48 protein-coding genes and 7 pseudogenes (1 of these 55 only partly in view) are annotated in these 55,986 nt (G+C 68.9%); 25 read left to right on the top strand and 30 right to left on the bottom strand.

The genetic code is table 11. The features are described 5' to 3' along the window. On the top strand, positions 1-164 hold the end of the coding sequence (locus ACZ4N4_RS24565; protein WP_467592106.1) for a dihydrofolate reductase family protein. It extends 397 nt beyond the left edge of the window; only the last 164 of its 561 coding nucleotides appear in the window; its start codon lies beyond the left edge, outside the window; the stop codon is at positions 162-164. Between the two features lie 5 nt (positions 165-169). Further along, on the top strand, positions 170-1,084 hold the full coding sequence (locus tag ACZ4N4_RS24560) for an RNA polymerase subunit sigma-70 (protein ID WP_467592104.1): 915 nt from the start codon (positions 170-172) through the stop codon (positions 1,082-1,084). A gap of 202 nt (positions 1,085-1,286) precedes the next feature. Here the strand turns inward: ACZ4N4_RS24560 and ACZ4N4_RS24555 are convergent, their stop codons facing one another. Then, positions 1,287-1,961: an alpha/beta fold hydrolase gene (locus ACZ4N4_RS24555; protein WP_467592102.1), complete on the bottom strand. Its 675-nt coding sequence runs from the start codon at positions 1,959-1,961 to the stop codon at positions 1,287-1,289. Positions 1,962-2,209: 248 nt separating this feature from the next. Here ACZ4N4_RS24555 and ACZ4N4_RS24550 point away from each other — a divergent pair, with 248 nt between their 5' ends. The 3 genes from ACZ4N4_RS24550 (at position 2,210) to ACZ4N4_RS24540 (ending at position 3,981) form a co-directional block, all read left to right on the top strand. Then, the gene (locus ACZ4N4_RS24550) at positions 2,210-2,644 is read left to right on the top strand and encodes a VOC family protein (protein ID WP_453574215.1); all 435 of its coding nucleotides are present in this window, start codon (positions 2,210-2,212) and stop codon (positions 2,642-2,644) included. 287 nt (positions 2,645-2,931) lie between these two features. Continuing rightward, on the top strand, positions 2,932-3,348 hold the full coding sequence (locus ACZ4N4_RS24545) for a DUF6234 family protein (protein ID WP_467592100.1): 417 nt from the start codon (positions 2,932-2,934) through the stop codon (positions 3,346-3,348). 90 nt (positions 3,349-3,438) lie between these two features. Next, on the top strand, positions 3,439-3,981 hold the full coding sequence (locus ACZ4N4_RS24540; RefSeq protein WP_467592098.1) for a helix-turn-helix domain-containing protein: 543 nt from the start codon (positions 3,439-3,441) through the stop codon (positions 3,979-3,981). Here ACZ4N4_RS24540 and ACZ4N4_RS24535 read toward each other — a convergent pair. The 3 genes from ACZ4N4_RS24535 to ACZ4N4_RS24525 are packed head-to-tail and all read right to left on the bottom strand — an operon-like array spanning position 3,917 to position 6,554. Beyond that, positions 3,917-4,930, bottom strand: coding sequence for an NAD(P)/FAD-dependent oxidoreductase (locus tag ACZ4N4_RS24535; RefSeq protein ID WP_453574211.1), 1,014 nt, complete (start codon positions 4,928-4,930; stop codon positions 3,917-3,919). The two genes, ACZ4N4_RS24540 and ACZ4N4_RS24535, sit on opposite strands and share 65 nt — an antisense overlap. Beyond that, a complete protein-coding gene (locus tag ACZ4N4_RS24530; protein ID WP_467592096.1) occupies positions 4,927-5,460 on the bottom strand; it encodes an isoprenylcysteine carboxyl methyltransferase family protein in 534 nt (177 codons plus the stop codon). The genes ACZ4N4_RS24535 and ACZ4N4_RS24530 overlap by 4 nt, the downstream gene beginning before the upstream one ends. After that, complete coding sequence (locus ACZ4N4_RS24525; RefSeq protein ID WP_467592094.1) at positions 5,457-6,554, bottom strand: type III polyketide synthase; 1,098 nt, start codon at positions 6,552-6,554, stop codon at positions 5,457-5,459. Before ACZ4N4_RS24525 ends, ACZ4N4_RS24530 begins: the two co-directional genes overlap by 4 nt. Positions 6,555-6,702: 148 nt before the next feature. Here ACZ4N4_RS24525 and ACZ4N4_RS24520 point away from each other — a divergent pair, with 148 nt between their 5' ends. Continuing rightward, positions 6,703-7,572, top strand: coding sequence for a UbiA family prenyltransferase (locus tag ACZ4N4_RS24520; protein ID WP_467592092.1), 870 nt, complete (start codon positions 6,703-6,705; stop codon positions 7,570-7,572). A 1,289-nt stretch (positions 7,573-8,861) separates the two neighbouring features. Here the strand turns inward: ACZ4N4_RS24520 and ACZ4N4_RS24515 are convergent. Next, the gene (locus ACZ4N4_RS24515; protein WP_453574202.1) at positions 8,862-9,035 is read right to left on the bottom strand and encodes a CsbD family protein; all 174 of its coding nucleotides are present in this window, start codon (positions 9,033-9,035) and stop codon (positions 8,862-8,864) included. A 138-nt stretch (positions 9,036-9,173) separates the two neighbouring features. Here ACZ4N4_RS24515 and ACZ4N4_RS24510 point away from each other — a divergent pair, with 138 nt between their 5' ends. Then, a complete protein-coding gene (locus ACZ4N4_RS24510) occupies positions 9,174-9,344 on the top strand; it encodes a hydrophobic protein (protein WP_453574200.1) in 171 nt (56 codons plus the stop codon). Positions 9,345-9,621: 277 nt separating this feature from the next. Here ACZ4N4_RS24510 and ACZ4N4_RS24505 read toward each other — a convergent pair whose 3' ends face one another. Together ACZ4N4_RS24505 and ACZ4N4_RS24500 are read right to left on the bottom strand one after the other, a co-directional pair. Next, entirely contained in the window at positions 9,622-11,382 is a 1,761-nt protein-coding gene (locus ACZ4N4_RS24505; protein ID WP_467592089.1) for a thiamine pyrophosphate-dependent enzyme, read from the bottom strand. Between the two features lie 36 nt (positions 11,383-11,418). Further along, positions 11,419-12,987 carry an FMN-binding glutamate synthase family protein gene (locus ACZ4N4_RS24500; protein ID WP_467592812.1) on the bottom strand — a complete coding sequence of 523 codons (1,569 nt, stop codon included), beginning with the start codon at positions 12,985-12,987 and terminating at the stop codon, positions 11,419-11,421. 377 nt (positions 12,988-13,364) lie between these two features. Here ACZ4N4_RS24500 and ACZ4N4_RS24495 point away from each other — a divergent pair, with 377 nt between their 5' ends. The 7 genes from ACZ4N4_RS24495 (at position 13,365) to ACZ4N4_RS24465 (ending at position 17,505) form a co-directional block, all read left to right on the top strand. Further along, a complete protein-coding gene (locus ACZ4N4_RS24495) occupies positions 13,365-13,928 on the top strand; it encodes a quercetin 2,3-dioxygenase (RefSeq protein WP_467592087.1) in 564 nt (187 codons plus the stop codon). Beyond that, entirely contained in the window at positions 13,910-14,080 is a 171-nt protein-coding gene (locus tag ACZ4N4_RS24490; RefSeq protein ID WP_467592085.1) for a DUF1427 family protein, read from the top strand. Before ACZ4N4_RS24495 ends, ACZ4N4_RS24490 begins: the two co-directional genes overlap by 19 nt. Beyond that, positions 14,077-14,349, top strand: coding sequence for a DUF1427 family protein (locus ACZ4N4_RS24485; RefSeq protein ID WP_467592083.1), 273 nt, complete (start codon positions 14,077-14,079; stop codon positions 14,347-14,349). The genes ACZ4N4_RS24490 and ACZ4N4_RS24485 overlap by 4 nt, the downstream gene beginning before the upstream one ends. Next, positions 14,333-15,313: an amidohydrolase family protein gene (locus ACZ4N4_RS24480; protein WP_467592081.1), complete on the top strand. Its 981-nt coding sequence runs from the start codon at positions 14,333-14,335 to the stop codon at positions 15,311-15,313. The genes ACZ4N4_RS24485 and ACZ4N4_RS24480 overlap by 17 nt, the downstream gene beginning before the upstream one ends. A gap of 10 nt (positions 15,314-15,323) precedes the next feature. Next, positions 15,324-16,238, top strand: a complete 915-nt coding sequence (locus tag ACZ4N4_RS24475; protein ID WP_467592079.1) for an alpha/beta hydrolase fold domain-containing protein — start codon at positions 15,324-15,326, stop codon at positions 16,236-16,238. A 94-nt stretch (positions 16,239-16,332) separates the two neighbouring features. Continuing rightward, entirely contained in the window at positions 16,333-16,776 is a 444-nt protein-coding gene (locus tag ACZ4N4_RS24470) for a MarR family winged helix-turn-helix transcriptional regulator (protein WP_467592077.1), read from the top strand. An 87-nt stretch (positions 16,777-16,863) separates the two neighbouring features. After that, positions 16,864-17,505 carry a carbonic anhydrase gene (locus ACZ4N4_RS24465; protein ID WP_467592075.1) on the top strand — a complete coding sequence of 214 codons (642 nt, stop codon included), beginning with the start codon at positions 16,864-16,866 and terminating at the stop codon, positions 17,503-17,505. Between the two features lie 172 nt (positions 17,506-17,677). Here the strand turns inward: ACZ4N4_RS24465 and ACZ4N4_RS24460 are convergent, their stop codons facing one another. From ACZ4N4_RS24460 to ACZ4N4_RS24450, 3 genes are read right to left on the bottom strand one after another with little or no spacing between them, the layout of a single operon-like run. Then, positions 17,678-17,944, bottom strand: coding sequence for a DUF4235 domain-containing protein (locus ACZ4N4_RS24460; RefSeq protein ID WP_453574183.1), 267 nt, complete (start codon positions 17,942-17,944; stop codon positions 17,678-17,680). Then, positions 17,941-18,411, bottom strand: a complete 471-nt coding sequence (locus ACZ4N4_RS24455) for a DUF3618 domain-containing protein (protein WP_467592073.1) — start codon at positions 18,409-18,411, stop codon at positions 17,941-17,943. Before ACZ4N4_RS24455 ends, ACZ4N4_RS24460 begins: the two co-directional genes overlap by 4 nt. Then, on the bottom strand, positions 18,408-18,827 hold the full coding sequence (locus tag ACZ4N4_RS24450) for a phage holin family protein (protein ID WP_467592071.1): 420 nt from the start codon (positions 18,825-18,827) through the stop codon (positions 18,408-18,410). The genes ACZ4N4_RS24455 and ACZ4N4_RS24450 overlap by 4 nt, the downstream gene beginning before the upstream one ends. 498 nt (positions 18,828-19,325) lie before the next feature. On the opposite strand from ACZ4N4_RS24450, the gene ACZ4N4_RS24445 reads away from it, so the two are divergent. From ACZ4N4_RS24445 to ACZ4N4_RS24430, 4 genes are all read left to right on the top strand, one after another. After that, a complete protein-coding gene (locus ACZ4N4_RS24445; RefSeq protein WP_467592069.1) occupies positions 19,326-20,063 on the top strand; it encodes a DUF4097 family beta strand repeat-containing protein in 738 nt (245 codons plus the stop codon). A 711-nt stretch (positions 20,064-20,774) separates the two neighbouring features. Further along, on the top strand, positions 20,775-21,704 hold the full coding sequence (locus ACZ4N4_RS24440; RefSeq protein ID WP_467592067.1) for an oxidoreductase: 930 nt from the start codon (positions 20,775-20,777) through the stop codon (positions 21,702-21,704). Between the two features lie 117 nt (positions 21,705-21,821). Then, complete coding sequence (locus tag ACZ4N4_RS24435) at positions 21,822-22,535, top strand: hypothetical protein (protein WP_467592887.1); 714 nt, start codon at positions 21,822-21,824, stop codon at positions 22,533-22,535. Continuing rightward, a complete protein-coding gene (locus tag ACZ4N4_RS24430) occupies positions 22,504-22,980 on the top strand; it encodes a DUF6924 domain-containing protein (RefSeq protein ID WP_467592065.1) in 477 nt (158 codons plus the stop codon). Before ACZ4N4_RS24435 ends, ACZ4N4_RS24430 begins: the two co-directional genes overlap by 32 nt. A 145-nt stretch (positions 22,981-23,125) precedes the next feature. On the opposite strand, the gene ACZ4N4_RS24425 is transcribed toward ACZ4N4_RS24430, so the two are convergent. Next, entirely contained in the window at positions 23,126-23,290 is a 165-nt protein-coding gene (locus ACZ4N4_RS24425; protein ID WP_467592063.1) for a hypothetical protein, read from the bottom strand. A 425-nt stretch (positions 23,291-23,715) separates the two neighbouring features. Then, positions 23,716-24,138 (bottom strand): pentapeptide repeat-containing protein, encoded by a 423-nt coding sequence (locus tag ACZ4N4_RS24420; RefSeq protein WP_467592061.1) that lies wholly within the window; start codon positions 24,136-24,138, stop codon positions 23,716-23,718. Between the two features lie 349 nt (positions 24,139-24,487). Between ACZ4N4_RS24420 and ACZ4N4_RS24415 the strand changes: the two are divergent. Beyond that, a pseudogene (locus tag ACZ4N4_RS24415) lies at positions 24,488-24,879 on the top strand (hypothetical protein). A 13-nt stretch (positions 24,880-24,892) separates the two neighbouring features. On the opposite strand, the gene ACZ4N4_RS24410 reads toward ACZ4N4_RS24415, so the two are convergent. From ACZ4N4_RS24410 to ACZ4N4_RS24370, 9 genes and pseudogenes are all read right to left on the bottom strand, one after another. Beyond that, positions 24,893-26,224, bottom strand: coding sequence for a lanthionine synthetase LanC family protein (locus tag ACZ4N4_RS24410; RefSeq protein ID WP_365114160.1), 1,332 nt, complete (start codon positions 26,222-26,224; stop codon positions 24,893-24,895). A gap of 145 nt (positions 26,225-26,369) precedes the next feature. Continuing rightward, positions 26,370-27,244 (bottom strand): IS5 family transposase gene (locus ACZ4N4_RS24405; protein ID WP_467592059.1). Its coding sequence is split into 2 segments (ribosomal slippage): positions 26,370-27,007 and positions 27,007-27,244, totalling 876 coding nucleotides; the frame shifts between segments, so codons are not numbered across the junction. Positions 27,245-27,303: 59 nt separating this feature from the next. After that, positions 27,304-27,828 carry a carbohydrate binding domain-containing protein gene (locus ACZ4N4_RS24400; RefSeq protein WP_467592808.1) on the bottom strand — a complete coding sequence of 175 codons (525 nt, stop codon included), beginning with the start codon at positions 27,826-27,828 and terminating at the stop codon, positions 27,304-27,306. 893 nt (positions 27,829-28,721) lie between these two features. Continuing rightward, positions 28,722-29,144: a hypothetical protein gene (locus tag ACZ4N4_RS24395; protein WP_467592057.1), complete on the bottom strand. Its 423-nt coding sequence runs from the start codon at positions 29,142-29,144 to the stop codon at positions 28,722-28,724. Continuing rightward, positions 29,141-29,971, bottom strand: a pseudogene (locus tag ACZ4N4_RS24390) (IS5 family transposase). Before ACZ4N4_RS24390 ends, ACZ4N4_RS24395 begins: the two are co-directional and overlap by 4 nt. Positions 29,972-30,022: 51 nt before the next feature. After that, positions 30,023-31,124: pseudogene (locus ACZ4N4_RS24385) on the bottom strand (IS110 family RNA-guided transposase). 471 nt (positions 31,125-31,595) lie between these two features. Next, on the bottom strand, positions 31,596-32,876 hold the full coding sequence (locus ACZ4N4_RS24380; RefSeq protein WP_467592055.1) for an MFS transporter: 1,281 nt from the start codon (positions 32,874-32,876) through the stop codon (positions 31,596-31,598). A 120-nt stretch (positions 32,877-32,996) separates the two neighbouring features. After that, complete coding sequence (locus tag ACZ4N4_RS24375) at positions 32,997-33,575, bottom strand: TetR/AcrR family transcriptional regulator (RefSeq protein WP_467592053.1); 579 nt, start codon at positions 33,573-33,575, stop codon at positions 32,997-32,999. Positions 33,576-33,784: 209 nt separating this feature from the next. Then, positions 33,785-34,504, bottom strand: coding sequence for an SDR family oxidoreductase (locus ACZ4N4_RS24370; RefSeq protein ID WP_467592051.1), 720 nt, complete (start codon positions 34,502-34,504; stop codon positions 33,785-33,787). 155 nt (positions 34,505-34,659) lie between these two features. Between ACZ4N4_RS24370 and ACZ4N4_RS24365 the strand changes: the two genes are divergently transcribed. Next, positions 34,660-35,241, top strand: coding sequence for a TetR/AcrR family transcriptional regulator (locus ACZ4N4_RS24365; protein ID WP_467592049.1), 582 nt, complete (start codon positions 34,660-34,662; stop codon positions 35,239-35,241). Positions 35,242-35,527: 286 nt separating this feature from the next. On the opposite strand, the gene ACZ4N4_RS24360 is transcribed toward ACZ4N4_RS24365, so the two are convergent. Next, positions 35,528-37,567 (bottom strand): ATP-binding SpoIIE family protein phosphatase, encoded by a 2,040-nt coding sequence (locus tag ACZ4N4_RS24360; RefSeq protein ID WP_467592805.1) that lies wholly within the window; start codon positions 37,565-37,567, stop codon positions 35,528-35,530. A 66-nt stretch (positions 37,568-37,633) separates the two neighbouring features. Here ACZ4N4_RS24360 and ACZ4N4_RS24355 point away from each other — a divergent pair, with 66 nt between their 5' ends. Together ACZ4N4_RS24355 and ACZ4N4_RS24350 are read left to right on the top strand one after the other, a co-directional pair. Next, positions 37,634-38,986, top strand: coding sequence for a transposase (locus tag ACZ4N4_RS24355; protein ID WP_467592046.1), 1,353 nt, complete (start codon positions 37,634-37,636; stop codon positions 38,984-38,986). Positions 38,987-39,024: 38 nt separating this feature from the next. After that, positions 39,025-41,019, top strand: a complete 1,995-nt coding sequence (locus ACZ4N4_RS24350; RefSeq protein ID WP_467592044.1) for a SpoIIE family protein phosphatase — start codon at positions 39,025-39,027, stop codon at positions 41,017-41,019. Here ACZ4N4_RS24350 and ACZ4N4_RS24345 read toward each other — a convergent pair. The 6 genes and pseudogenes from ACZ4N4_RS24345 to ACZ4N4_RS24320 form a co-directional block, all read right to left on the bottom strand. Continuing rightward, positions 41,011-41,731, bottom strand: a pseudogene (locus ACZ4N4_RS24345) (transposase); the annotation flags it as partial. The gene ACZ4N4_RS24350 and the pseudogene ACZ4N4_RS24345 overlap by 9 nt on opposite strands. A gap of 211 nt (positions 41,732-41,942) precedes the next feature. Further along, positions 41,943-42,119 carry a hypothetical protein gene (locus tag ACZ4N4_RS24340; RefSeq protein WP_467592042.1) on the bottom strand — a complete coding sequence of 59 codons (177 nt, stop codon included), beginning with the start codon at positions 42,117-42,119 and terminating at the stop codon, positions 41,943-41,945. A 242-nt stretch (positions 42,120-42,361) separates the two neighbouring features. Further along, a pseudogene (locus tag ACZ4N4_RS24335) lies at positions 42,362-43,163 on the bottom strand (IS5 family transposase). Between the two features lie 57 nt (positions 43,164-43,220). Continuing rightward, a pseudogene (locus ACZ4N4_RS24330) lies at positions 43,221-43,604 on the bottom strand (transposase); the annotation flags it as partial. 5 nt (positions 43,605-43,609) lie between these two features. Then, positions 43,610-43,957, bottom strand: a pseudogene (locus ACZ4N4_RS24325) (integrase core domain-containing protein); the annotation flags it as partial. A gap of 419 nt (positions 43,958-44,376) precedes the next feature. Continuing rightward, positions 44,377-45,438 carry a glycoside hydrolase family 19 protein gene (locus tag ACZ4N4_RS24320; RefSeq protein ID WP_467592040.1) on the bottom strand — a complete coding sequence of 354 codons (1,062 nt, stop codon included), beginning with the start codon at positions 45,436-45,438 and terminating at the stop codon, positions 44,377-44,379. A 523-nt stretch (positions 45,439-45,961) separates the two neighbouring features. Between ACZ4N4_RS24320 and ACZ4N4_RS24315 the strand changes: the two genes are divergently transcribed. Then, complete coding sequence (locus tag ACZ4N4_RS24315) at positions 45,962-46,435, top strand: hemerythrin domain-containing protein (protein ID WP_450768081.1); 474 nt, start codon at positions 45,962-45,964, stop codon at positions 46,433-46,435. Positions 46,436-46,521: 86 nt separating this feature from the next. Next, the gene (gene tkt / locus ACZ4N4_RS24310; RefSeq protein ID WP_467592038.1) at positions 46,522-48,738 is read left to right on the top strand and encodes a transketolase; all 2,217 of its coding nucleotides are present in this window, start codon (positions 46,522-46,524) and stop codon (positions 48,736-48,738) included. A gap of 617 nt (positions 48,739-49,355) precedes the next feature. On the opposite strand, the gene ACZ4N4_RS24305 is transcribed toward tkt, so the two are convergent. Then, on the bottom strand, positions 49,356-51,377 hold the full coding sequence (locus ACZ4N4_RS24305; protein ID WP_467592036.1) for a CocE/NonD family hydrolase: 2,022 nt from the start codon (positions 51,375-51,377) through the stop codon (positions 49,356-49,358). A gap of 7 nt (positions 51,378-51,384) precedes the next feature. Then, on the bottom strand, positions 51,385-52,695 hold the full coding sequence (locus ACZ4N4_RS24300) for an ATP-grasp domain-containing protein (RefSeq protein ID WP_467592034.1): 1,311 nt from the start codon (positions 52,693-52,695) through the stop codon (positions 51,385-51,387). 419 nt (positions 52,696-53,114) lie between these two features. On the opposite strand from ACZ4N4_RS24300, the gene ACZ4N4_RS24295 reads away from it, so the two are divergent. Then, positions 53,115-54,650, top strand: a complete 1,536-nt coding sequence (locus ACZ4N4_RS24295) for a CYTH and CHAD domain-containing protein (RefSeq protein WP_467592032.1) — start codon at positions 53,115-53,117, stop codon at positions 54,648-54,650. Positions 54,651-55,986 lie beyond the last annotated feature (1,336 nt).

Genomic DNA, 55,986 nt, shown 5'->3' with positions numbered 1-55,986 from the left:
TGCAGCACAACCTGATCGACGAGCTGAACCTCGGCGTCCATCCACTGGTCGTCGGTGAGGGAACCCGGCTCTTCGACAGTGCGCTGCCGCGCTCGATGCAGTTCGTGGCCGCCACACCGAGTGCGACGGGCGTGGTCACGCTCACCTACGCTCCGCAGATCTGACCGGGATGGGAGATTTCGCAGCGGACACGGAAGCCTACCGGCGCGAGCTGCTGGCGCACTGCTACCGCATGCTCGGATCGGTGGACGACGCCGAGGACATGGTCCAGGAGACCTACCTGCGTGCCTGGCGCTCGTATGAGTCATTCCAGGGCAGGTCGTCGGTGCGCAGCTGGCTCTACCAGATCGCCACGAACACATGCCTCTCCGCGTTGTCCCACCGCAGCAGGCGGTTTTTGCCCTCCGGCCTGGGCGCACCCGCCAAGGACCCCGTGATTCCGCCGAAGGCTGCGGAAGCGAATTGGGTCCAGCCCATTCCCGATTCCATGCTTGATCCCGCGGTGATCACGGCGGCGCGCGACAGCCTGAGGATCGCGCTGATCGCCACGCTCCAGAAGCTGCCGGGCCGTCAGCGGGCGGTGTTCGTCCTGCGGGACGTACTGGCGTGGCCGGCGTCGGACGTCGCACAGGTGATGGGCACCAGCACGGCAGCGGTCAAGAGCACGCTGCAGCGTGCGCGTGCGCGCCTGGCACAGGAGCCGCCTGACGTCGAGCAGACAGCCGAGCCGGGCAAGCTGAGTACCGTACTCGCTCACTACATCGAGGCCATCGAGGAGGCCGATGGCGCAGCCCTTGAAAAACTGCTGCGTACTGATGCCAGGGTCGAGGCGACGCCATGGCGCACCTGGTTCTCCGGCTGCGCCACGTGTGTGCCCTACCTCGTCAAGCAGGTCATGGGTTCGCCGGGCACCTGGCGGATGCTGCCGACCAGCGCGAACGGCCAGCCCGCGGCGATCGGCTACCTCAATGGCCAGGCCTACGGCATCCTCGTGCTCACCGTGACGTCGACGGGCATCGCGAGAATCAACGCGTTCGGGGATCCGGGGCTCGTCAAGCGGTTCGGCTTTCCCGCGTCCGTGTAAGCCCGAAGACCCTCAGGCCGTGTGCGCGGGGACCTTTACACCGCAGAACCCGTTCTGTGGCTGGAGTAGTCAGTACTCCAGCCACAGAGTGTGATCCTGCTGCCGGGGCGTGGCGGCCGATGCACCCGTCTGCTGCGGAGGCAACACCAGCTTCGATCAGTGTCCACACCTCACGTGCCAGGCGGGGATGGTCCCGCCGCCCTCAGCGCAGATACGCGACCAGTCGGTCGGCCAGGTCGACCGGGCGTGACAGCGCAACCAGGTGGCCGCCTGGGACCTCGTCGGCCTTGATCCCGAGACGATCGCGGGCCACTCGGCGCTGGAACTCCAGCGGGAAGAACCGGTCCTCGGTTGCGGCAATCACGCGAGTGGCCACGTCCGGCCATCGTTCGATGCCGCAAGGCTGATCGAACGCGACGTCGGCCTCGGGCCGGTTGTGTGCCGCGCCGGCGGCGGCGACCTCGGTCGGCACGTCGTGCAGGAAGTAGGTGGACAGGTCGAACTCCGGGCTGTATCCGCCTGCCTCGGCTGCTGTGACGCGGGCCGCCGGCGATCCGGTGTTGTCCCACCACTGTGCCGGCGTCTCGCCCGGGAGTGGGATCATCGCGTTGACCAGAACCAACAGATTCACCGGCACGCGAGCGCAGACCATCGGGGCGGTGAACCCGCCCATCGACTGGGCCACCAACACAACGTCGTCGTGGCCGCCGATCGCAGCAACCACCGCGTCGGCGTACTCGGGCAGCCCTGCGGACTCGTCGGCGCCGGGCAGTTCGACAGCAACCGCGACATGCCCCCTGGCGTGCAACTCGGGCACCACCCGATGCCAGTACCAGGCCGCACCCCCGGCCCCGGGGAGCAAGACAAAAACACTCATCACTCGCACTCTCTGTTTCGTTCTTGGGACATAGAGACCGCCGGGAACGAAGAGATTCATCGGTCAATGGTGTCGTCAACGGATCGGCAACCGAAGCACGGACAGCGCCACCTTTCGACCCACCGGGCGATGACCTGCCTCATTGACGAGGAACTTCCCGACGCTGCCTCGGCAAGATCCGGGGCCCGACAACATGCCGATCCGGTCCGGGAGATGAGCAACAGATTCCCCGCTGTTATGGTGCGCCGATGTCATCGATCAAACAGTTCCAAGTCACCTTCGACTGCGCGGAACCTGCGCGCCTTGCCGGCTTTTGGTGTGAGGTGTTGGGGTACGTCGTACCGCCGATCCCGAAGGGCTTCGCCACTTGGGAGGACTACCATCGCTCGCTGCCGCCTGAGGAACAGGTCACCTACTTCGCATGTAGTGATCCCTCGGGCACGGGCCCGCGCCTGCTCTTCCAGCGCGTTCCCGAAGGGAAGACCGTCAAGAATCGGGTGCATCTCGACGTGCGGGCCGGCACCGGACTCGTGGGTGAAGAGCGCCTCGCCACCCTGGAGGCAGAATGCGCACGGCTGGTTGCGCTGGGTGCGGTACACGTACGAACGCTGCTTGCCGATGACGACAACGAGTCGTGCATCCTGATGCAGGACATCGAGGGCAACGAGTTCTGTCTCGACTGAGCCTCCTCCGCGACGCGAGATGGGGGGAGCCGTCCTCCCTCGGTCCTCTCTTCAAGGTCTGATCAATTCCCTGGCCGCCACCGGCCTGACCAACGCCGCCGTACGAGCCGAGTCACGCTCGGCATGCCTGCGGTCCGCCCCACGACCCACGAGGAAGTTTCGGCGGTGCCACCAAGCCTCCCTCGGTGACCGTGACCCGCGTGCGGGACTGCCCCGGTCCGCAGGCCCTCGGCACTGAGTAGCCGTACTCAGGCGGGCGACGGTCCGCCTGCCCGAACATGGCGAACATGGAGTTGCTTGCGGACCTTGGCCTGGCCGTGTTGCTGTCAGCGCTCGAAGCAGTGGTGTTGGTGGGCTTCTGGTTCGCTGAAGGCCTCAAGCAATGGGCCGCCAAGGGGCAGTCGGTTCCTGATCCGACGAGCCGGTTCGTGCTGGTGCTGAGCGTGGGCTCGACGTGTTCGGCAGTGATCGCCTACGGCTTGTCCTGGGCTGGTCTGCCCATGGCATGCACGGCGCAGGCGGTCATGGCCGCACTTCTCGCGTCGCTGCTGATCCTGGTCGCAGGCACCGCATGCGGCAAGCGGATCAGGAGAAACCTGTTACGACGCCGTCTTCGCCGGGAACGGCTGCGCTGGCACAAGTCCCAGCGCGAAGGCGGCGGACATGCGCCGACCACGGTCCGCCGACGCAGGTGGCCGCCGTGATCCGGTCCTGCGAATCCGGCCCGGGGGAGCGCAGGTAAAGCGCACTACCTCGCCGCCCTGGCGATCGCCGGCCTGTCCGGCATCGAGGCGTTGGTCCTGCACGACGCCACCGGAACGGCACCGACATCGGCGCTGTTCATGCGGACCCGCGGGTGGTCCGCGCGGCAATGGGAAGTCGCCCGGCAGCGGTTGCGCGAGCGCGGTCTGCTGGCCGAGGCGGGGAATCTCACGCAGGCGGGGGCGACCCTGCGCGGCGAGGCCGAGGTACTCACCGACCGCCTCGACGCCGCCCCGTACGACCACCTCGGACCGGCCGCCACCACCCGGCTCACCCGAACTGGCCGGCGGCTTCTCCGCGACCCTCAGAGCGGCGGCCGCCTTCCCCACGGCACACTTCGGGAAGGGCTGATGGCTGGGACCGCCTTCGCCCCCGGGCTCCGCTGGCGCCAAGTCGATGAGCACCCTGCGCACCTGCTGAGGTGCAGCTCCCACATGCCGGTCCCGACCTCCGCCGGCGCGGGGACGCGTACGGTTGGCTTCGTTCACCTTCGGGGTGGGGGTCGGGCCACTACTGCAGTGCGTGGACCGCGGCTGAGAACACCGGCGGCATCCGGGACGCTGCGGGGACGATGAGGCGGGCGGTGCTGGGACGGCGGCTCGCGGCCAGCAGGGCCCCGGTCAGTAGCCGGTGGCGCCGGGTCAGCTGTACCCAGGCGCGCTCGTACGGGCCCGGTCGCCCGGCGGCCAGGCAGCGGACGGCGGCCCCTGCCGTCGCCAGTGCGAGGGCGATGCCCTCGCCGGTGAGGGCATCCAGGTAGCCCGCGGCATCGCCGACGAGCAGGACACGTCCGGCCACTCTGCGCCGAACCCGCTGGAGCAGTGGTCCGGCGCCGCGTACCTCCGTCGCGGCCGGCCCGCGCAGCGACGCGGTGAGGGCCGGGAAACCGGCCAGGTGATCGTCGTAGCCGCGACGGCTGCGGCTGAGGACGGCGACGCCCACCAGGTCGTCGCCGACCGGTGTCACGTAGGCCTCGCCGTGCCGGGCCCAGTGGACCTCCACGAAATCCGACCACGGCTCAACGCGGTAGTGCCGGCGCAGTCCGTAGCGGCCGTGGGGGCGGCCCGGCAGTTCCAGCCCCAGGCTGCGGCGCACCGGCGAGTGCAGGCCGTCGGCGGCGATCAGCCAACGGGCCGTGATTCCGGCGGCGGTGACGGTGTCTGCGCTCTGGTGCACCTCGCCGACCTTGCCCGGCAGCATCCGCACGCCGAGGCCGAGAGCGCGCTGGTGCAGTGCGGAGTGCAGCGTGGTACGGCGGATCCCCAGCCCACTGCGGCCACGGAAGGACGCTTCGGCGCGGGAGGCGCCGTCCACGTAACGGATGCCGCGCAGTTCGCGGCCGGTGACCTCGACGCCCAGGGCCCGCAGCGCGGCGACACCGCCCGGCATGACGCCCTCTCCGCAGGCCTTGTCGACGGGCGAGGTCCGGGGTTCGACGACGACGGCCTCCAGGCCGACGAGCGCGGCGTGGATGGCGGCGGCCAGACCGGCGGGCCCGCCGCCGGCCACCAGTACGTCGATCACGCCGGAGCGGTCGTGGTCGTGGCGGCGGCGAGCGCCCGGTCCTCGCATCGGATGCGCACAGTGAGCAGGGCAGCGTTGAGGGCCGAGAACACGGCTGCGGTGACCCAGGCGGTATGGACGAGCGGCAGGGCCACGCCCTCAACGACGACGGCCGCGTAGTTCGGATGCCGCAGCCACCGCCACCGGTAGGGGCCACTCGTCACCAGTGGCAGGCCGGGTACCACGATCACCCGGGTGTTCCAACGGGGTCCCAGGGTTGCGATGCACCACCAGCGCAGTGCCTGGGCGGCCGCCAGCGCGGCCAGCATCGGCCAGGCCAGGGCGGGTACGAAGGGGCGGCCGGCCAGCCACACCTCGGCCGGACAGGCGACCAGCAGAGCGGTGTGGAGGGCGACCATGGCCGGGTAGTGGCCCTGGCCGGACACGGTCCCGCCGCGGGCGGTGCTCCATCGCTCGTTACGGCGGGCGACGACGAGTTCGGCGACGCGCTCGGCGGCAACGGCGGCCACCAGCAGTCCGTACCAGATCATGTGTCCCGGGTCCTTCGAGGGTTCGACGACCAGCGCAGCAGGACGAGTTCGCAGGCGAAGCCGGGCCCCATCGCCAGCAGCACACCCGGAGTGCCCGGCGGCGGGCGGCGTTCGGCCAGGGTGTCGCGCAGTACGTGGAGCACCGATGACGAGGACAGGTTGCCCACGTCGGCCAGGTGACGCCAGGTCACGTCGAGGGCCTCCTCGGGCAGGTCGAGGGCCTCGGTGACGGCCTGCAGGACCTTGGGGCCGCCGGGGTGGCACACCCAGGCGGTCACGTCCTTCGGCTTCAGGCCGTGGTCGCCGAGGAACCCCTCGACGTCATCGGCGAGGTAGCGGCGTACGACGTCGGGGACCCGCGGGTCGAGGACGACCTGGAAGCCGGAGTCCTTGATGTCCCAGCCCATGACGCGCCCGGTGTCCGGATACAGGTGGCTGCGGGTGTCCACGATCGTCGGGCCGGCGGTCTCGTCCGGGCGGCCCGGACGGTTCGCGCCGCACGCGACGACGGCGGCGGCGCCGTCGCCGAACAGTCCGGTGGCGACCAGGTTGGCCATGGAGGCGTCGTCGCGCTGGAAGGTGAGCGAGCACAGTTCGACGGACAGCAGTACCGCCACGTGGTCGGGCCGGCCCAGCAGGTAGTCGTGCATACGGGCCAGCCCTGCAGCGCCGCCGGCGCAGCCCAGACCGAACAGGGGCAGCCGTTTGACGTCCGGCCGCAGTCCGAGGCGGCCGACCAGGCGTGCGTCGATCGAGGGGACGGCGATACCGGTGACGGAGGTGAAGATCAGCAGGTCCACGTCGGCGGCGGACAGACCGGCTGTGTGCAGCGCGTCCCGGACGGCCTTGGCGCCCAGGTCGGTGGCGGCGGCGATGAAGACGTTGTTGGCGGCCCCGAATCCGTCCAGTTCCCCATACCGTTCCAGCGGCAGCGTCATATGGCGCGAGCGGACCTTCGTGCTGCGGTGCAGCCGGTCCAGGACCCGGCGGTCGGTGCCCTCGGGGAGACAGATGCGGGCCACCATGTCGGTGATCTCGGACTGGGTGCGACGGTGCGGTGCGAGGGCCCCGTGAACGGCGGCGATCCGCGTCATATGGTTCCCGTCCGGCTATCGACTGGGGTGAGTTGCTCTGCACGTCTTCCCCGGACCGCGGCTTCGACACCACGGATCGCCCGTCCGGCCGTTCGTCCCGGGGCGCGTGCTCCAGCCGGGTGGGGCCGGGGCGCCTACGATCGGCCGGGTGGGTACTCCTGAACAGTCGACGGCCGGCGGCGCGGCCGGGGGTTGGGCCGGCCGGGTGGGTGGCCTGGCCGGGGCGTGCCATCCCGGGCCTGTCGTGGCGGTCACGGGCTTGATGGCGGTGCTGGCCGTGACCGCCGGCCAGGGCGCCGCGCGTTGTGTCCTGACCGCAGCCGCAGTTCTGAGCGGGCAGTTGTCCGTCGGCTGGTGCAACGACGCGTTCGACGCGCGCCGGGACATCGCCTCCGGCCGCCGTGGCAAACCCGTCGTCGACGGCGCGGTCGGTGTGGCGGAGGTGTGGGTGGCCGCGTATGCCGCGCTGGCGCTGTGCGTGCCGCTTTCGTTCGCCTGCGGCTTGTGGGCGGGCGCCGTCCACCTGGCCGGGGTGGCGGCGGCGTGGGCGTACGACCTGCGACTCAAGGCGACCGCGTGGTCCTGGGCGCCGTACGCGCTGGGTTTCGCCGCGCTCCCGGCGTTCGTGGCGCTGGGGCTCCCAGGACAGCCTTGGCCGGCCTGGTGGGTCGTCACCGCCGGGGCGCTTCTGGGGGTCGGAGCCCATCTGGGCGATGTGCTGCCGGATATCCGCGGGGATCTGGCGACGGGCGTACGGGGATGGCCGCACCGGCTGGGCCCGGACGGCGCGCGGCTGCTCCTGCCGGTTCCGCTGGTGACCGCGACCGCTGTTCTGGCGCTGGGGCCCGCCGGAGGCCCCGGCAGATGGGGAGTGGCCGCGCTCGCGGCGGCCGGACTGGTCACGGGGGCGGGGACGGTGCTGGGACGCCGCCGGCAGCGGGCGGCCTTCGCGGCAGCCGTTGCCGTGGCGGGGGTGGACGTGGCGTTGCTGCTGCTGCGCGGCACCGGGATCGCCTGACCGTTCCGCCTTGCCGACCCGCTCACACCTGACGAAACCCGCGAGCGGAAGCGGGAGTTCCCCGATCCCTGCTGCGGTTGCCGGCTCGCGAGTGCTGTCCCCAGCCGTGACCACGTCGCGGTCCGCCCGACCCGCCGGTGCCCGTACTGAGCAGGACCGGTGCGGCGATGTCGGCGAAGCCCGGTGCGTCGGCCAGTTCCTCCGGGTGCACCGCTCCTCAGGTCGGGCGTCAGCACCGTGCCCCCGCGGATGAATGCGTCCACGCACGGCCCCTTGGCGAGCGTGAGCCGCAGTTCCTCCAGCCGTTCGCTTATGTCGGCGGTGTGCCGCACAGCAGTTGAGGGGCCGGGGCCAGAACCCTCGGATCCCGCCGAGATCCGCCCGGACGACGTCGTCGTCGAGGTCGGCCCGGGACTCGGCTGCCCGATCGAGCCTGCCCCGTAGGTCAGCGCTGTCGACAGCCCGGGCCACCCGCACGTATTCGCGATCCTTGCAGCGATACGCCCGGTGGACGACAAGCTCGACCAGGTCGGTGAGCTTCGCCTTGATCGCCTCCTCCTGGGGAGCACGGGCCACCATACGGATCAGGGTCTCCTTCGTACCCCACGCCTTCGCATGCTGCGTCCACTCCAGCGGGTACCTCGCCTCCCACTCCAGGAAGAGCAACGCATAGGGCAGCCCCGGCCACCTCGCCAGATCCCCGCCCACAGGGCCATTCCACACCCCGTCAGGCAGCGAACGCCTCTGGGCTTGCCAATGCCTCTGGAGTGCCTGTCGAAAGGCCGGCTCCCGGTACTGCTCGTCCGCTCCCAAAGGCCGCGTCAGCAGCCACATCTCGTTGGACCGGTCGAGCGCGTCCGTGACCTTTCTCCGGGCCTCGGCCAGATGGACGAGCGCTGCACCTCTCGCAACCGGATCCTCCGAGATGAGCCCGAACGCCCAACCCAGTCGCTCAGCCCATGCACAAGCGTCGTCCGCATCTGTTCCTGCCTCTTCAGTCACGCACGGGACCATCTCCTAGCGCAGTCGGCTCGCTCCACCCGACGGTGCGGGAGGGGGGAGAGACGCAAGGGCTCCCGGGCGCGACAGACGGGAGCAGAGACCGCCCGCTCTCCCGCTCGTCATCCCAAGTGATTACAGAACGGACGCCCGCCGACTACGCCGAAGCCCTGCGCCCCCGGCAGCGGCACAGCCGCCCAGATCTGACCGCAGGAGTTCTGGTAATGCGGCAAAGGGCCGTCCCGCTCATACGCGGGACGGCCCTTTGCGTAAAAGGAAAGGTAGCGGCGTCAGTGCTTGAACGCGTCCTTGGCCTTTTCCTTGGCTTCGCGGGCGTCGCCCGTGCTCTTCTCCACCTGTCCTTCGGCAGCCATGCGCTCGTTGCCAACGGCGCTACCCGCAGCCTTCTTGACCTTGCCCTCGGCCTGTTCGGTCTTCGCCTTGGCCTTCTCGCCGGCAGTCATGGAATGCGCCTCCTCGTAGCGTGGGTGCCATTTTCGCGGTAGATCACTGGTGCCCCGGCTTTCCCTGCATAAACAAGGCGCGGCCAGAGAGTGAAGGAGGGGATACGGGGCATCCGGCGGCTCAGGAGGTTGATAACCATGGTTCCCTTGCTGCTTGTTCTTCTTCTGGCGCTGATTCTTTTCGGCGCGGGTTTCGCCGTCAAGGTCCTGTGGTGGGTGGCGGTCGCCGTTCTGGTGCTGTGGCTGCTCGGCTTCGTCATGCGCTCCACCGACGCCGGCGGCGGTCGCGGCCGCTGGTACCGATGGTGACCTGACCCCGCTTCCGAGTACTCCCTTGTAGGGCCCGGCCGTCCATACGGCCGGGCCCTACCAGCATGGCCTGACGAGCAGGCGTACCGACCGCTGCCGGAGCGGAGTGGGAACGCGGCCTGGGCGGCGCTGAGCGGGCGCGGCGTAGGGACTTCACGACGTCGTGGTCGGAGTGGGCCCGGCCATCGATCTCACCGTTCCCGCGTATGGCCGTACAACTTCATCTGCCAACGCGGGTGTCGTCCCAAAGGCAAGCCACGTGCAACGGTACGAGTGGTCAGTGGTGGGTTTCGTCGCCGCTGCTGCGCAGCAGTTCCTTCACCTTGGCCACGGCGAAGCCCCAGCCCTGTTCGACGGTGGGTTTGGCGGGGACGGCGATCTCGTCCGGGTTGGTGAGTACGTCGAGCAGGACGGGGCCGGGGGTGGCGAAGGCGCGTTGCACGGCGTCCTCGAGGTCGGCGGGGTCGGTGACGCGGATGCCGGTGATACCGATGGCGGTGGCGACGGCGGCGAAGTCGGGGTTGTCCAGGACGGTCCCGAACTCGGAGAGCCCGGCTTGTTCCTGTTCCAGCTTGACCATGCCGAGGCGGCGGTTGTCGAAGACGACGAGTTTGACCGGCAGCCGGCAGGACTTGAGGGTGATGAGGTCGCCGAGGAGCATGCTGAGGCCGCCGTCGCCGCAGAAGGCGACGACCTGGCGGTCGCGGTCCAGGTACTGAGCGCCGAGTGCCTGCGGCATGGCGTTGGCCATGGAGCCCAGGTTGTACGAGCCCAGAAGCCGACGTGTCCCGCGCATCTCGACGAATCGTGAGAGCCAGACGGTGGCCATTCCGGTGTCGGAGGTGAAGATCGCGTCGTCGTCGGCGCTGCGGTCCACGGCGGCGGCCAGGGCCTCTGGGCGGATGTCGTGCTCGCGGTTGTCCAGCGCGGAGCGGACTTTGCCGACCAGACCCTTGTCGTGCGCGGGGTCGGCGAGACGTGCCTGGCCCTCGCGCCAGCTCAGGAAGCGTTTCCGTGCCTCCTCCAGGTGCCCGCGGTCGCGTGCGCCGCCCGCCCGGGCCGGTCCGGCGGTCAGGTGGTCGAGCAGGTCTCGCACAGTGGCACCCGCATCGCCGACGAGGCCGAGGTCCACCGGGACGCGGCGTCCGATGTGCTCCGGTTCGGTGTCGACCTGGATGACCGTGCGCCCCTGGGGATACCAGTCCCGGTAGGGGAAGTCGGTGCCCAGCAGGAGCAGGGTGTCCGCGGACTGCATGGCCCCGGCCGCCGCGGGGTTGCCGATCAGACCGGTCTGGCCGACCTGGAAGGGATTGTCGCCCTCGAAGCCCTCCTTGGCCTTCAACGTCAGCACCATCGGTGCCGCGAGGCGGTCCGCCAGCGCGAGGACGTCCTCGCGGGCGGCGCGGGCGCCCTGCCCGACCAGCAGGGTTATCCGCTCCGCGTGGTCGAGGAGATCGGCGGCCCGGCGTACGGCGGACGCCTCGGGGCGGGTGGTGGGTGTGGTGAGGGAGAAGCGGGCCGGACGGTCGGCGTGCAGTTCCCGGTCGCCGATGTCGCCCGGCACGGTGAGGACCGCGACGCCCTTGTGGCCCAGGGCGTTGCGCACCGCCGTCTCAAGGAGTTGCGGCAGTTGGTCGGGGTCGGTGACGGTGGCGCGGAAGACCGCCACGTCACGGAAGAGCAGGTCGTTGTCGACCTCCTGGAAGGCGTCGCTGCCCAGCTCGGACAGGGGGACCTGACCGGCGATGGCCAGTACGGGCGTACGGCTCTTGGCCGCGTCGTAGAGGCCGTTGAGGAGGTGCACGGAACCGGGGCCGACCGTGCCCATGCACACGCCCAGACGGTCGGTCAGCTGGGACTGGGCGCTCGCGGCGAAGGCGGCCGCCTCCTCGTGACGGCAGCCCACCCACTCCACGTCGTCCGTGGCGCGGATGGCGTCGGTGAGGGGGTTGAGCGCGTCTCCCACGACGCCGAACACCTGACGGACGCCGAGTTCGCTCAAGGCGTCCACGATGACGCGGGCGACGGTTCGTGCCACGGATTCCTCCAGGTCGGACAGTGAAGTGGTGACTGGTCAGATGGTGAAGTGATCGGGATCGGCGGCCTTCCAGTCGGCCGCCCAGTCGGCGGGCGGCTCGACCAGCAGTTGTCCGGGGGACAGCCACTCGTACAGCACGTCGTAGGAGCGCACGGTCTGCGCGTCGATGCGGTGCCGCAGCATGTGCGGGTGGAGCTGTGCTGGGTCGGTGACACCCATGGAGGCCATGATCTGCAGTGCGCTGCCGACGGTGGCCTCCTGAAGGCGGCGCACCCGCGCGGCCTTGTCGCCGACGTCGAGCGCGCGGGCGCGCCGCGGATCCTGGGTGGTGACGCCCACGGGACAGGTGTTGGTGTGGCAGCGCTGGGCCTGGATGCAGCCGACCGCGAACATCATGGCGCGCGCCGCGTTGCCGTAGTCGGCGCCCTGGATCAGGCGTTTGACGAGGTCCGTCCCGGTGGCGATCTTGCCGCTGGCGCCGATCCGGATCTGCTCCCGCAGGCCCGCTCCGACCAGGGCGTTGTGCACGGTCATCAGGCCCTCGGTCAGTGGTGTGCCGATGTGGTCGGCGAATTCGAGCGGCGCGGCACCTGTGCCGCCCTCCCCGCCGTCGACGATGATGAAGTCGGGTGCGGTGCCTTCCTCGATCATCGCCTTGCACACGGCGAGGAACTGGCGTCGTGAACCGGGGCACAGCTTGAAACCGGCCGGCTTGCCGCCGGACAGTTCCCGCATCCGCGCGATGAAGCGGACGAGTTCACGAGGCGTGGAGAACACCCGGTGGTAAGGCGGGGAGATGACCGTCTGTCCTGCGGGGACGTCCCGCACCCGGGCGATCTCCGCGTTCACCTTGGCCCCGGGCAGTACACCGCCGATGCCGGGTTTGGCACCCTGGGACAGCTTCAGCGACACACACCTGACGCTCTCGGCCGACGCCTTCTCGGCGAACTCCCCGGCATCGAAGTCCCCGTCCCGGGTCCGGCAGCCGAAGTAGCCGGTGCCGATCTCCCAGACCAGGTCACCACCCGGACGCAGGTGGTACTCCGACAGCCCGCCCTCACCGGTGTCGTGCGCGAAACCGCCCGCCGCGGCCCCCTGGTTGAGCGCCAGGACGGCATTGGCGGAGAGCGAGCCGAAGCTCATCGCGGAGACGTTCAGCAGGGCCATGTCGTACGGCCGGGTGCAGTCCGGGCCCCCGATCCGCACGCGCGGCGGGTGCTCGGGCACCGGGCACGGAGCCATCGAGGGAACCAGGTACTCGTAACCCGCCTGGTACACGTCGCGTTCGGTGCCGAATGGCTCTTCCGCGGCGGTGCCCTTGGCCCGTTCGTAGACGATGCTGCGGACGTCCCGGTCGAAGGGCCGCCCGTCGAAGTTCCGCTCGACGAAGTACTGCTGCAACTCGGGACGAATGCGCTCCAGCAGGAAGCGGGCGTGCCCGATCACCGGATAGTTGCGCAGCACCGAGTGCCGCCGCTGTGTCAGATCCCACACACCGATCGCACCGAGTACGGCCAGCGGCACCGCCGCGATCCACCACCAGGGCGACACCAGCACGGCCACGGCGGCCACTGCGATGGCGGCGCCCACGACCATCGCGATCATTCCGGTTCTCAGCACGACCCACGTGTAACCCGCCTGTCCCGTCTCATGCGGACCGATCATGCGGACCGGCCGCGTCGACCGGGCGTTCCTGCGCGAAGTGGGAAGCGGGGCACTACCCCGCAGGCCCACGACCCGTTGCGCGACACGACAGGCTGACCTGCGCCGGGGACCGGAGGGCGCGCCCAAGCCGCACCTTGGCCTTGGTGCGAAGAGGTGCCCGTCACCGTTCTCGGGGGCGCGTTTCATCGAGGCGGTGGGGTCCGCAGGGCGGGCGCGTCCTCGGATTCCGGGGCGGAGGACTTCCCATTTCCTCGATGTCAGGTAACCTGACATAGCTTGCGACAGAGAGAGAATCAGAGAGAGACCGGAGGTCCGTCATGACCATCGAGTACGCCACCAGGTACCGCTCCCGCTCGTTCATCGCGCCGGACCCCGGCAAGCCCTACTTCATCGAGAAGGGGATGGGGGACCGGGCGCACCTGTTCGGCGACCTGTTCACCATCTACGCAGGCGGCGAACAGACCGAGAACACCTTCAACTTCTTCACCTGCGACGGCCCCAAGGGCGACATCATCCCAGCGCACACCCACGCCGACACCTACGAGGTCTTCTACATCACCCACGGGGCGGTACGGCTGTTCGTGGAGGACCAGGAGGGCGAGCAGTACGAGAAGCTGCTCACCCCCGGCGACTTCGGGTTCGTGCCGAAGAACTGCCCGCACTCCTACCGCATGGAACGCCACCACTCCCAGATCGTCGGGGTGGCCGCCGGACCCGGCAGCGGGAACTTCGAGCGGTTCTTCGAAGCCATGGGCACCCCCACCGACGAAATCACCCTGCCCGCACGGCCGTTCATCCCCGAGCCGACCAAGTTCGCCACCGTGCCCAAGGAGTACGACGTACGCTTCCTGCCCGGGCACGAATGGCGCACCGGGAACTGACCGCCGTGCCCTACGTCAAGGCTCTCCTGGCGGGCGTGCTGGTGGGAGCGGTGTACTCCGTGCTGCGAGTGAAGTCCCCCGCACCGCCGCCCATCGCCCTCTGCGGACTCCTCGGCATGCTGGCCGGCCAGGCGCTGCTGGCGGCCCTGTGAAAGCCGCTTCGGCCAAGCCGGTCGCCTTCCTGCGAGCCGCCGCACTCTCCTTCGCCGCCGGGCTGCTCATCGGAGCCGTCTACTGGGCCATGGACATCCGCTCGCCCGCCCCGCCCCTGCTGGGGCTCACCGGCCTGGCCGGCATCGTCGCCGGGGAGCGCACGGCATCAGTGGTCCGCACCCAGCTGGACGGCACCGGCACGACCCGCCGATCCACCCCTGCCGGCTCCCCATCCCACGAGGACCCCGCTCATGAACACACAGACTGACGGCGCCCGGCTCATCGACGTCCACGCGCACTTCGTCACGGACTCCTACGTCCGCCAGGCCCGCGCGGCCGGCCACGAGCTGCCCGACGGGATGCCCGCCTGGCCGGCCTGGTCGGCCGAGGCGCACCTGGAGCTCATGGATCGCAGCGGCATCGACACCGCCGTGCTGTCCGTGTCCTCACCGGGGGTGTACTTCGGCGACACCGAGGCCGCCCGCGCCCTCGCCCGGGAGGTCAACGAGGACGGCGCCCGCGTCGTGCACGCCCACCCGGACCGCTTCGGCCTGTTCGCCTCGCTGCCCCTGCCCGACGTCGAGGGCAGCCTGACGGAGATCGCCCACGCCTTCGACGAACTCGGCGCGGACGGCGTCGTCCTGGAGACGAACACCCACGGCGTGTACCTCGGGGACGAACGCCTGGAACCGGTCTTCGCCGAACTCGCGCGCCGCCGGGCGGTGGTCTTCCTGCACCCCACCTCACCGGTCTGCTGGAAGCGGTCCGCACTCGGCCGCCCCCGCCCCATGGTGGAGTTCATCTTCGACACCGCCCGGACCGTGACGGATCTGCTGTGCGCCGGGACGCTGGCACGACACCCGGAACTGAAGGTGATCGTGCCGCACTGCGGCGGCGCGCTGCCCGTACTGGCCGATCGAGTCAACGCTTTCATGAACCTGTTCATGGGAGCCGGGCCGGACACACCGGACGCCGTCACCCAACTGCGGCGGCTCCACTACGACCTGGCCGGCCCCGCCTTCCCCCGCCAGGTCCCCGCCCTGCTCGGCCTGGTCGAACCCGAACAACTCCTCTACGGCAGCGACTACTGCTGGACTCCGGCACCCGCGGCCCAGGCCCACGCCGAGTCCTTCCGCTCCGAGCCCGCCCCGGTGGCCGACACCACCTGGCCGACCCTCACCACCGCCAACGCCCGGACGTTGCTGCCCCGCCTCGCCCACCGGCCCGGATAGGAGACCCTCAGTGCTCTCGGCGAAAACGCCCTTCCCCGTCGGCGGGATGCCACCGTACGACCCGGCGACCCTGCCCCTTCCCCCGGCCGCACTCACGAACGCCGGAGTAAGGCTGCTGCGCGCCGCGGTGTACGACATGCCCGAAGGCAGCCGGCCACTGGAGATGGACCTGTGGCTGCCGGCCGAGGTAACCGAGCCGGTGCCGGTCGTCGTCTTCGTGCACGGCGGCGCCTGGCGCACGGGGCTGCGCGACGACCTCGGTCCCCGCTTCCGCGGCTGGGCCCCCAGCCCCTTCGCCCGCCTGGTGCGCGCCGGGTTCGCCGTCGCATCGCCCGACTACCGCCTGAGCGGCGAGGTCACCCATCCCGGTCAGCTCCATGACCTCCACACCGCGCTGACCTGGCTCCACACCAGGTCCGCCGACCTCTGCGTGGACACGACCCGCACCGTCCTGTGGGGCGAGTCGGCCGGCGGGCACCTGGCGGCCCTCGCCGCCCTCACGGCAGGTGACCGGGTCGAGGGGCTCGTCGTACGGGGCTGCGTCACCTGGTACGCACCGACCGACCTGACCCGCCTGGCCGAGGACCAGCCCCCGGGCGCCTTCGACCCGGCCGACCCGGGCACCCCCGAAGCACAGCTGATCGGAGGCGCGCCCACCGAGGTACCGGCACGTGCCCGGGAGGCCAGCCCGGTCCGGTACGTGTCATCGCAGGCGCCGCCCTTCCTCGTCCTGCACGGCACCGAGGACGCGCTCGTGCCCTACGCCCAGAGCGAGCGCCTCGTCACCGCGCTGAGGGAGGCGGGCGCCCGCGCGGAGCACCTGCCGGTGCCCGGTGCCGCCCATCTGTGGCTGGGTATCGCGGAGGAAGAAGTGGAACGGTGTTTCACCACGACCCTCGACTTTGCCGCACGCAGCGTCGGCTGACCGTCCGGGCCCCTTCCCGTGTGGGCGACCGGTGTGCGCGCCGGGTGGGAGACGGAGTGGATAATCCGACTCGTCGCCGACCATTCGAGGAGCCATGAGTCATCGGTCAGCCAACGTCCCGCAGCTGTTCTCCGAAGCCAGGCGCTGGTTCGAGGACGCGCTCTTCGCGAGCATGGAGGCGGCCGGAGAGCAGCCGGTGACCACCGCCCAGGCCTCCGTCTTCGCCATGCTCGACGAGGAGGGCACGACCGTCTCCGAGTTGGCGCGCCGGATCGGCGTCACCCGCCAGACAGCTCATCAGGCGGTCCACAGCCTGATCGGCATGGGGCTGCTGAAACAGATCCCCGACCCCGAGTCCGCGCGCCGGGTGCTGATCCGTACGACGGACGACGGACGGCGTGTCCACGAGCGGGCCCAGGCCACCATAGGGATCATCGAGGCGGTGCTCGCCGAGCGGATCGGCCGGCCGGCCGTCGAGGCGCTGCGGCAGGCCCTGACCGCCGACTGGGGAGAACCGCCGTTCGTCGCCGCTCCCTGAGGCGGAGGACACGGGAGCACCTTTCGCCCGAGGCTTCCGGCAGGACCAGGCCGTGCGACTGCTGATGCCAGGTCCTAGGCTACGACCATGACCGAGATCCAGACCCCGGCGCCCCGCGACGCCTTCGAGCTGCTGCTGGCCGGTAACCAGCGCTTCGTCACGAGCGCCCCCGTGCACCCGAACCAGGACGCCGCCCGCCGTGCCGAGATCGCACCGTCCCAGCAGCCCTTCGCCGTGCTGTTCGGGTGCTCCGACTCCCGGCTGGCCGCCGAGATCATCTTCGACCGCGGCCTTGGCGACCTGTTCGTGGTGCGCACCGCCGGCCACGTCATGGGGCCGGAGGTGCTGGGAAGCATCGAGTACGGCGTGGACGTGCTGGGCTGCCCGCTGGTCGTGGTCCTCGGCCACGACTCGTGCGGCGCGGTCGGCGCGGCGTGCGCTGCCCTGGAGAACGGCATCGCACCGGCCGGATACATCCGGGACGTCGTCGAGCGGGTGACCCCCAGCGTGCTGGCAGCGCGAGCCGCCGGACAGGTCGAGCCCGAGGAGATCCTCGCCGAGCACATAAGGCATACCGTCGACCTGCTGCTGGACCGCTCCCGGGTACTCGCCGAGAAGGTCGCTGCCGGCCAGGCCGCCGTCGTGGGCCTGTGTTACCGCCTGGCCGACGGCAGTGCACAGCTCGTCGCGTCACGCGGCCTCGATACGGTGGTCCCCGCCGCGTCCTGACACCCCGCCCGTGGCTGCTCGGCTCGATTCGCCGCGGTCGGAAGACCCCCGAACAGTGAATACGGAGCCCATCGGGTTCACCGCTTCCTCATCATGGCAGGGCCCCCGATGGCTCACGGAGCCGACCGCCCGCCCGGCACCGGACGCTGCGGGGGGACGCCGACGGGAGTGGTCAGCCGGGCCAACTGCCGGTCAGCCGGCGGATGGCGGTTGCGCCGCCGCGGTCGACGGCGGCTTTGACCCCGGCGAAGATCGCGCCCTGCAGTGCGGCTGCGGTCAGGACCTCAGGCCAGGTGCGGTGTTCGTCGGTGGCGTTCGGGGTGTCCTCGTCGTGGCCGATCCGTTTCCAGACCTGCTTGAACGCCGCACCGGCCAGCATGCCGCCGAGGGCGCCCATGGCCGTGCCGAGTGGTCTGTAAGCGATCTTGCTCGCTTTCATCGCTGCTTCCTGGAACGGCGGACGAGCAGCAGCGTGATGAACGCGCCGACCGCCACGAACAGCGGGGCGCGGTTGGCCCATGCCGCCCGCAGGCCCTGGCCGGCCTTCTCGCGTACCGGCTCCGGGGTCTTCTCCCACGCGAGCTGACCGGCATGAGTTGCCTTGACGCGAACCTGTTCCGTGGCGGCGGCGGCCTTGGCACGCACCGGCTCCGGGGTCCTGTCCTGCACCACGTGGATCACGTGTGCCGCCTTGTCCCGCAGTTGGGCCTCGGCCTGTGTCTTCTTCTTCTCGACCTGCTGCCTGACGGCGTCCGCCTTCTCCTGGGCGCGGGCCTTGACATCGACCTTGGCCGTGAGCGCCGCGACGGTCTCGCCGAGTTCCTCGCGGGTCGCCTCGACCTGCTGACGCAGTTGCTCTGTGGAGGGCGTCGCCTCATCGCCCGTGTGCGGCTTGTCCTGGGTCATCGCTGTGCCCTCTCCTTGATTTCGGCTACGTCGGCCTTGACGCTGTCGATGGTCTGTTCCGGCGTCGGCGGGGATGCCTTACTGATCTGCCGCTTGCCACGAGCCGCCGTCAGCGCGGTGACGGCGGCCAAGACGGCGGTGACGACCAGCGCCGCCGCCCACACATCCATGACAAGCGAGAGCGCGGCGATCACGGTGGCCACCAGCGCCTGGAGAGTGAGAACACCCATCAGGCCGGCGCCGCCGAGCAACCCGCCGCCCTTGCCGAACCGTTTGCCCTTCTGGGCCATTTCCGCCTGTGCCAGGCGCATTTCGTCGCGGACCAGCTGCGACAACTGCTGCGAGGCACGTTGGACCAGGTCGCCGACCGGTTCCTGTGCTCCACTGTCGGTGCGTGGGGAACCCGCTGCGGTCATGGGTGCTCACCTGTCCTTCGTCGGCATAGCGGCGGATCCTGGGTCGTTCGACGTCCGTTCGTGCTCGCCGAAGGCCCTGGATTGCCGTGGGCTGCGACCAATCGGCCTTCTCCTGCCACCGTCTGATCGTGTGTCCGGGTACCCGACCAACGGCACCTCACCACTCGTCGGAGCAGAAGCCACCACAACGGTCGGAGTGCGGCAGTACCAGCGCGACCGCCGTCGGGCACGCCGGAAGGGTGGCGCGCGCCATCTCAAGCGGGACTTCGTAGCGGCCGGACGAAGAGGAGACGGCGAGAAGTGCGGAGCCGAGGATTTCCTTGGCGGACGGGTCCGGTCCAGCACCTTGGGATCGCAAGCTGTCTCCAGGCCGTGGCGGTGGTGAATGAGGGCCCAGTCCCCGCATTGGGGGGTTATCCCCAGTGAGGGCGGGGGAGCGGCTGCGTAGGATCGCGATGACTGATCAACGATTCAACTCGCTTCACACGGGGGACTTTCATGCGACGCCCACAGACGCGCGTTCTTACCGCGGCGGCTCTGGCTGCTCTCACGGTCAGCGGGCTGTCCGCGTGCTCGGCGCTCAGCCAGAAGACCTACGAGGACGATGCCAAGGTGCCGCAGAGCATCACCTCAATCCGCCTCGACAACAGGAACGGAGATGTGAAGGTGGACGCTTCGGCGGACGCCTCCACGATCTCCGTGCACCGCAAGGTCAACTACCGCGGTGACAAGCCGAGTGGCACGTCCTTCCGCGTCAGGGACGGCGTCCTGGTGCTGTCCGGCTGCGGCAGGAACTGCGGCGTCGACTACATCGTCAAAGTGCCTGCCGGTCTTGCGGTGACAGGGGGCACGTCCAACGGTGGCCTCACACTCACCGATGTCGGCACGGTCGACGTACACACAAGCAACGGTGAGATCGCGGTGACCAACGCCACGGGCCCTGTGAAGGTACGCACGTCCAACGGTGACGTCAACGTCAAGGACGTCAAAGGCAGCGGCATCGACACGCAGACATCGAACGGCGAGGTGACGATCCAGACGGACACCCCGCAGAACATCAAAGTTCGCACGACCAGCGGCAACCTCACGGTCACCACACCACCTGCCAAGTACGAGATCTCTGCGAACGACTCCGACGGCGACAAGAACGTGGCGTTCAAGAACGACCCGTCAGGCACGTACCGCCTGGATCTGTCGACAACGAGCGGTGACTTGACTGTGAAGTCGGCAGGCTAGTCCGCCGACCGAACAAGGCCGCGTGGCCACTTCGAGCAGGCAGCCGGGCGTCAACCGCTGACGGACGATCCACTCCGTGGACTGGCGCCCACGACGAGCGTGAGCACCCCGACAACCGGTCACACCCGCCCTTTGACCAGTGAGCCCTCTGCATCCGCATCTGAGCCGGCCAGATGGAGGGTGAGGACAACTTGGACGAGGCTCGTGATCCGGAGCGTTGGCTCTGTTCACGAGATCGGGTTCTGGCTCAACTTCCGTGATTGGTGACAATCCGTCACGGCTACTGGACGACCGGGGAGCGTGGTGCTTGCTGGCGGGGGGTGCCATGATCGGCTGAGGCTGGCTGAAAAGTGCAGAGAGCGGGGGGTGAGTGGAGAGGTTCACCGTTGAGCCGCTGAGGGTGATCCACTTCTCTGCTCGCGGGCAGGCCGCGTTCCAACTCGTTCATCGGAGCCCCATCCGGCCGATGGGGTTGTGATCGTCTTGTCCGGCCGCGCCGACCGCAACCCCATCCTCCGCGACCACGGCAGGACAGCAGCAGAAGGTCTGATGCTTCGGCCACCGGCGCTCTCTCGTCAAGTCCAACGGCTATGCGACGATGGTGAGTTCCCGATAGGGACGTGATGTTTCGCCCAGCCTGTCGACCTGTCGCAGCACACCGTGACGGCCTCATACTCCAGGACCTGACGAACCGACGGGCGAAGGAGCACGGTGAGCGCAGCGGCGACAGCAGGGACCTGGAAGCTGGGGGACCTGGAGGTGAATCGCATCGGCTACGGCGCGATGCGGCTGACGGGCAACGGCATGATGGGGAACTCCGTCGGCACGCCGATCGACCGCGATGCCGCCGTTGACCTGCTGCACAGTGCGTTCGAGCAGGGCGTCAACCACATCGACACGGCCGCCTTCTACTTCTCACCACTGCGGTCCGCGAACGAGCTCATCAACCGCGCCCTCTCGTCCTGGCACGGCGACGTGGTCGTGGTGACCAAGGTCGGCCCGGCACGCGATCCCTCTGGTGAATGGCTCTACACGGTCCGCCCCGACCAGCTGCGTGGCCAGGTCGAGGAGAACTTGCGCCAGCTCGGCCGGGACTACCTGGACGTGGTGAACCTGCGCGTCGGCGGCCCTGGCACAGCCTCGATCGCCGAGCACTTCGGCGCCCTCGCCGAGCTGCGCGAGGCCGGCCTGGTCCGGCACCTCGGGCTCTCCGCCGTCCTGCCCGAGCACGTGGCCGAGGCCCAGATGATCGCGCCCGTGGTCTGCGTGCAGAACTCCTACGGCCTGGACTGGCGCCGCGCCGACGAGAGCGGGCTGGTGGACCTGTGCGGGGAGCAGGGCATCGCCTTCGTCCCGTTCTTCGCGGTCTCCGGCCTGCGACGCGAGGCAGCCGCAAGCCAGGAGCAGGACGGGCGCGTCCAGTCCGTTGCCCGCGCCCACAATGCGACGCCGGCCCAGGTGCGGCTCGCCTGGACCCTCCACCGCGGTCCGCATGTGCTGGCCATTCCCGGCACCAGGAGCCCGGCGCACTTGGCAGAGAACATCGCCGCAGGAGTCCTGCGCCTGACCGAGGAGGAGTTGGCTCTTCTCGACAAGCCGGACGAGGGCACCGTCCGAGACTCTGCCCGCGACGCTCGGTGAACTTCCCCAGTCCGTCGAGAGCCGAACCGAGCGGGGCGCAGAGTGTTCCTAGTCGTTTTCAGGGCTCTGTCCGCAGTTCCGTGAATCCCCCCAGGTCAGTGTCAGGAACGCGACTGCTTGCGCAAACGCGCCGAGGAGGAGACGGCGACCGAAGTGGCCGACGTGCCCGAGGTGACCCCGATGCCGTTACCGCCCACGGAACTGCCCCACACCCAGATCATCGAGCGCACCCGCCACCGCTACGAGGACATCCACCGCCTGCTGGAGAAACGCTGGACGATCAGCGCGATCGCCCGACGCCTGAACCTCGACCGCAAGACCGTCCGCCGCTTCCGCGACACCAACCTCGACCAGTTGCTCGCCTCCGTCCGAGAACGCCGGCCCAACGGCGTACTGGAGCCGTTCAAGGCACACCTGAACAGCCGCTTCACCGAGGCGCAGGGCCAGGTCAGCGACACCCGGCCGTTCCTGGAGATCCAGTCCCGCGGCTACCGCGGCAGCCGTCAGGTCGTCCGCAGGATACCTCCTGCTGGAGTGGATACGGCAGGCCGAACAGGACGCACCCAAGCCCATGAAGGGCTTCGCCGGATTTCTCCGCCAGGACCTCGGCGCCGTCACCGCCGGTCTCACTCTCCCTTGGAGATCCGGTGTCGTCGAAGGCCACGTGAAAGGGGTGAAAACACTCAAGAGAGCAATGTACGGCCGAGCCTCGTTCGAACTGCTACGGACCCGCATCCTCGAAAACGGCCCGTGAGACAGTCGGGCACAGCTCACCGATCGTCACCGAGGAGAAGGATCCATGAGAGCGTTGCCCGCCGTCACCGGCCGTGATGAGTTCGACGTCCTTGTCGTCAGGACCGACTACGACGATGACCAGGCGTGGCGGAACGTGACGGCGGCGCTGCTGGAGCCCTGGGGGGACAGGCAGTACGAGGCACACGTCCACTTCATAGACGACCCGGCCTGGACAGGAGCGACCGTTCACGAGGCGCTGAACGCGGTCCGCGCCGACGAGAACCTCGCCGTTATCTTCCTCGCCGACCGGAGGACCATGCAGGCCGAGAGCCACGCGTTGCTGGCGGTCACCACGCTGACGCGGGAGGAGTGCGTCGACGACCAGGACTACGAGCAGCTGACCGAGTTCGGTCGTGAGTTCCGCACCGTCCCCGCAGGAGTCCACGACGTCCACGCCAACCTGAGCATCGGCAACCTGGGCTTCGAGGAGTACGCCGCATGGGCTCACGATGATCCCGAGGGGATCTACCGGTCCTTCTGAACAGGGCTCACGGAACTGCGGACAGAGTCGTTTTCAGGAGTCGCCATCAGGGCTCCGCCGCGAGACCACTCGGACGAGCTACAACCACCGCTCTACCCGCAGTCACGGACATGTAGGCTATGAGTCGTCGCAGTTCAGAACCGGTTCACGAGCTCCTGCGGTCGGTAAAGATCTCAAGTTCGCAATCCCCGATCATGAACTGGGCCCGGCTGGCGGTCTCGACCAGTTTCCGCAGCTCAGCCACGATCTCGGCATAGCGGTCCGCGCTGACACTGCCGACCTTGCCACTGGCCTGGATCTCTTCGGGCATGGCAGTCACCACCCACCGCGGGACCGGGGCACCGCCCCGCGGCCGTGACAAGACCCGGCCCACTCCGTGAGCCGAGAGTCAGTCCGTAAATGTGATGATCGCAACGAGCGACCACAAGTGACCTGGTTCTGAACGGAGTTGCGATTCAGATGCGTTCGCGATGCGGTCACTGTGACCGTTCGCCGAACGAATCCTTCCGGACCCTCCGAGCCCTCGTCACGCACCGCCTGGAGCAGTAGACCGCGTTCGACCGACGGTCCACCCCCGCCACCCAAATAGCCCCGCACCCCGGGCACTTGGCCAGACCAGCACCGCTCAACTCGGCCGCCACTCCCCCCGGCGGTTACGGGACAGCCCTTAGATGATCGATTCCAAAGCTTGGTTGACGCCCGCTGCACGTGTTCGCGCTTTTCGGCGAGAGTCGATCATCCGATGAGGGGCCAGCCGATGACCTGTTCCAGTTGGAGGTCGCGGAGAACAGCTTGGTCGAGCTTGGCGTCGGTGGCGTTCGTCAGCCCGTGGGGTGGGGCACCGGTGAGAACCAGGCCGAGGCGGGCGCCGGTCAGGTCCGCGGATCGCAGGTCGGCGCCAGTCAGATCGCAGCCCGCCAGAGTGACCCCCCGCATAGAGGCGCCGCTCAGATTCGCTCCGCGAAGATCGCATAGTTTGAAGTGGCAGCCATCGAGAGTGGCTTGGCGGAGATCCGTCTCGCGAAATGTGCACCGCGTGAACCACAACGACCGCAAGCGCACCGAAGCGAGATCCGCGCCGTCAAAGGACTCCCGCTGGAGAGTCGCGTACTGACGGCGGGATGCGAGGTTCTCCTTCAGCCTTACCGGTCGGCTCATGCTGGACATCGTGCCAGCTCTTGAATGAGGCTGTCGGTGCCGGACAGTTGCCACCGAGCTGCTCTGGACGGTGCTGCAGGGGTCCGCATGCAAGTCGTCGGTCTTCTCATAGGGTGCGGTCGCGAGGGCGGGGCTGCTGTTCGCCTTGTTTCGTCAAGTCTCCAAAGCAACAAATAAGGGAGGTGAGCGCCGCGCCGTAGATGAGGCCCCGGAATGACTCGGGCGGCAGCGGCCGGATGAACCTCCACCCGGTGTAGGACAGTTCATGGCGACGTACTACCGTCCGCGATCCAACAGCAAGATCACTAGGCCGTGTATCGGAAGTGAATCTTGCACATAGGGTGTCGGAATGTCACTGAGCCACATAGCACTCTCGTCTGGACGTTCGATCGAGCTCACCGAGCTGCGAATGTCTTCGACCTACGGAGGGATGCTGGAGGGCTACCCGTGCAAGCCCGTCAATGACATGAAGGTCAGGAGTCTCCAGCGGCAGGCTGAACGTGCGTTCCCCTCCACGCCGGTCCATGCGGTTCCCCCTCCCGCGAGTACCCGGACCAGGCTGCCGGCGCCTTCGGCCCCGTTGAGGTGCTGCCTTCCGTGGCCTGCATCGGCGCCTTCCGCTCGACAGCGGTCGCCCCTGAACTCGACCCGGTCCTGCACCGTTCCGCTCTTGGCCTAGGGTGGCCCACGCATCGCACAAGGCCTGGGCCGAGATCGTTATGGATTACTTGTCTCGAATGAGGCCACCACTCGCTCATGAGTCCGTGCGAGTACTCCGCAGGTGCGCCGGCACGGCCCACCACTGGTCCGGGCGGTCCACGACCGGGGCGTCGGGGCCGCTCTCGCCGTACCGGGCGAGGCGCAGAAGGTAGGCCGCGATGCCTGCCGCGCCCTGCATCCACGTCGTCTGGGGCGGCAGCAGCGGCGGGTCCTCGCGGTGTTCCAGAAAGCGCCAACGGGCGCCCGCATCATCCCTGATGACCCGGTCGACCAGCGCATCGCCCATCCGGTGCGCGGCCCGCAGCAGGGTCTGCCTCCGCTGCGGCGCCCGGCAGTCCTGGGCGGCGTCCAGCAGGACGTCCCCGACGCCTGCCGTTCCGCAGCAGCGGCCGTCGTTGTCCCAGAAGCCGGGACGGAGGCGTTGCGGCAGGCCCGAGGTGAGGATCGAGGTCATACAGCGGTGCCGCAGTTCGTCGACGTCATGGCCCGCCACTTCGGCGACCCCTGCGTGCGCCAGTGCGGTGAACAGGTGCGAGGTGCCCGCCGGGCCGTGGCACCACGTGTACGTCACCGGTTCCACCTCCCGTTTCGACGGCGGGATCGTGTGCGGGACGACGAAACCGGCGTCCTCCAAGGACCCCACCGAGAGGACGTGCCGGGCGCCTTCCACCGCGGCCTCGATGAAGTCCTGACGGTCCAGGGCGGTGCCCGCGACCGCCAGTGCGGCCGCGATGCCGGCGGTTCCGTGCGAGTAGTTCGGTGCCCTCGACGGCCTCCCCGGCGTCATGCCCCAGTCGAGGCCCGCTTCCGTACGGTCCGCCGCCCGCAGCAGCGCCTCGCCTCCCGTCGTCGCGATCGCCTCTGCGAACTCGCTCTTCGCCCAGACCGCCGTCATCACGACGCCCGCGGTCCCCATGATGACGTCGGTGAGGGGCGCGTCGGAGCCCGGTTCGAAATCGAGGGTGGTCTTCCATCCGTCGCCGGTCGCCAGGGCGGCCAGCCGCCGCAGTGCCACCGCTTCCTCGCCCGGGGCGAGCAGTCTGAGCGCCGTCGCGTCGCCTGCGAGGCCGTCGTACAGCGAGGGTTCCGTTCGCTGCCCGGCCTGTGCCGACAGCCTGGTCACGATGCCGGTCGCCAGCGCCGCTTCCCGCGCGCTCAGCTCCCGGTACTGCGCGATCTCGGCCAGCACCGGGGCCAAGCCGGCGATCCCCGCGTACAGCGAATCGCGGTCCTGTGGCGGCGACACGGTTTCCGGACCGCCCTCCACCACCGCCTGCACGAGCCATGGGCCCTCGGCCTCGCGCACGTGGTCCAGCACCCACGACCAGGCGGCCTCGCCCACGTCCCGATATACGTCGCTCCTCATCCGGTCACGCTACATCCCCCGGATGAGCAGCCCGTTCGGCGGGGTGTCGCCGGTCTGTCGGTTCCGGCGGTCCTGGGTACCGGCTTCCGCGGCCGCCTTCAGGTCACGCAGCCCTGCTTCGAGGCCGTCGCGCGACGGGTGCCGATCACAGCCACTCGTTGATAGCAGCGATCAGGACGGTCGCCTCGTAGCGGCCCGCCAGCTTGTCGTAGCGCGTGGCGACGGCGCGGTGCCTCTTGAGGCGGTTGATCCCGCACTCGACCGCGTGGCGCTTGCGGTAGTCGGCCGGGTCGAAACGTGGTGGTCGGCCGCCGCGGGAGCCGAGCTTCTGGCGGTTGCGTGCCTGGTCGGCCTTGTCGGGGATGGTGCAGCGGATTCCGCGGCGCCGCAGGTAAGCGCGGTTTCTGCGGGAGGCGTACGCCTTGTCGGCGCGGACCCGATGAGGACGGACACGTGGCCGGCCCGGCCCTATGCGGGGCACGCGGACTTTCTCCAGTACGGGTTCGAACTGCGGCGAGTCCCCGCGTTGCCCGGCCGTGATCACGATCGACATGGGCTTTTGGCCCTGCTCGACGGCGAGGTGCAGCTTGGTGGTGAACCCGCCGCGTGAGCGTCCCAGTCCGTGGTCTCCGGGCTCGGCGAAGACACCGCCCGGTGGTTTCTTCTGCAGGCCGCCCTGCCTTCGGGCTCCGGCCGCGTGCTGGTGGGCGCGGCAGACCGTGGAGTCGACGCTCAGGTCCCACATGATCGCACCCTTCGCGTCGGCCAGGGACTGGAGCCGGTAAGGACCCGCTGCCAGGTTCCGTTCCGCTGCCACCGGCGGAAGAGGTCGTAGACCCGGCCCCACGGTCCGTACTCGACGGGGACGTCCCGCCACGGAACCCCGGTCCGAACTCGGAAGCGTATGCCGTCGATCAACTGCCGCCGGGACCAGACGGGCGGCCGCCCCGCCCTCATCCCCTTCGGGAGCAACGGCTCCAACACCGCCCACTGGTCGTCCGTGAGATCACCCCGACCCATGAACTGTGATCATTCACAGCCCAAGATCCACTTTCGATACACGGCCTAGATGACAGGCTCTAGGTGTGACCGCCGCCACTGGCCCGGTTCAGGGTGATGTCGTCGGCGTAGTAGTTGCCCTGGGCGTACCAGCCGTGCACGTAGATCGTCGCGCTGGTTTGGGAGGCGCCTGTGGTGAAGGAGACGGTCAGTGGGCCGTATCTGGTTGGGGACGTGGTCCAGGTGGATGCGCCGCCGTTCACGCCCAGGTATACGTAGGAGCCGCGGACCCAGGCGCTGAGTGAGTAGGTGGTGTTCGGCCGTACCGCGACGGTTTGGTTGCACTGTGCGGTGTCGCTCGAACTCACCGTCGCCTGGAGGGCTTTGGAGCCCTCGTGGACGGGGGAGGAAACGATCGAGCCAGGGTTGCCGGTGCAGCTCCACGGCGAGAGGCCGCCCGACTCGAAGCCGGGGTTGGTCAGAGCGTCGGCGACCCCGACCGCGCCCGGGGCAGCCGATGTCGGGTCGGCTGACGCGCTCGCCGAGGGCGGGGTCTGGGTGGCCCCGGTAGCGCTGGGGATCAGGAGAGAGCAGCCGAAGCCCACGACGGCCGACGCGGCGATCGCGATCGCCCCGGCCGCCCGGCGCTGTCCTGGCCCCGGACGGGGGCGGTCTACGGCACGCGGCGTGTGGGTGTCGCCGTCGAGTGGGGGGAGTTCCTCCGTCTTGCCGCCCGGGACAGGCGGGAGTTCCTCCGTCTTGGCGTCGGTCGTGGTGTGGGGGACGGGTGCGGCCACGGTTGCGTGGCCGCGGTAGTCCTTGTCCTGGCGTATGTCGTCGAGCAGTTGGGCCAGCGCGTCGGTGCGGCGCGGGCGCAGCACGCGGATGGGCTCCAGCGCGGTGCGGTCGTCCGGTGCGTCGGACGCGGGCGGTGTGGGCACGGTGCTCTCCTTCCGTCCCGTGGCATAGACCGGAGTTGTCCCTCGGCATTCATACGCAGCGCCCGCCCCGGAGGTTCAGCCGACACCGCACCGGGGGAAGCCACGCTCAACGCCCGTGAGGTCAGGGACAGCCGTACGCCGCCCGGGCGTTGACGCGAGCGGGTCTCAAGTCCTCGCGTATCGCGAACGCCGTCCGGTTTGTCCACGGCGAGCACATGGTCCTTGTCCCGCGTCGACACGACGCCCGCGCCGAGCTGCCCGGTACGCGCGGTGGCTATGCCCGGCCGGCTGGCAACCGAGGCCATCGAGCCGTCGGTGCCGAGACCAAGCTCCTCGGCACCGTCCACAACCTCAGCAAACTCATCACCAGCCCAGACGATGTTGCTCTTGACGCCCGGTCGGGCGAAGCCGTGCGAAGGCTTCAAAGCTTGCTTCGAGCTGCGCGAAGCTCCTGGCGGAGAAGGGTTGTTCCTGTCTGAGAGTGCGGAACGTAGGCTCTTGTCCGTTTCGTGGTTGAGGTTGTGGAAGGACCGCTGGTCGCGGGTGGGGGGTGGTCCTCAGGCGCCGGGGCAGGCGAACAGGCCGGGTTCGGGTTCGATGAGGATGCCCCGGCTGACCAGGCGTTTCAGTTTGCATCGGATGCCTTCGGTGTTCTTCGGGAGGATCGGCAGGTCGAGGGCCTGGCAGAGGTCGCGGGCGCGTATCGGCCGGCCCGCGTCGGTCAGGGCGGTGAGGATCTGCTGGTAGGCGGGGTGGTCCGGGATGTCGGGGCGGTCCGGCCCGGTGGAGGGTGAGGGCAGCGGGAGAGTGAGGAGGGTCTTGCGGGTGATGCGCAGGTTCTCGCTCTCCGCGTAGAGTTCGCCGAGCTGCCGGGTGAGCTCTTCGATGCGGGATCGGAACTGCCCGGCCTGGTCGTCCAGTTCGCGTTCGCGGGTCTCGATGTGTTCCAGGATGACTTTGACCTGTGGGTTCTCGCTCATGCGGTCCTCCAGGAGGCGATGGTGGCTCCGGTGAGGCGACGGCTAATGACGGAGGCCATCGCCCACAGAACGCGGGAGCGGGAGGAGGCGGGGCGGTCTTCGTAGTCGCGTACGAGACGGCGGTAGAACATCAGGATCCCGTTCGTCTGCTCCACGATCCACCGTTTGGCCTGCGGAACGAAGCCCTTGTCGTCCGGGTTGCGCTCGACGATCTCGACGTCGATACCCACGTTCTTGCCGTGCTCGACAACCTTCTTCTTGAAGCCCTGGTCGACCAGGGGCTTTTTCACCGTGTCGCACTGCTCGGTGACAGCGTCCAGCAGGGCGATGCCGGCGGTGTTCTCGTGCGCGGAGGCGGGCAGGACAACGCAGTCAATGACGAGACCCAGCATGTCCACGGCCAGGCATCTCTTCCTGCCCGGCACCCTTTTCGCGGCGTCCCGGCCCGTCGTCCTGGCCGGGACGCCGACGGCCACGTGGATGCTCTGCGTGTCCAGGACCACCAGGCTCGGGTCGGCTAATCGCTTCCGCTTCTCCCGCAACTGCCAGCGCAGCAGATCGTGAATGTCCTGGTCGGTGCCCTCGTCACGCCAGAGGTAGAAGTAGTACTTCACCGCTCCGGGCGGGGGCATGTCATGGGGCAGGAACTCCCACTGACAACCCGTGCGGTTCTGGTAGTGGATCGCGTTCACGATCTCCCGCGTCGCGTACTTCCCCTGATGCCCGCTGACCGACGGATGCCGGGCCTTTCATGCCGCGATCACGGGTTCGACGAGCGCCCACTGCTCATCGGTGAGATCGCTCGGGTACGGCTTGCGCATGCTCATGCCACAACTCAAGCGAACCCCGAACTCCTGACCACCAGCGATGCCCCCACGTCACACCTTCGAGCGATGACAAGACCGACGGAACGCCACATCCCGCACTCTGAGGTGCAGCTGTGCGACGTTCATGCTGGTCAGATGCTTGTTGACCTCTCGCGCGATGAAGCGTTTGAGGCAGCGGAAGATGTCCTTCTTGGACATGCCTTCGGCAGTGCGTCGCGCGACGTAGAGTCGGGTGCGGGGGTCGTAGCGCATGCGCACGAGGGCGATCGTGTGGAGGGCATGGTTGGCTTGGCGGTCACCGCCGCGGTTGAGGCGATGTCGGTTGGTCCGGCCGGAACTGGCGGGGATGGGGGGCTGCCCCGCACAGGTGGGGGAAGGAAGCCTCGGACTTCAGCCGGTCTGGATTGTCACCTGCGGTGATCAGGAGTTGGGCGGCCGTCTCGGTGCCCACACCGATCAAATCCACCAGCCTGGGAGCCGCTTGCGCGACCAGGGGGCTGAGTTCGGCGTCGGCCTCGGCTATCTCCTGGGTGAGGTGCTGGTAGCGGCGAGCCAGGCGCCGTAGCGCGGTCCGGACTGCGCAGGTCGGGTCGGCGAGGTCCGCGCCGGGGCGAGAGCGGGCCAGCTGCGCAATCAACTGGTGGGTAGGCAGGTTGCGCAGGCGTTCGCGGACCTCGGCGGGGGCGGAGACGATGAGCGTACGGATCTGGTTGATCGTCTGGGTGCGGGACTTGATGGTCGAGCGGCGGACCACCCGCAGGGACCGGATGGCCTCCACGATGCCGTCGCGGGTCTTGGGTCGGCCGTGGGCGCGGCCGGACAGGACGGCGGTCGCGGCGGCGTAGGCATCGACGGGGTCGGACTTGCCGTTGACCCGCCGGGCCTTGCGGTCAGGGCGGTCGACGTCGACCACGGATACCTCGTTCGCCCCCAGGAACCGGGCAAGGGCGGAACCGTAGGCGCCGGTCCCCTCAACCCCGGCGGCGAGCACGTCACCGTGCGAGCGCATCCACTCCAGCAGGCGGCCGTAGCCCTCGGGGGTGGTGGGGAACGGAGCGGTGGCCAGGTGCCGGCCAATGGTGTCAATCACCGCTGCCTGGTGGAAATGGGTGTGGGCGTCCACGCCGCCGACCACCGCGATCTGATCTGCCATGCTGAGTCTTGCTGTCCTTCCGTGCGATGCGCGAGGGATCGCACGGGCCGGTCGGGCGTCAGGACAAGACTGTGATGGGACCTTTGGCCGGGCTCCTATGAGGTCACAGGCGCCCGACCGGCCGCGTGCATTGCGGCACCGCCCAGCCGGCCGACGATTCCTCGAAAGGACAGCCCGAAGCGTCAATCGTTCGGTGGGTCAGGCCACCGGGCGGTGCCGTGATCAATCCTCACAGTCGTTCGTACAGTGGCGCGCTCCACCTGGACGCCCTGAACCACGCCCGCTCCACGGTGTGTGGGTCGACGGCAGACGGGATGGGAGCTGGGGAAGGTGGTGGGTTGAGCAACATGGGAACCGCTCCGCCTGGCAACTTGCCACTTGTCTCTAGGGGCAAATGGCCCAAACTCGTCAAAGGTGAACTCTGCCGGGCTTTGGCCACCGACCTGGGGCGATTCCGGTAGCACGGAATGCTCACTTATGGTCAACGGTTTCGTGGACGCGGTTCGCGGCGCGCTGCGCGACGGGGGCCGAACGGGCCGCGGCGCCGTCAGCCATCCGGAATCCGGGACGCCGCGTGCGCGACAGCATGACCAGACCCATGAGGAGCGCCGCGCCGAAGAAGACGCTGAAGGACGCGGCGCCGGTGAGCAGACCCGTCGGCAGTCCGTGCGCGGTGACGACCCAGCCGAGCACGGGCGCCCCGACTCCTTGGGCGGCGTAGCCGGCGAGGTAGCCGCCAGACGCCATGCTCGCGCGGTGGTGTGGCGCGGCGTAGATGTTGAGGACGGTCAGCCCGCCGGCGAAGTCGAAGGCGTAGGCCGCGCCCGCGCACGCCGACGCGAGGAAGAAGACCGCCATCGAGTGGGTGGCGCTGGTGACGACGAAGAGCCACACCGCGGCGACCGACCCGACTGCGCCGACCGTCACCAGGGTCCACGGCCCCAGGCGCCGGGCCAGCAGGGCGCTGACCGCGATGAACGCCGCGAACACCGACAGCAGCGCGCCGGTGACCAGGGCGTTGGTCGAACCGACCAGCTGATGGGCGATCTTCGCGCCGAGCGGCAGCACGATGGCGCCGAGGAGGAAGGACGACGCGAACGCGACCGCGCCGGCGGCGAAGACCCCGCGGTTGCCGCGGGGGATGACGATCGCGCGCACGCGCCACCGGGTGCTTGTCTCGTTCGCGGTGTGGTGCGGCATGCCGGCGACGAAGCAGACGACAACCGCGATCACGGCGGCGAGGACGAAGAAGTTCAGGTGCAGCGGGAAGGGGGCGTACTGGGTCAGGGCGCCGCCGACCAGCATCGCCAGGGCGATACCGGACGAGGAGATGGCCGTGCCGACCGATCCGGCGCGCCCTTCCTTGCCCGGGGCACTGAACTCCACCATGGCCACGCTCGCGGGACTCAGGGACAGGCCGACGCCGAGGCCCATGAAAGCCCGCCCGGCCAGGAGCCAGGGGACGCCGTCGGCGAACGCGAAGAGGAGTACCCCGGCGAGCTCGGCCAGCAGGCCGAGCAGCATGGCGGCCCGCCGCCCGATGTGGTCGGACAGGTCGCTGAAGACGATCAGAACGGGGATCAGCGCGATCGGATACGCGGCGAAGATCCAGGTCACCGTGGTCGTCGAGACATGCCAGTCGGCCTGGTAGAGCGGATAGGTCATGGTGGGGCAGGCGCTGGTCCAGAGTGCGAGGGCGACAACGGCGCCCGCGGTCCAGAAGGCGGCACGGGTTTTGAGGAAGGGTTGCACTGAAGCACCATTCTTGAACTCGAAGTACAAAATAAGGGCAGGCGAGACCCGGGCCCGGGCGCGCCAGGGGTCAGCGGGCCGACGGCAGGGGCCAGAAGCCCGGAAGTGGGGGGCCGACGGTCAGAGGGAGTCGATCACCGCGTCGATGATGCGGGCCGGCCGGTCCGCATCATCGGCGAGGCGCACCGCGAGCCGCAGCCCCACCACTGTGTTCTGCAGCATGGCGGCCAGGCCGGCGGAGTCGCGTTCGGGCGGGATCTCCCCCGAGAGCTGCCCCTCCTCGATCACGGCACGGAAGGCGCTCTCGTTGCGCTCGAAGGCACGGCGGACGAGATCGGTCGCCACCTCGTCGGTCCGCGACACCACCGCCGCCGTGTTCACCGCCATGCAGCCGCGGCGGTCCGGGTCAGCCAGATCCGTCCGTACGAGGGTCTCAAGAGCCCTGCGCAGGCGCACCTTCGCCGGTCCGGGTTCCTCGAGCGCCTGCAGCAGCACGCTCGTCTGCCGTTCGCGATAGCGCCGGAGCGCCTGCTCGAACAGCCCGCGTTTGCTGCCGAAGGCGTTGTAGAGGCTGCCTTTTCCGATCCCGAGAGCGTCCACCAGGTCCTGGGGCGTGGTGGACGCATAACCCTTCCGCCAGAACACCTCCATGGCCTGTTCCACAGCGACGTCCGGGTCGAACTGCTTGGGCCTTGTCATGCGGGCGACCCTGACACCTAATTGGACCTCTGGGTCAAAAACCCGCGACGTGTGGCGAGTGCTACCTCCCCTCCCTCCTCGGCGGCAGCGGGTCGATCCGCGCCCACAGCTCATGCGGCATGACCCACCGCGATGCCCCCGCACGTCGCGTGCGACGCTCAACTCGCCACACGGGCACGGGGCCTGCAGCGCCAATGCACCCCATCGTCTCAGCCGCTGTTGCGGCCGAGGCTCGCGCCGCCGTCGACGCGCAGGGTCTGGCCGGTGATGAAACCCGCCTTCTCGGAGAGCAGGAAGGCGATGGCGGCAGCGAGCTCGTCCGGGCGCCCGAACCTTCCCATGGGAACACCCGCCAGATAGCGGGCGGCCGAGGCCGACCCAGGCGGGTTGGTCTTCATGAACAACTCGGTCTCGGTGGGGCCCGGGGCGACGGCGTTGACGGTGATCCCGTGTGCAGCAAGCTCTCCCGCCCAGCCTCGCGTCAAGAACTCCTTGGCGGCCTTGGCCGCACCGTAGGACGTTCGATCGGGCAGCCCCAGGGTGACCAGGCTGGTGACGTTCACAATGCGGCCCCAGGACCGTTCGAGCATGCCGGGCAAGACGGCTTGGACGATCTGGACCGCGGTGCGCACGTTCATGTCGAGAACCGCGTCGAGGTCGGACAGAGCGACCTGCCCGACGGGCGCGGGTCGCACCACGCCCACATTGTTGACCACGGCGTCGACCGGTCCCGCGGCCAGCACTTCGTCCAGGACCTGATCGGTGGCCGCACGGTCGGAAAGGTCGGCTTCGTAGAACTCGCCGGGAAAGGACTGCGGTGCGCTGCGGGCGATGCCCACGGGGGTATGACCTTCTCCTGCCAGCTGCTCGACGAGGGCGCGGCCGATGCCTTTGGACGCGCCCGTGATGAGTACTCGCCTGCGGGTCATGGGTTCACTCCTTTGCTGCGCTGATCCGCGCATCAATTGCGTGTGGGGGCGGGGGGCCTTGCCCCGAGTAATGGGCTGCCGTCTTTGACAGCCATGTCATGTTTGACAGTGTTGCAAACTTTGACGACTGCGTCAAAAATGGCTAGCATGGGGGCATGGCAGGGCGACGTCAGTTCGACGAAAAGCAGACGCTGGAGCAGGTCCTGGACGTCTTCTGGCGTCAGGGCTACGGCGCCACCTCGATGGCAGACCTGGCGATCGCAACCGGCGTTCAGCGTGGTTCGCTCTACAACGCGTATCGCGACAAGGAGACGCTGTTCCTGCGCGTCTTCAAGGATTACGAGGCCGCCTTCCTCGCCGACGCCGCAGCGCTGCTCGCGCACCCTGACCTGCGGCAGGCACTGCTGGACTTCTTCGACTTCACCATCGAGTCCCTCACTGCGGGCACCCCCGCCCGCGGCTGTCTGTCGACCAAGACGGCCACCGACACCCGGGCCGGGACGGAACCCATCCGGGCCGCGCTGCGCGGCCTGCTGGACGGTCTGGAATGCGTCCTCGCCGAGCGGCTCTCCCAGGACGACGCCGCCGGTCTGCTGGCGGTCCCGCCGGTCGAGGCGGCGCGGGTCCTGGTCACCATGACGCGCGGCAACGTCGTCATCGAAAGCGTGTACCAGGATCCGTCCCGGCTGCGGGCCACGGCCAAGACCCTGGTCGACATGATCATCCACGCTGGCTGACGGCCCTCGCCGGCATCCGGCGGTCCCTTCCTTCGACGCGATCCCGGCGCCCGACGGTCCCTTTCCCGAGACCCGATTCCGGCACCCCTGCTCAAGGGAGCCGCCCCCTGAGGTACCGCTCGGGGGCCGCTGGAACGGCGTCGCCCCGTGCCCAGTCGTGCCCGTTGCGTGCCCGTTCCGTTGGGACGCAGCGGGGACTCACGGGAAACAGCGGCGCCGCTCGCGCTCCGGCCCAGGTCAGTGCCTCGCCAGCGGCTCCGTTGACCGCGTGGGACAGCCAGGGGCCTCACGCGGTGGTCGATTTGAGTTGGGGAATCTCGGTCCAGACCGTTTTGCCGTGGGGGGAGTAGCGGACGCCCCAGTTCTGTGCGAGTTGGGCGATGATGAAAAGGCCGCGCCCGCCTTCGTCGACCGTCTTCGCGTGGCGCAACCGCGGCGCGAGGGGATTGCCGTCGAGGACCTCGCAGGTGAGTGTGCGGTCCTTGATGAGCTGCAACCGCAGAGGCGGGGTGCCGTAGCGGACGGCGTTGGTGACCAGTTCACTGACGATCATTTCTGTGGTGTAGGCGGTTTCCTCATCCACTCCCCAAAGGGTGAGCTGATGTTGGGCGTGGGTGCGCGCCGTGGCGACAGCTTTGGGGTGTTGGTCGAGATGCCACGCGGCGACCTGGTCGGCGGGGAGTGTGTGGATGCGGGCGAGGAGCAGGATGACGTCACCGTGGCGGGTGTCGTTCCGCAGCCGGTATAGCGCGTCGTCGCATAGCTCTTGCAGTGGCCGCTCAGGGTGGGCCAGCACCCGTTGGAGGGTGTCTGGGGACGGGGAGGTGCGCAGGAGGGATGCGGTGTAGAAGGCCAGGACGCTGCCGTCGGCGACAGAGATCGTCGTGGCGGCGAAGGGGGGTCCCTCGACACCGCCCAAGGGAGGTCCGCTCGGCAGGTCAGGGATCTCGGTCCTCCCGTCGGTATGGGCGATGACGGGTGGGGGGTGGCCGGCCAGGGCGATGGTGCAGGTCTGGGCGAGCGGGTCGTAGACCGCGTACACGCAGCTTGCCGTGAGTGGCTGCCGGTGCAGGGGGTCGCCGGGCGGCAGAGCTGCGCGTTCCTGGGCCAGGCTTATGGCGGTGTCGTTGAGGCGTGCGAGCAGCTCGTCGGGTTCCAGGTCGAGTGTGGCGAGGGAGCGGTGGGCGGTCCGTAGCTGTCCCATGGTGGTGGCCGCGTGGATGCCATGGCCGGCGACTTCGCCGACCACCAGTGCGGTGCGGGCGCCGGATAGGGCGAAGGTGTCGAACCCGCTACCGCCGCCCGCCTGGGACGGCACGTGCAGGTGCGCGGTTTCCACGGTGGTCTGCGACGCCGGGCTGGGAGGCAGCACGTGGCGCTGGATTGTCGAGGCGATGGTGTGCTCGCGGGTGTAGCGGCGGGCGTTGTCGATGCACAGCGCGGTGTGAGCGGCCGCTGCGATGGCGAGGGCGACATCGTCTTCGTCGTAGATGTCCGCCTGGTCGGTGCGGTATAGGCTCAGCAGGCCGAGCACGGTGCCACGCAGCGTCAGGGGTGCAGTGATCAGGCCATGGGCACCGGATGCGCGGATCGCCTCGGCGTGCGGCGGGACGGCGGCCAGCCAGGGCGTGTCGGGGCCCAGGGCGACGAGGCGGGGCTTGAGGTCGGCCAGCGTCTGGGCGTATGGCGTGGGGAACGGCAGATCGCGCACGTCACCCACCGGATGTGCCTGGATCTGCTCGTCGCCGCCGCTGTGGCCGAAGGCGGCTCGGCGCAGCGGTATCTCCCGTTCCAGAGGGCTCGGCGGAGGGTCTTCACCGCGTATCACCGCGTCCACCACTTCCACCACGGCGATGTCGGCGAGGTCCGGCACCACCGCCTGCACCAGTTCCCGGCAGGTGGCCACCACGTCGAGGGTCCGTCCCACGTGCTCGCGCACCGAGCCGAGGACGCGCAGATGGGCGCGTACCTTTTCGCGTTCGGTGACATCGAGCATCTCCGCCAGCACCCCCCAGATCCTCCCCTGCGAGTCCTCCAGGCGAGATGCCGAGACGGAGAACAGGTACTCCGGGCCCGGCGCGCCCTTCGCACGCACCCCCACCAGTCGCCCCCGCGCGGGCGTGCCGCTCGACAGCACGCCGTGCAGCATCGCCTCCACGTCACCGGGTGCGGATAGGTCGTATACGTCGGCGATGTGCCGGCCGACGATCTGTCGCGGGGGCGCTGCGTGCAGAACAGGCCTGATTAGGTGGATTCGTAGGATGCGCAGATCCGTGTCCAAGATCAGCAGACTTGTAGGGGACTGGTCGAACAGAGCTTCCAGCACTGCAGCACCCTCGACGGGCGAGATGGCTTCGTTTTGCGCCACGGCAACCCACCTCCACTGTCCAGCTTGTGCGCCGCTCCCTCGCTTCGCGAAACGGGTCGGACGTCGGGGCTCTGGGTTGCCGCCTACCTCTCGGCCTGGGTCGTCATCTGCGACGGGACCCTGCTGCGCGCGCCCGACGAGCCGACGGTCACCTGGCGCTACCCGAAACGGGCCGGTGACCGGCTGGAGTTCGGCTACCCGCTGCTGCGGCTCGTGGTCCTGGTCGAGTACGGCACCCGCGCGATCCTGGCCGCCGCGTTCGGACCCGAGAGCGACGTCGAACTCACTTATGCGCAGCGCCTGTTGAACGTGCTGGACGGCACGATGCTGCTGCTGGCGGATGCCGGCTTCGACGGCAGCGAATTCGCCCGGGACGTCCACGCCACCGGTGCGCAGTTCCTGGTGCGGTCCTCCGCCCGCCGCATCCCCACCCCCGCCCGGCACCTCGCCGACGGCTCCTACCTGGCCCGGATCGGCTACGGCGTCCTGCCCGCCCTGCTGACCGTCCGCGTCATCGAGGCCGACGTCACCCTCGCCCTGGCTGATGGCACCGTCCGCCACGAGCAGTGGCGGCTGCTGACCAGCCTCCTGGACGCCACGCGTTACCCCGCTACCGAGCTGATCACCCTCTATCACGAGCGGTGGCAGGCCGAGACCACGTATTTCTCGATCAAGGCCACGATGCTCGACGGTCGCGTCCTGCGCTCGCGCAGCCTGTCCGGGCCCGACCAAGAGGTCTATGCCCTGCTCACCACCTACCAGGCCCTGATCCGCATTGCCGTCGACACCGCCTGCACCCGGCCCGGCCTGGACATGGATCGCATCAGCTTCACAGTCCTGCTGGCCACCGCCGCCGACACTGTCATCAACGCGACCGGCATCCTGCCCCCTGCAGGACCCGCCGACCTCGCCGGCACCATCGGCCGGACCGTCCTCGACGCCCTGCACCCCACCCGCCACCGGCACCGCGTCAAGGCCCGCACCCGCAAGAACCCCACCAGCAAATACGGACCGAACGCCGGACAACACCCCGCGACCAGCCAGAACTACACCATCCATACCGCCATCACGTTCTTCGAGCACGGACTCGCGAACCGCTCCGGAAGTAAACGCAACGGTGTTGACTTCAGGGCTTCCTTCCAGGCCGGCAGTGCCTCACCCTCGCGGCGGAGGTGGGGCATGACGAGTCCGGTGCCGGGAGGGGCAACCTCGCCGCGCAGCGGGCCGTCTCCGCGGGAGCGAGGTCGCTGCTACAGGCGCTGGCACTCAGCGACTGTGTCACCGAACTGCCTCCGCCAAGTTCCTGCCGTCGTCACTCGCCGCAGATGGTCAGACACCACCTTTATGGAGATATCACAGCAAAATGCGCGAACATAGCTGAAGAGGCTGTTTTGGTATGCGCTAGGGAGCCGCAGATGGACGCCTTGGACGAACTTCATCGAAGCGCTTGCCCATCGGCTCTTCTGACGCTGGACGGTGCCGTGCGCGACCTCAACGCTGCTATGGCCACGGCGCTGGGCAGACCGGCGGAGCAGTGCCTGGGGCGTGACTTCGTTGATCTGTGGCCTGCAAGCCAGCGGATGTCGGCCGAAAATCTGGTGGCCCACGCCGCCAGGGCGGATGCGGTCGCGATGCGGGAGCTGCACTTTCCCGGGGAACACGGAATACCCGTTACCTGTTTGTTTGAGGCGCGACAGGTGAAGGATCCCGCCGGTGACAAGCGGCTGATATGGGTGCGCGTCCTGGATGCACGAAACGACCTGGCCAGCCTGCTGATCCCGTTCCGGCTGGCCACCGCGGCCGCCGGCCTCGGCCTGTGGATGTATTCACCCGAGAGGGACCAGCTGGAGTGGCTCGGTGGCCTACCCAGCCTGGTCGCGCTCGTCCCGGATCCAACTGCGCCGATGTCCAAAATAATCTCGGCAATACACCCCGCCGACAGGGAGGCCTTCCAGCAGCTCCTGCGCTCGGCCTCCATCCAGCAGTCCCCCTGGGTGAGGCAGCGCTACCACACCCTGCACGACGGCTGGCACCGACTGGCCGTTCAAGTCAGTCGGCTCCAGCTGGGCTTTGACGGCCCCGAACGGATCTTCGTGGTGGTCCGCGACGACACCAAGCAGGAGAAGCGCAAGCAGAAGGCGCAGGCCGCGCTGACTGCCGAGCGACAGCGCGCCAAGGACACCGCCGACTTCTCCTCCGCTTTGATCACCGCAGCCACGGAGCAGGAACTGCAGCAGGTCGTCCTGACCCGGCTCGCCGCGACCTTCGGCGCCTTCGGCACCGTGCTCGCACTCGTCGACGACAACCGCCTGTGCATCTCCACCGATGCCAGGAGAGACATGCGCGCGGTCGAGGCCCTGCACGGCCTGCGGCTGGACCAGCCGATCCCGCTGTCCGAGGCCATCCGTACCGGCAAGCCGCAGTTCATCACCGATCGGGAGGACTTCACCCGCCGCTGGCCGCACGCCCCACTTCTGCGGTTCCTCCAGCTCGGCTCCGACTACGCCATCTCGATCACCCCCCTCAGCGAGCCCGGCGATCAGCCACTCGGGGCCTGGTCGATGCTCTACCCCCGCGGATACCTGTTGTCCCTGGATGAGCAGACCCTCGTGGGCACGCTGGCTCGCCTGGCCGGCCAGGCACTCAAGCGGATCAGGTTGCAACAGGCACACGTCGAGCTGGCCACGGCGCTGCAGCAGACCATGCTCCCCACGCTGCCCGAGCACCTCCCGGGCCTGGAGGTCGCCGCCCGCTACCAACCCAGCCGGGACGGGCTGGACATCGGCGGAGACTGGTACGACGCCTTCATGATGCCCGACGGCGCGATCGCACTGGAGATCGGCGACGTCCAGGGGCACGACGTCGACGCCGCAGCCCTCATGGGACAGGTTCGCTTGTCCCTGCGCGCGATCGCCGCCCAGGAACCGGATCCCGGAACCGTGCTGACCCGCACCAACGAGCTACTCATCACGACCGCCCCCGCCCGATTCGCCAGCTGCACCCTGCTGCACATCGACCCGCACGATGGACAGGTCACCGGCACCAGCGCCGGTCATGTGCCGCTGCTGTGCGCACACAGAGACGGGAGCCACGAGGTCCGCGAGCTGCCGGGCGGGCCAGTCCTGGGCGTCCTGCCCGGCACCGAATACCGCAAGGAGATCTTCACCCTGGACGACGACAGCGCGCTGGTCATGGTCACCGACGGCGTGGTCGAAGGACCAGGCCTGGCCCTGGAAGCCGGACTGGAACGAGCCGGAACACTAGCCGCCCAAGCCGTCCACGACGGACTGAACGCCGACGAGACCGCTGACCGCATCCTCGACGCCGCGATCGCGGTCGACCACCTCGACGACGTGGCCGTGCTGGTCATTCGACGCGCTTACAATACTGACTTCGGCTCGTCAAGGTGACGCTGTGTTGTCGAGAGTCGGGCTGGTGCCCACTATGAAGCCGTCGAGGGTGTCGGGCCGGTACTGAAGGCGTTTGAGCCGGTTGCGGACGAGGGTTTCCAGGCGGTCGAGGGCGAGGACGGCGAGGTTGGCCAGACTGCGCTTGACGTGTGCCCATACCCACTCGACGGGGTTGAGATCGGGCGAGTGGGCAGGCAGAAGGAACACCGTCAGCCAGGCCCGCTCGGCGATCAGTTCATGCATGGCGTGGGAGACATGGGTGTTCAGGCGGTCCCAGACCAGCACGATCGGCGCCTTGACGAGCTGGTGGGTGCCGTCGATCAGCGTGATGAAGTCGCGCTCGCTCATGCTGCGGCGCTTGCCCTTGCCCGAGGGGTGGGTGCGCAGGCGGTGGCAGAGCCGGGTGCGGGACCGGCCGCATCGCGATCAGTCCAGCCATGGACAGGCGTCCCGAGCGTCGTCCGCTCACCGTCACCTGCGGTGTGCGGCCGCGCCCGGCCCCAGGTACGTCCTTTGGGCGGCCGTCGGGTGAAGCCTGCCTCGTCCTCGAAGCAGATGTAGCCTCCGCAGGCCGCCCGGGCTCTTTTACCTCCGCCCAGGTCGCCTCCTTCCAGGCGGTCACGGCCTGCTCGTCGCGCTCAGCCACCCGCCGCATGGGCACCTGCGGACTGAAGCCGAGCTGGTGCATGAGCCTCGTGGCACCCGAGACGGGGTGTGTCAATTTAACGGCCCTGTCTCACATACGGTGGTGACTGAGAGTTGTGAGAGTGCGGAACGTGGGCTCTTGTCCGTTTCGTGGTTGAGGTTGGGGAAGGGCCGCTGGTCGCGGGTGGGGGGTGGTTTTCAGAGGGCGGTATGAGACCTGATGTCCGATTCTTCGTTGCGTGCGGGACAAGCGGCCAGGCCGTAGCGACGTCGGCCGGCTACGGCCGAGGCTGGGTGAACAAGGCTGGCTCGGTCTCGGCCAGGATCCCGCGGTCGGCCAGCCGGCTGAGCTTGAGGCGGACGTTGTTGATGTTGTTGGGCGCGACCGCCACGTCCATCGCCTCGCACACCTGCCGGGCCCGCAGCGGGTGGTCGGCCGCGGCGAACACCGCCATGATCTGCTGGTAGGCCGGATGGTCCGGCAGCTTCGGAGCCTGCGGCGCGGGTGGTCGCGGGTCGGGCAGCTCCAGCAGTGTTTTGCGGGTGATCCGGACTTCCTCGGCGGCCCGGCCGAGTTCGTCGAGCTGTGCGGTCAGCTGCGTGATCTGTTCCCGCGTGGTCTCGGCCTGCGCGGTGATCTCGCGTTCCCGCTACTCCAGCCGTGCCAGTACCGCGCCGAGTGTCAGCTCCCGGCCGGTCATGCGGTGCGCCAGGCCGGCGTGGTCGCCGCGGTCAGCCGGCGCAGTATCACCGCGGTCATCGCCCAGTACACCCGCGACTCCGAACTGCGGGGCAGATGCTCGTAGTCGCGCACCAGCCTGCGGTGCAACATCAAGATTCCATAGGCGCGTTCCACGACCCACCGCTTGGCCTGGGGAACCAACCCGATCTGCGCGGGATTGCGCTCCACGACCTCCACCTCGATGCCCACCTTCTCCCCGTGCGCAACGACGGCGTTCTTGAAGCCCTGGTCGACCAGGGCTTTCTCCACGGTGTCGGTGTCGGCGGCGACCTTGTCCAGCAGCGCGATGCCGACGGCATTCTCGTGCGCGGACGCGGCCACCACGACCACCGCGATCACCAACCCCAACACGTCAACGGCCAGGCCGCGCTTGCGGCCCGGTACTTTTTTTGCCGCGTCACGCCCCGTCGTCTGCGCGGGCACTCCGGCCGCCGCGTGCACGCTCTGGGTGTCGAGCACCACCAGGCTCGGGTCCGCCTTCCGGCGCGCTATTTCCCGCACCTGCCAGCGCAGCAGGTCGTGAATGGTCTGGTCGATGCCGTCGTCACGCCAGGTGTAGAAGTAGTACTTCACCGCGCCGGGTGGCGGAAAGTCGTGTGGGAGCAGGTCCCACTGGCAACCGGTCCGGCCCTGGTAGAGCAGTGCGTTGACGATCTCCCGCATCGCGTACCGGCCCTGATGGCCGCTGACCGAGGGATGTGCGGCCTTCCACGCGGCGATCACCGGCTCGACCAGCGCCCACTGCTCAGTCGCTCACGTCGGTCTTGTAGGACTAGCTGTATTGCCCTGTGAGACGCCTCAGGGCTCTAACTCGTCAAGCTGCGGCAGCGAGTGCGGTGGGGAAGGCCTTGTGCTCGTCGAACCGTTCGCGGCCCCGGAGACAGTGGTAGAGCTGGCCGATCATGCGGTTGAAGAGGTTCCTCTGGGCGGCGGCGTGCCAGTCTCCGGCGTCGTCCCGCCGTCGCCGGTAGTGCGCCTTGGCTCCGGGTGAGGCGGTGATGGCGGAGAACGCCCAGAGGTAGCCGACGTGGTTGAGTCGATCGTTTTTCACCCATCGGCGAGTGATGCTCGACTTCTTGCCCGAAGCTCTGGTGATGGGCGATGCGCCGGCGTATGCCTTCAGGCCGCGGGCATGGGCGAAGCGTTCACGGTCGTCACCGATCTCGGCGAACACCCGCGCGCCGAGCTGGACGCCGAGCGCCGCTAATACCGGATTAGGTGGGGGACGCGGCTGGCGGGTGGTTGGCCTTTCAGCGCGGTGTGTCCGCGGTGGTGATTGTAGGTGTGCAGCCACTCGGGGAACGCCTCGCGTCGTTCCTGTTCTGAGCGGTAGGGGCGGGCGTAGGTCCATTCGTCGAGCAGGGTGCGGTTGAGGCGTTCGACCTTGCCGTTGGTCTGGGGCCGGTAGGGCCGGGTTCGCTTGTGGGTGATCCCGGCCGCTGCCAGGGCGTCGCGCTAGTCGCGTGAGCGGTAGCAGGCTCCGTTGTCGGTCAGGAACCGTTCGACGGTGATCCCGCAGGCGGTGAAGAACGCTTGGGCGCGGGTCCAGAAGGCGGTCGGTCAGGGGTGCATTACGGTGGGGCCACGAGGGCCTTTCTGTTGGTGTAGACATCGCAATCCACACCGAACCGGAAGGCCCTCACCTGTTCAAGATCCCTCAACCGAGACCTGGCTCAACCGTCCACAACCTCCCCGGACAGAACAACTAGCGCTCACTCACGGCGACCAGCCCAACATGCCCATGGCCGCTGACCGGCCAGGATGCCGCACCGCCAGACGTTCAGGTGACGACAAAACCCCTATGCCCTCTCATACCGCCCTCTGAGACCCCACCAGGAGCTTCGCCGTTCTGAATCGCCAACCCCGACGGCTTCCTGATCAGGTGGAAAATCCTCATTGATTCGGTACTGGGGAGGCGGCTGTTCGGTTGGTGAGAAGGCTTGGTGGTCGGACGTTCCGACGAGTGGCGGTCAGCAGGTGAGGTTGGAGCCTGCGGGGACGCCGAGGATGGAGGTGAAGGAGAGGTAGTCGTTGACACGGTCCTGCATCTCGGCGGTGTTGCCGCCGTTGCACTCGAGGCTGCCGTTGATGCTGCGGATGGTCTCGCCGAAGCCCGCGCCGTTGACCATGGCGTTGTGTCCGGTCATCGTGCCGGGGCCGGTCTGGGTGTTCCAGTACCACAGGCCGGTCTTCCAGGAGATCGCCGAGTCGGACGCAACCAGGCCGGGGTTGTCCAGTAGGTCGACACCGAGTGCGTCGCCGGCGGCCTTGTAGTTGAAGTTCCAGCTGAGCTGCATCGGGCCGCGTCCGTAGTAGGAGTAGGTGCCGGCGGGGCAGCCGTAGGGCTCACTCGCGCAGTAGTTCCCGGACTGGTCGACCTCGTTGACGTAGACGAGGCCGCCGGTCTCGTGGTCGACGTTGGCCAGGAACGCCGCGGCCTCCTGCTTCTGCACGGTAGCGCTGCCGGTGGTGGCGAATCCGGGGTAGGCGCTGAGCGCGGCCACCAGGCCGCTGTAGGTGTAGAAGGAGTTCCGGTTCGGGAACATCTGGTTGAACTGGGCTTCGCTGACCACGAATCCGCCGGTGCCGCCGCCCGTGCCTCCTCCACCGGAGCCGCCGGTGCAGGTGTAGGGGGACCAATACCAGGTGCTGATGGTGGGGTCGTATCCGGGGTTGTCGTGGGTGGCGACGTAGTACTGGCCGTTGGGGGTGTACTGCACGATGGCGCCGGTCGCATAGGACTGTCCGGCCACCCAGGCGGGGTAGTTGCAGCTGCCGCCGCCGGTGCCTCCTCCGCTGGAGCCACCGCAAACTCCTTGGTCGGCCCAGACCGCGGCGACGCCGGGCGTCTCGCCCTGTGTCCACCACTTGGCCTGCCAGTTGTCGCCGTTGTAGGAGGCGGTCATGCCGCCGGTGTAGACCGCGCCTGAGCTCCAGGCCGCGGCGCAGTCCGCCGCCGCCGCGGGGCTCGCGGCGCCGAAGACGGTGAACGCGCCGAGAAGGCAGGCCAGTACGGCCAGCAGGGCTGTCATGCACCTGCCATAGGCGGGTCTGCGATGCTCGCTGGGCGTGGTTGGGCTCATCTGCCACTCCAGAGGTAGGGGGTGAGTGGTGACCTCAGCAGCAAAGCGTGATTGGTCCAGACCAGTCAAGGGTCAGGTAGGGACATTTGTCAGGGCATGGGCAATAGTTACGTCCCCTGTCCCGCGGCGGAGCCGCGGGCGGATCGTGGACGGCTTGAGATCTGCATCGTCTCCGGATGTCGTCGGGGCTTGTCTCTTGGTCGGCGCGGCGACCCCCACCAGGCTGCTGGGCGGAACGTCTCGCCGGTCCGTCTCCTCCGCCGCGACCGGACCCGACCGGCCCGGCTCGCCGGCGGCGAGACCGGCGACGGCGCCGACAACGTGCTGTCGATCTTGCCGATGCCGGCCTCAGATGAGTCGGACGCACTGCCCGGGGTAACCGGGGCGTGGAAGCCGATCGGCTTTCGGTATTCCCACCGGCGAGAACATCCCGCTCCTTGCGGGACGTGCCGGACAACGCGAAGGCGGGCCCATGGACGCGATTGTGCTGCTCAAGGACGACCACCAGACGGTCGAGAAGCTGTTCAAGGAGTTCGAGCAGGCCGGAGACCGTGCCTACAAGACCAAGCGGAAGATCGCCGACAAGGTGATCGAGGAGCTGACGGTCCACGCCTGGATCGAGGAGAAGATCTTCTACCCCGCCGCACGCGCCGCCGTGCCGGACACCACCGACCACGTGCTGGAGAGCGTTGAGGAACACCACGTCGTCCTGTGGATGCTCTCCGAGCTGGCGGGCCTGGATCCCGAGGACGAGCGGTTCGACGCCAAGATGACCGTTCTCATCGAGAACGTGCGGCACCACGTCGAGGAGGAAGAGAAGGAGTGGTTCCCCAAGGTCCGCTCCGCTCTCGGCCGCAGCCGGCTGGGCGAACTGGGCGAGCAACTCGCCGCTGCAAAGCCCGACGCTCCGCACGATCCGCTCCAGGTGCCCAGCGCGCACGAATGACCCCCACGGGGCGGCCCGGCGGCCCGGGCTCCGTACGCCCCCATGGACGGCAGAACCAGCCACCGGTAGTTCTGAGGAGCAACGGCATGACGAGTGAACAGCCCGACACCACTTCCCGACCGGACCGGTCGGTGACGATGCCCCTGGCGGATCGTACGGGGTGGGACGAGGTGGACGTACGGGCGGTGGACACCGCACGGTTGCTGGCGGCCGACGCGGTTCAGAAGGTCGGCAACGGCCATCCCGGCACCGCGATGAGCCTCGCCCCGCTGGCGCATCTCCTGTTCCAGAACGTCATGCGGCACGATCCCGGCGACGACCAGTGGCTGGGCCGCGACCGGTTCGTGCTCTCCTGCGGGCACTCCAGCCTGACCCTCTACATCCAGCTCTACCTGACCGGCTACGGCCTGAAGCTGTCGGATCTGGAGGCGTACCGCACCTGGGGCTCGGCCACTCCGGGCCACCCCGAGCACCGGCACACGCGAGGTGTGGAGATCACCACGGGCCCGCTCGGTCAGGGGCTGGCGAGCGCGGTCGGCATGGCGATGGCGGCCCGGCGCGAACGTGGTCTGCTCGACCCCGACGCCGAGCCGGGCAGCAGTCCCTTCGACCACCATGTCTACGTCGTCGCCTCCGACGGCGACATGATGGAAGGCGTCACCGGCGAGGCGGCTTCCCTGGCGGGCCATCAGGAGCTGGGCAACCTGGTCGTCTTCTACGACTCCAACCACATCTCGATCGAGGACGACACCGACGTCGCCTTCAGCGAGGACGTTCCGGCCCGCTACGCCGCCTACGGCTGGCACGTTCAGACCGTCGACTGGACGGTCACTGGCGACTACACCGAGGACGTCGACGCGCTGCTGGCCGCCGTCCGTACCGCACAGGACGAGGACGGCCGGCCCTCGCTGATCATGCTGCGCACCCTGATCGGCTGGCCCGCTCCCACCAAGCAGAACACCGGCAAGGCCCACGGCTCCGCGCTGGGCGAGGACGAGGTCGCCGCGACCAAGCGGTTGTTGGGGTTCGACCCCGAGCGTCACTTCGTCGTGGAGGACGCGGTGTTGGCGCGGACCCGGCAGGCCGCCGACCGCGGGCGGCGGTTGCGCGGCGAGTGGGACGAGGCGTTCGCGGTGTGGCGGACGGCCAATCCGGCGCGCGCCGAACTCCTGGACCGGCTGCAGGCGCAGCGGTTGCCGGATGGCTGGACCGAGGCCCTGCCCGACTTCCCCGCCGACCCCAAGGGGATGTCCACCCGTGCCGCGTCCGGCGAGGTACTCAGCGCGCTGGCCCCGGTGCTGCCGGAGTTGTGGGGTGGTTCCGCCGACCTGGCCGGGAGCAACAACACCACCATGGACGGCGAGCCGTCCTTCGTACCGGCCGACCGCCAGACCAAGGACTGGAAGGGCGGCCCCTACGGCCGCACCCTGCATTTCGGCATCCGCGAGCACGCCATGGGCGCGATCCTCAACGGCATCGCCCTGCAGAGCCTGACCCGCCCCTACGGCGGCACGTTCCTGACCTTCTCGGACTACATGCGCCCGGCTGTCCGCCTGGCCGCGCTCATGAAGCTGCCCACCACCTATGTGTGGACCCACGACTCCATCGGCCTGGGCGAGGACGGCCCCACCCACCAGCCGGTGGAGCACCTGGCCGCGCTGCGCGCCATACCGGGCCTGGACGTGGTCCGCCCTGCCGACGCGAACGAGACCGCCGCCTGCTGGCGCACCGTCCTGGAACACCGGGACCGCCCCGCCGCACTGGTCCTGACCAGGCAGAACGTTCCCGTGCTTGACCGCGGCAACGGTGCCTGCGCTCCCGTTCGGGACGCTGCCCGCGGCGGATACGTCCTCGCCGACGCCGCGCACCGTACCGTGCCGGACGTCATCCTCGTGGCGACCGGCTCCGAGGTGCACATCGCCCTTGAGGCCCGCACACTGCTGCAGGCCGATGGCCTGGCCGTGCGGGTCGTGTCGATGCCGTGCCGGGAGTGGTTCGCCGCTCAGCCCCCGGCCTACCAGGACGAGGTCCTCCCGCCGGCCGTGCGGGCCCGGGTCAGCGTCGAGGCGGCGGTGGGGCAGGGCTGGCGGGACGTGGTCGGCGACGCCGGACACATCGTCAGCCTGGAGCACTACGGCGCCTCCGCCGACTACCAGCGCCTGTACACCGAGTTCGGTATCACGCCCGAGGCGGTCGCCGCAGCCGCCCGCGACAGCATCCGCGATGCCGGCCGCGCCCCGCGCCCCGGCGGCCACCCACATACCTCCGCTCCCACCAGCGGCGGCAGCGGAGACCGCCCCTGACAGCTCGGCACCGCTCCCGCACCCGTGGGCGCACACGGGTACGGGTCCACCTTCAGCGCCACGATCAGCGCACCCGATACTCCCGACCCGGGCCAACGCTTGCCGCTGGCCCGGTGGAACCCCCGGCGCGAGTTACTTGCCATCACGGGCCAAAGTGAACATCGAAGTTATAGCTGCCTGCCGCGCGCCGCTGTCGACAGGCAGCGCCGCGCTTTGGAACACTTCGGGCGCGGGGTCGGTGTCGCAGGCGCCGAGATCGGCGGGGCTCCGTCGACCAGGCCGGGCAGGCCAAGGTAGGAGCGGACCGAACGCGAGGCCGCGTCCAGCCCTGTCTCGGGCGACGGGCTTGCACGGACCAGCCGTTCGTGGCCTGTCCTCCTACGAGGGTGCCGTTCTGTTCTTGTCGCCGGGGTGCCTTGGGCCCATCTTCGAGTGTTGCTGGGCCCGTTCAGGATGATCCGTGGGCGGCGTTGATCAGCCGGTCCAGAAGCGCCTCGGCGACAACGGGGTTGGAAGGTCCCGCCGAGGTGGTGCTCGGCCGGACAGCGGCCTCGGTGCTGCCGGCCGTGACACGCCTGCTCGGCGGGCACGCCCCCGGGGGCGAGAGTGCGGACCGTCTACAGCGCGTCCCTGGGGACCGACTCGTTCCAGGTGCGCGAGGCGACGCGTCGGCCGCCCTCGTAGGCGTCCAGCGTGGCGTTGACGTGGAACATTTCGGAGTCGCAGGTCAACGTGGTGCTCGTGCGGACCTGTACATCCCAGTCCTGGCGACGAAAACTCATGGTCCACGTCACCTCGCCGGCCGGTGAGGTGACGTCCTCCGCGACCGAGGTGTACCGCTCGTGGACGCGGCAGCCGACGTCCAGGTCCATCGCGTCGTAGTGGACCGTGCCGCGGTCCTTGACGATGTTCAACGCCGCCCGGTAGTCGATCAGATCGCGGCTCACCTCCCAGCGCTGCTCGGGCGGGGTCACCTGGGTCGTCGTGATGGGGGCCGTGCCTTCGGGTGCCTCGAAGGGGACCGAGGTATCCGGTTCGTCGGCGGGGCGGACCGGCAGGAAGAGGCGGCACGGTCGCTCGTGGACGGTCAGGAGCGTGGGCCGTGGCGGTGGCCAGGCCAACGGCCAGTACGACGTGGACAGCGAAAGCCTTATGCGGTGGCCCGGCGGGAATGCCTGCGCCACACCGTTCAAGTGCAGTGTGGCCCGGACGGGTTGACCCGGTTCCAAGCGGGCGGGCTCGTCCGTGCCGTCCCGACGGGTGAGGTTGAGGACGCCGTATGTGACCCGGGTGGCGCTGCCGTCCGGGGCCACGTCCGACAGCCGGGCGGCCACCATGGCCACCGGCTGGTCCGCGCTCACCTCCAGTTCGATGCGAGGCGCCCCGAGGATCTCCAGCCGATCCGTCAACGGCTCGGTCTCGTAGACCAGGGAGCCGCCGTCCTCCTCCCGCTGGTCGTAGGGCAGGTCCGGCGGGGCGTTGTAGGAGGCCCACTTGCCGGCGAACTGGCCCACGGACAGCGGGGACCGCAGCGTCTGGCTTCCGCCGTCGTCGGGAGCTTCGTCCGCGGTGGTGAGGTGGCGCGAGCGCAGCGCGTACGGGGTGTCGTGAACGTGCTCCGAGGGCCATGTCCGCTCGTCGACCCACCGGCCGGGGCGTTCCTCGTACGAGGTGGAGGGTGGCGCGCTGTCCTGCATCCACGCCCGGAGCATCGGGCCGTCCATCGCCCCGTTGTCGGCCCCCTTCAGCCAGTGGTCCCACCAGCGCACCACTTCCTGGAGGTAGCCGATGGCGGGTCCGGGTTCGCCGAGGTGGGGGTACTTGTGGGACCAGGGGCCGATCAAGCCCTTGCGTGGTACGTCCAGATGGGCGAGCAGGCGGGTCACCGCGTTGGAGTATCCGTCGGCCCAGCCGCTGGAGGCGAGGACGGGGCAGCGTACGGCCCTGTAGTCCTCGCACACCGACGCGTGCCTCCAGTAGCTGTCGCGGCGTTGGTGGCGCAGCCAGTTCAGGACCCACGGTTCGGCGGCTTCCAGACGCTCGTGCCACATCGCGCGCCAGCGGTCGCCGACGGCGGACGGGTCCGGCGGGCAGGTGGCGTAGGCGAACATGGTTCCCGCCTCGGCGAGGTTGTCGGACAGCATTGCGCCGCCCATGTAGTGCATGTCGTCGGAGTAACGGTCGTCGGTGAACGAGGAGATGACGATGGCGCGCAGACTGCTGGGACGCCGGGCGGCGACCTGTAGGGCCGCGAACGCGCCCCAGGAGATGCCCATCATCCCGGTCGTGCCGTCGCACCAGGGCCGCGTGGCCAGCCAGTCGAGTACCGCCTCGGCGTCGCTCTGCTCGACTTCCAGGTACTCGTCGGTGAGGACGCCCTCGGAGTCACCGGTACCGCGCAGGTCCACGCGGACGCACGCATAGCCGTGCCCGGCGATGTAGGGGTGGTGGATCGAGTCGCGGACCGAACTCAGATCGCCCTTGCGGTACGGGATGTACTCCAGGATCGCGGGGACGGGGGAGTCGTCCGAGGAGACCGGGCGCCAGACGCGTGCCGACAGGTGGACGCCGTCCGGCATCGGGATCCTGACGTGGTCCTCTTGCCTGGTGGTGTGGGGGAGGTTGTCGATGTATCGCATACGTCTCTCAGGCCGTGCGGTCGGTCGTGGGGTCGTTCGGGCGGTCGAAGGCAAGTCGTAGCGCGGCGACACAGCGGTCGTACTTCTCGCGCAGGTCGTGCTCGTCGGAACCGCCGGTGAAGATGTGCGCCACCTCGTAGCTGTAACTGTCCTGCTGGTCGACGTCCGACAGACGTTGGCCCTCGTTGGGCACGACGTCGATGCGGACGCCGGGTATCTCCTTCTCGATGCGGGCCAGTTCCTCGGGCTGCGGCACCTCGCGTACGACGCCGTCGGCGAACCAGCGGTAGTACCACTTGGCGGCCAGGGCGTACGGTCCCTGCCCGGACGGCATGGCCGGATCCTCGCCCAGGGCGAGGGCGAGCATGCAGTGGTGGTTGGGCACGCCGTCGACGTAGTCGAAGAGCTCCGCGTGCGCCTGGGAGTGGCGGGGGTTGATCTCCAGGATCGAGATCCCGTCGGTGGCCGGATCATAGAAGAACTCGATGCTGAAGGTCGCCTGCCGCCAGCCGATGTGGCGCATCACCCGCTTCGACACCTCCTGCAGGCGCTCCTGCACCGGTTCAGGCAGGGCGGAGGGGTACTGGTGGCGCAGGAAGCTGGTGGAATCCGGGTAGTTGATCGAGTCGAGAACGCCGTACACGATGATCTCGCCGTCGTGCTCGTATCCCTCGACCGCGACCTGGACGCCGTTGAGCGTCTCCTCGGCGAGACAGACCTGGCCGCCGACGCCGGCCATCTCCTGCGGCAGGTCGATCCTGTCCAGGATGTACTCGAAGGGGCGGCCCACCCGGTGGATGCCCTGGCCGATGTGTTCCACGGCGGTGCGGAATTCCTCCATGTCCTTCACGCCGTAGGCGAGTTCGGAGGAGTACGACAGCGCCGGCTTGAGCCACATGGGGAACCGCACGCCCTCCGGCGGCTGCGGGTCGGACGTGTCGAGGTCCACCCGGCCGAAGCGCGGGTGCTCCGTGGCGACCTCCTGCTGCACGAGACGGCTCCAGTACTTGTGCTCGCACCTGACCACCGATTCCAGACTGGTGGCGCGCGTCCCGTACTCCTTCGAGAGCATGGCGACGAGCGTGCTCACCGGGAAGTCCCAGTAGCCGACGATCGCGTCGATCGGTTCGTCGAAGCCGTCCAGCACGCTCCGGGCGCGGTCGATCAGTTCCGGTACGGTCACCTCGCCGTGCTGGAGCTCGTGGATGGTCAGGAGGCGGTGGAAACGCAGCTCCTCGGCGTGGGGGACGGTCCGAAGGGTCCGTAGATTGGCCTCGTCGAGACCGACGACGAATACGTTGCGGGGGCGTGGGCTCACTGACGGCTCCAGGGTTCGGTGCAGGGAACCGGCCGTGTACCCACGGGCCGATCAGGCACACGGCAAAACCCCCGGCGGCGTCAGGGCCCTCAGAGGTGGAACGGATCCCTTCGGACGGAGCCTGTCGGATGTCGCTGGCGCAGTACTCCGCCGGCCCGGTCGAGTTCGGCGGCGTACCGCGCGCCGAACGTGACATGGCAACCGCGACCCGTCAACTCGTCGGCGATAGGGAGACCGAGACCGTGGGAGCCGCCGGTGACCGCGGTGGACAGGCCGTGAGGGGATCCGGATACCCGGCATGGCGATGGTGCCGGGAGGAAAGTGTCTGCCTGTCTTCGCGGACCGCCCCTCGCCCGAGCGCGCGGAGGGAGGGGGATCCTGCGGTGTTTGTTCCGGGCTGAGGTGTGTACGCGAAGAAGATGACGCACTCGAAGCGAGAAACAGAGCGAAAGTACGAAGCTCCGTCGGCGGACGATACGACCTGGCTGCCCGACCTCGCCGGGGTGGGCGGCATCGTGTCCGTCGTGGATCAGGGCACCGAAGAACTGGACGCCGTGTACTACGACACGGACGACCTGCGGCTGGTCGGCGCCTCGGCAACACTCAGGCGAAGGATGGGCGGGGACGACGCGGGCTGGCATCTCAAACTGCCGCTGTCCGGGGACAGCCGGGAGGAAGTACAGGCCCCGCTGTCCGAAACCCTCCCGAACACCCTGCGCGACCTGGCTCTTTCCCGTACCCGAGGGGCGGATGTGCGGCCGGTCGTCCGAATCCGTTCCACTCGTGGTGTACGGCAGCTCGTCGGGTCCGGGAGCACCGTCCTCGCTGAGCTGAGCATCGACTCGGTCCGCGCCGAGTCCCTGCTCGCGAGCGCCACGCGGGCCTCCTGGACCGAGATGGAGGTCGAACTGGCACCGGACACTGACCCGGCCCTCTTGGGCAGCCTGGACAAGACGCTGCGCCGGAGCGGCGTAGACCGCGCGCACGCGCCGTCCAAGCTGGCCCGAGCACTGGAGGAGACGGCGGTGGGAGCGCCCCGGCTGTCGGGCGGGTGCACCGCCGAGACCGTGCCTGGATCCGCCGGTGAAGGGATCCTCCGCTACGTTGAAGGGCAGGTCCGGACTCTGGTGAGCCTGGACCCCGCGGTACGGCGTGATGTGCCCGACTCGGTGCACAGGATGCGCGTCACTTGCCGACGGCTGCGCAGCGTGCTGCGCTCCTACCGGTCCGTCCTGGACCGGAAGGTCACCGATCCCATCCGCGAGGAACTCAAGTGGTTGGGAAACGAGCTGGGCGCGGAACGCGACCAGGAGGTACTTACGGAGCGGCTGAGTTCGAAGATCGAGGCTCTGCCTTCGGAACTGGCTTTCGGCCCCGTTGCCGCACGGCTGCAGAGGTGGGACGTCAGCAACAGTACGGAGGCCCACCGGCGTACCCTCGGCGCCCTAGACTCACCCCGTTACCTCGCCCTACTGGACTCTCTGGCCGAGTTGACGGAACGGCCGCCGGTACGCGGCAAGGCCGACCGGGAGCCGGAGAGGGTCACGGCCAAGGCCATTCTCAAGGAATACGATCGTCTCGCCGGTCGTATGGCCCATGCGCTGGAACTCGCGCCGGGGACAGAACGTGACGTGGCCCTCCACGAGGCCCGCAAGGCGGCCAAGAAGACCCGGTACGCCACGGAGCCGGCCCGCGCCGCACTCGGCAAGCCCGCCAAGCGTCTGGGCAAGCGCGTCAAAGCCGTCCAGAAGGTGCTCGGGAACCACCAGGACAGCGTCGTGGCACGTGATGCCCTGCGCGAGTTGGCCGTGGCGGCACACGAGGCCGGCGAACCCGGCTTCGCCTGGGGCCTGTTGTACGGACGGGAACAAGCCGAGGCCGACAGGCACGAACGAGAGCTGCCGACGGTATGGGCTGACGCCGCGAGGCACGATCCGCGCAAGGCGCTCGACTAGACGTGCGACCCGGCCGCAGCCTCATGGGGGTCGACCAGATGAAGTCGCCCGCGACGACGAGTCCCGACCTGAAGACGGCAGCGGTCTTCTCGCAGTGTCCTGTACCTGTGCTCGGCCAGGGGAGGCGCGGACGCATGTGTTCGGGATTTCAGCGCTGCGCCGGCCCGGGCGGAGTGTCGAAGTCGTCGGTGCCGGTTGTCCGGCGGTGCGGGGGAAGCAACAGGTCGTCTATGGTCCAGGGGTCCGCGACGGCTCCGGTGGGGGGTCCATCCGTAGCGTTCAAGCCCGCCGGGCCCAGACCTGTGCGTCCTGTGCAAGCCCTGCGTCCATCAGCCAGCCGACGGCCGCTTCGTATGCCTCGTCGACGCCGGCTGCGAGGGCACGTTCACACCAGGACAGGGCTGCCTCCAGCTGCCCGCGTGCTGCCAGTTCCGCGGCCGCCGTCAGCAGTGATTTGAGCGTCTCCGGCCTGCGCTGCACGGTCGAACCAGACGACGCATTCGTCTGTGAGGCCGGCCCAGGCCAGCACGACGCCGGTCCCCGCATGGCTTCGGCCGGTGCACAACCCGGCAGCCGCTCGAACCAGCCTGCCACCGCATCTGCCCCCCGGCGTGGATAGCTCCTCGGCTGCGAGACGGGCGACTCGTGCGTGCCCTGCGGTATAGGCCTGCTCGAACCAGGGGACTGCCTCCTCGAGCCGGTCCGCATCACTGAGCAGACGTGCGATTTTCATGTTGTCGCCGGCCTTCGACCACAGGCGGCAGGCAACTTCCATCAGTCCTCTGGCCTCGGCCGCGGCGCCGAGTTCTCGAGCGGCATCGCCCTCGCAGTGCTGGACAGCGGCTTGCCAGAACAGAGCGGGGACGGGACGGACGCGCTGTGTGCTTCGGGCGTGATCGACGCCCCGGCTGCGGAGTTCTGCTCAGTTCACCGAAGTACCCGGGGCCCGGCCAGATCGTTCCCAGGACCAGAACCGGCCCTCGGGACGGCTCTTCCAGGAGGCTGCGAAGCCCGGCGGCGATCGGTTCGCCGTAATCGGGATGCAGCAGGTAGTGGTGTGCCTCGTTGAGCCATACCACTGTCCTCGGGCCGACATGTTGAAGATCGGCGAGCGCGGCACGGGGCCGGTCGGGATCGTAGGGATGCCACAGCCGCCAGTCGTCAGGCAGGTGCCTGAGAGCTTCGAAGCAGGCTCTCGTTTTACCCGACGAGGACGTGCCCACGAGCATCACCACTTGGCTTTCGCCTTCGACGGCCCGGGCAACGGTCTGTCGTAACTCCCTGTCGTGCTCGCTTTCCACGTAGGCCGGCAGACCCGTGCTGCCGAGCAGTGTGA

The organism is Streptomyces sp. NPDC026538 (assembly GCF_055567535.1).
This window is presented reverse-complemented; position numbering and strand designations above follow the sequence as displayed.

What these genes read in the sequence shown, in the direction of transcription:
- ACZ4N4_RS24480 (WP_467592081.1), top strand. Translation starts at nt 14,333, where the DNA reads ATGAACACACAGACTGACGGCGCCCGGCTCATCGACGTCCACGCGCAC.
- ACZ4N4_RS24410 (WP_365114160.1), bottom strand. Translation starts at nt 26,224, where the DNA reads ATGAGGAGCGACGTATATCGGGACGTGGGCGAGGCCGCCTGGTCGTGG.
- ACZ4N4_RS24430 (WP_467592065.1), top strand. Translation starts at nt 22,504, where the DNA reads ATGAGAGCGTTGCCCGCCGTCACCGGCCGTGATGAGTTCGACGTCCTT.
- ACZ4N4_RS24365 (WP_467592049.1), top strand. Translation starts at nt 34,660, where the DNA reads ATGGCAGGGCGACGTCAGTTCGACGAAAAGCAGACGCTGGAGCAGGTC.
- ACZ4N4_RS24495 (WP_467592087.1), top strand. Translation starts at nt 13,365, where the DNA reads ATGACCATCGAGTACGCCACCAGGTACCGCTCCCGCTCGTTCATCGCG.
- ACZ4N4_RS24305 (WP_467592036.1), bottom strand. Translation starts at nt 51,377, where the DNA reads ATGCGATACATCGACAACCTCCCCCACACCACCAGGCAAGAGGACCAC.
- ACZ4N4_RS24450 (WP_467592071.1), bottom strand. Translation starts at nt 18,827, where the DNA reads ATGACCGCAGCGGGTTCCCCACGCACCGACAGTGGAGCACAGGAACCG.
- ACZ4N4_RS24315 (WP_450768081.1), top strand. Translation starts at nt 45,962, where the DNA reads ATGGACGCGATTGTGCTGCTCAAGGACGACCACCAGACGGTCGAGAAG.
- ACZ4N4_RS24350 (WP_467592044.1), top strand. Translation starts at nt 39,025, where the DNA reads ATGGACGCCTTGGACGAACTTCATCGAAGCGCTTGCCCATCGGCTCTT.
- ACZ4N4_RS24320 (WP_467592040.1), bottom strand. Translation starts at nt 45,438, where the DNA reads ATGACAGCCCTGCTGGCCGTACTGGCCTGCCTTCTCGGCGCGTTCACC.
- ACZ4N4_RS24370 (WP_467592051.1), bottom strand. Translation starts at nt 34,504, where the DNA reads ATGACCCGCAGGCGAGTACTCATCACGGGCGCGTCCAAAGGCATCGGC.
- ACZ4N4_RS24490 (WP_467592085.1), top strand. Translation starts at nt 13,910, where the DNA reads ATGGCGCACCGGGAACTGACCGCCGTGCCCTACGTCAAGGCTCTCCTG.
- ACZ4N4_RS24515 (WP_453574202.1), bottom strand. Translation starts at nt 9,035, where the DNA reads ATGACTGCCGGCGAGAAGGCCAAGGCGAAGACCGAACAGGCCGAGGGC.
- ACZ4N4_RS24455 (WP_467592073.1), bottom strand. Translation starts at nt 18,411, where the DNA reads ATGACCCAGGACAAGCCGCACACGGGCGATGAGGCGACGCCCTCCACA.
- ACZ4N4_RS24525 (WP_467592094.1), bottom strand. Translation starts at nt 6,554, where the DNA reads ATGACGCGGATCGCCGCCGTTCACGGGGCCCTCGCACCGCACCGTCGC.
- ACZ4N4_RS24425 (WP_467592063.1), bottom strand. Translation starts at nt 23,290, where the DNA reads ATGCCCGAAGAGATCCAGGCCAGTGGCAAGGTCGGCAGTGTCAGCGCG.
- ACZ4N4_RS24555 (WP_467592102.1), bottom strand. Translation starts at nt 1,961, where the DNA reads ATGAGTGTTTTTGTCTTGCTCCCCGGGGCCGGGGGTGCGGCCTGGTAC.
- ACZ4N4_RS24500 (WP_467592812.1), bottom strand. Translation starts at nt 12,987, where the DNA reads ATGATCGCGATGGTCGTGGGCGCCGCCATCGCAGTGGCCGCCGTGGCC.
- ACZ4N4_RS24510 (WP_453574200.1), top strand. Translation starts at nt 9,174, where the DNA reads ATGGTTCCCTTGCTGCTTGTTCTTCTTCTGGCGCTGATTCTTTTCGGC.
- ACZ4N4_RS24470 (WP_467592077.1), top strand. Translation starts at nt 16,333, where the DNA reads ATGAGTCATCGGTCAGCCAACGTCCCGCAGCTGTTCTCCGAAGCCAGG.
- ACZ4N4_RS24295 (WP_467592032.1), top strand. Translation starts at nt 53,115, where the DNA reads ATGACGCACTCGAAGCGAGAAACAGAGCGAAAGTACGAAGCTCCGTCG.
- ACZ4N4_RS24445 (WP_467592069.1), top strand. Translation starts at nt 19,326, where the DNA reads ATGCGACGCCCACAGACGCGCGTTCTTACCGCGGCGGCTCTGGCTGCT.
- ACZ4N4_RS24375 (WP_467592053.1), bottom strand. Translation starts at nt 33,575, where the DNA reads ATGACAAGGCCCAAGCAGTTCGACCCGGACGTCGCTGTGGAACAGGCC.
- ACZ4N4_RS24420 (WP_467592061.1), bottom strand. Translation starts at nt 24,138, where the DNA reads ATGAGCCGACCGGTAAGGCTGAAGGAGAACCTCGCATCCCGCCGTCAG.
- ACZ4N4_RS24395 (WP_467592057.1), bottom strand. Translation starts at nt 29,144, where the DNA reads ATGAGCGAGAACCCACAGGTCAAAGTCATCCTGGAACACATCGAGACC.
- ACZ4N4_RS24545 (WP_467592100.1), top strand. Translation starts at nt 2,932, where the DNA reads ATGGAGTTGCTTGCGGACCTTGGCCTGGCCGTGTTGCTGTCAGCGCTC.
- ACZ4N4_RS24465 (WP_467592075.1), top strand. Translation starts at nt 16,864, where the DNA reads ATGACCGAGATCCAGACCCCGGCGCCCCGCGACGCCTTCGAGCTGCTG.
- ACZ4N4_RS24550 (WP_453574215.1), top strand. Translation starts at nt 2,210, where the DNA reads ATGTCATCGATCAAACAGTTCCAAGTCACCTTCGACTGCGCGGAACCT.
- ACZ4N4_RS24340 (WP_467592042.1), bottom strand. Translation starts at nt 42,119, where the DNA reads ATGGCGGTGTTCGCCGCGGCCGACCACCCGCTGCGGGCCCGGCAGGTG.
- ACZ4N4_RS24560 (WP_467592104.1), top strand. Translation starts at nt 170, where the DNA reads ATGGGAGATTTCGCAGCGGACACGGAAGCCTACCGGCGCGAGCTGCTG.
- tkt (WP_467592038.1), top strand. Translation starts at nt 46,522, where the DNA reads ATGACGAGTGAACAGCCCGACACCACTTCCCGACCGGACCGGTCGGTG.
- ACZ4N4_RS24460 (WP_453574183.1), bottom strand. Translation starts at nt 17,944, where the DNA reads ATGAAAGCGAGCAAGATCGCTTACAGACCACTCGGCACGGCCATGGGC.
- ACZ4N4_RS24530 (WP_467592096.1), bottom strand. Translation starts at nt 5,460, where the DNA reads ATGATCTGGTACGGACTGCTGGTGGCCGCCGTTGCCGCCGAGCGCGTC.